Annotated in this window: 61 protein-coding genes (1 of these 61 cut by a window edge); 31 read left to right on the top strand and 30 right to left on the bottom strand. The window is 45.3% G+C overall.

Features of this window, described 5'->3' with window-relative positions; all coding sequences use genetic code 11:
* Together QZ367_RS00305 and accD are read right to left on the bottom strand one after the other, a co-directional pair.
* Positions 1-304, bottom strand: the 5' portion of a protein-coding gene (locus QZ367_RS00305; RefSeq protein ID WP_177388645.1) for a 23S rRNA (pseudouridine(1915)-N(3))-methyltransferase RlmH. The gene continues 149 nt to the left of window position 1, outside the view; 304 of the gene's 453 nt are visible here — the first part of the coding sequence; its start codon is at positions 302-304; its stop codon lies off the left edge, out of view.
* Positions 304-1,203, bottom strand: coding sequence for an acetyl-CoA carboxylase, carboxyltransferase subunit beta (gene accD, locus QZ367_RS00300; RefSeq protein WP_291935702.1), 900 nt, complete (start codon positions 1,201-1,203; stop codon positions 304-306). Before accD ends, QZ367_RS00305 begins: the two co-directional genes overlap by 1 nt.
* Before the next feature lie 93 nt (positions 1,204-1,296).
* Between accD and recO the strand changes: the two genes are divergently transcribed.
* Positions 1,297-1,911, top strand: coding sequence for a recombination protein RecO (recO, locus tag QZ367_RS00295; RefSeq protein ID WP_291935699.1), 615 nt, complete (start codon positions 1,297-1,299; stop codon positions 1,909-1,911).
* A gap of 54 nt (positions 1,912-1,965) precedes the next feature.
* On the opposite strand, the gene QZ367_RS00290 is transcribed toward recO, so the two are convergent.
* Together QZ367_RS00290 and uvrA are read right to left on the bottom strand one after the other, a co-directional pair.
* Positions 1,966-3,024 (bottom strand): hypothetical protein, encoded by a 1,059-nt coding sequence (locus QZ367_RS00290; RefSeq protein WP_291935696.1) that lies wholly within the window; start codon positions 3,022-3,024, stop codon positions 1,966-1,968.
* Positions 3,025-3,045: 21 nt separating this feature from the next.
* Positions 3,046-5,892 (bottom strand): excinuclease ABC subunit UvrA, encoded by a 2,847-nt coding sequence (uvrA, locus tag QZ367_RS00285; RefSeq protein ID WP_291935693.1) that lies wholly within the window; start codon positions 5,890-5,892, stop codon positions 3,046-3,048.
* A 74-nt stretch (positions 5,893-5,966) separates the two neighbouring features.
* On the opposite strand from uvrA, the gene QZ367_RS00280 reads away from it, so the two are divergent.
* From QZ367_RS00280 to QZ367_RS00230, 11 genes are all read left to right on the top strand, one after another.
* Positions 5,967-7,127, top strand: coding sequence for a hypothetical protein (locus QZ367_RS00280; protein WP_291935691.1), 1,161 nt, complete (start codon positions 5,967-5,969; stop codon positions 7,125-7,127).
* 102 nt (positions 7,128-7,229) lie between these two features.
* Positions 7,230-7,709, top strand: a complete 480-nt coding sequence (locus QZ367_RS00275) for a hypothetical protein (RefSeq protein WP_291935689.1) — start codon at positions 7,230-7,232, stop codon at positions 7,707-7,709.
* Positions 7,710-7,781: 72 nt separating this feature from the next.
* Positions 7,782-9,056 carry a spore photoproduct lyase family protein gene (locus QZ367_RS00270; protein ID WP_291935685.1) on the top strand — a complete coding sequence of 425 codons (1,275 nt, stop codon included), beginning with the start codon at positions 7,782-7,784 and terminating at the stop codon, positions 9,054-9,056.
* Between the two features lie 364 nt (positions 9,057-9,420).
* Positions 9,421-10,086 (top strand): SDR family oxidoreductase, encoded by a 666-nt coding sequence (locus QZ367_RS00265; RefSeq protein ID WP_291935682.1) that lies wholly within the window; start codon positions 9,421-9,423, stop codon positions 10,084-10,086.
* Positions 10,076-10,576 (top strand): hypothetical protein, encoded by a 501-nt coding sequence (locus QZ367_RS00260; RefSeq protein ID WP_291935680.1) that lies wholly within the window; start codon positions 10,076-10,078, stop codon positions 10,574-10,576. Before QZ367_RS00265 ends, QZ367_RS00260 begins: the two co-directional genes overlap by 11 nt.
* Positions 10,577-10,824: 248 nt before the next feature.
* Positions 10,825-11,097, top strand: coding sequence for a hypothetical protein (locus QZ367_RS00255; protein WP_291935677.1), 273 nt, complete (start codon positions 10,825-10,827; stop codon positions 11,095-11,097).
* An 89-nt stretch (positions 11,098-11,186) separates the two neighbouring features.
* Positions 11,187-11,702: a hypothetical protein gene (locus QZ367_RS00250; protein WP_291935675.1), complete on the top strand. Its 516-nt coding sequence runs from the start codon at positions 11,187-11,189 to the stop codon at positions 11,700-11,702.
* On the top strand, positions 11,689-12,708 hold the full coding sequence (locus QZ367_RS00245; RefSeq protein WP_291935673.1) for a hypothetical protein: 1,020 nt from the start codon (positions 11,689-11,691) through the stop codon (positions 12,706-12,708). The genes QZ367_RS00250 and QZ367_RS00245 overlap by 14 nt, the downstream gene beginning before the upstream one ends.
* Positions 12,709-12,808: 100 nt before the next feature.
* Entirely contained in the window at positions 12,809-13,870 is a 1,062-nt protein-coding gene (locus QZ367_RS00240; RefSeq protein ID WP_291935671.1) for a hypothetical protein, read from the top strand.
* A 123-nt stretch (positions 13,871-13,993) separates the two neighbouring features.
* Complete coding sequence (locus QZ367_RS00235; protein WP_291935669.1) at positions 13,994-14,737, top strand: hypothetical protein; 744 nt, start codon at positions 13,994-13,996, stop codon at positions 14,735-14,737.
* Between the two features lie 11 nt (positions 14,738-14,748).
* Positions 14,749-15,468 carry a hypothetical protein gene (locus tag QZ367_RS00230; RefSeq protein ID WP_291935668.1) on the top strand — a complete coding sequence of 240 codons (720 nt, stop codon included), beginning with the start codon at positions 14,749-14,751 and terminating at the stop codon, positions 15,466-15,468.
* Between the two features lie 161 nt (positions 15,469-15,629).
* Here QZ367_RS00230 and QZ367_RS00225 read toward each other — a convergent pair whose 3' ends face one another.
* The 3 genes from QZ367_RS00225 to galU form a co-directional block, all read right to left on the bottom strand.
* A complete protein-coding gene (locus QZ367_RS00225; protein ID WP_291935666.1) occupies positions 15,630-16,022 on the bottom strand; it encodes a VOC family protein in 393 nt (130 codons plus the stop codon).
* A 237-nt stretch (positions 16,023-16,259) separates the two neighbouring features.
* On the bottom strand, positions 16,260-17,522 hold the full coding sequence (locus QZ367_RS00220) for a glucose-6-phosphate isomerase (protein ID WP_291935664.1): 1,263 nt from the start codon (positions 17,520-17,522) through the stop codon (positions 16,260-16,262).
* On the bottom strand, positions 17,509-18,345 hold the full coding sequence (gene galU / locus QZ367_RS00215) for a UTP--glucose-1-phosphate uridylyltransferase GalU (RefSeq protein ID WP_291935661.1): 837 nt from the start codon (positions 18,343-18,345) through the stop codon (positions 17,509-17,511). The genes QZ367_RS00220 and galU overlap by 14 nt, the downstream gene beginning before the upstream one ends.
* A gap of 70 nt (positions 18,346-18,415) precedes the next feature.
* Here galU and QZ367_RS00210 point away from each other — a divergent pair, with 70 nt between their 5' ends.
* Positions 18,416-19,024 (top strand): YigZ family protein, encoded by a 609-nt coding sequence (locus QZ367_RS00210; RefSeq protein ID WP_291935658.1) that lies wholly within the window; start codon positions 18,416-18,418, stop codon positions 19,022-19,024.
* Between the two features lie 229 nt (positions 19,025-19,253).
* On the opposite strand, the gene QZ367_RS00205 is transcribed toward QZ367_RS00210, so the two are convergent.
* On the bottom strand, positions 19,254-20,462 hold the full coding sequence (locus QZ367_RS00205) for an MFS transporter (RefSeq protein WP_291935655.1): 1,209 nt from the start codon (positions 20,460-20,462) through the stop codon (positions 19,254-19,256).
* Between the two features lie 162 nt (positions 20,463-20,624).
* Here QZ367_RS00205 and QZ367_RS00200 point away from each other — a divergent pair, with 162 nt between their 5' ends.
* Genes QZ367_RS00200 through QZ367_RS00190 form a run of 3 tightly spaced genes read left to right on the top strand, consistent with a single transcriptional unit; the run spans position 20,625 to position 22,699 of the window.
* Complete coding sequence (locus tag QZ367_RS00200) at positions 20,625-20,996, top strand: HIT family protein (protein ID WP_291935653.1); 372 nt, start codon at positions 20,625-20,627, stop codon at positions 20,994-20,996.
* On the top strand, positions 20,993-21,811 hold the full coding sequence (locus tag QZ367_RS00195) for a cache domain-containing protein (protein ID WP_291935651.1): 819 nt from the start codon (positions 20,993-20,995) through the stop codon (positions 21,809-21,811). The genes QZ367_RS00200 and QZ367_RS00195 overlap by 4 nt, the downstream gene beginning before the upstream one ends.
* A 33-nt stretch (positions 21,812-21,844) precedes the next feature.
* Entirely contained in the window at positions 21,845-22,699 is an 855-nt protein-coding gene (locus tag QZ367_RS00190; protein ID WP_291935649.1) for a hypothetical protein, read from the top strand.
* A 93-nt stretch (positions 22,700-22,792) separates the two neighbouring features.
* Here the strand turns inward: QZ367_RS00190 and QZ367_RS00185 are convergent, their stop codons facing one another.
* The 6 genes from QZ367_RS00185 to QZ367_RS00160 form a co-directional block, all read right to left on the bottom strand.
* Positions 22,793-23,911 (bottom strand): HAMP domain-containing sensor histidine kinase, encoded by a 1,119-nt coding sequence (locus QZ367_RS00185; RefSeq protein WP_291935647.1) that lies wholly within the window; start codon positions 23,909-23,911, stop codon positions 22,793-22,795.
* Positions 23,904-24,557, bottom strand: coding sequence for a response regulator transcription factor (locus tag QZ367_RS00180; protein ID WP_291935646.1), 654 nt, complete (start codon positions 24,555-24,557; stop codon positions 23,904-23,906). Before QZ367_RS00180 ends, QZ367_RS00185 begins: the two co-directional genes overlap by 8 nt.
* Positions 24,558-24,583: 26 nt before the next feature.
* Positions 24,584-25,555 carry an NrfD/PsrC family molybdoenzyme membrane anchor subunit gene (gene nrfD / locus QZ367_RS00175; RefSeq protein WP_291935645.1) on the bottom strand — a complete coding sequence of 324 codons (972 nt, stop codon included), beginning with the start codon at positions 25,553-25,555 and terminating at the stop codon, positions 24,584-24,586.
* Positions 25,548-26,114, bottom strand: a complete 567-nt coding sequence (locus tag QZ367_RS00170; RefSeq protein WP_177387548.1) for a 4Fe-4S dicluster domain-containing protein — start codon at positions 26,112-26,114, stop codon at positions 25,548-25,550. The genes nrfD and QZ367_RS00170 overlap by 8 nt, the downstream gene beginning before the upstream one ends.
* A gap of 10 nt (positions 26,115-26,124) precedes the next feature.
* Positions 26,125-28,389, bottom strand: a complete 2,265-nt coding sequence (gene phsA, locus QZ367_RS00165; RefSeq protein ID WP_291935640.1) for a thiosulfate reductase PhsA — start codon at positions 28,387-28,389, stop codon at positions 26,125-26,127.
* 86 nt (positions 28,390-28,475) lie between these two features.
* A complete protein-coding gene (locus QZ367_RS00160; RefSeq protein WP_291935638.1) occupies positions 28,476-29,708 on the bottom strand; it encodes an MFS transporter in 1,233 nt (410 codons plus the stop codon).
* Between the two features lie 156 nt (positions 29,709-29,864).
* Here QZ367_RS00160 and QZ367_RS00155 point away from each other — a divergent pair, with 156 nt between their 5' ends.
* The 3 genes from QZ367_RS00155 (at position 29,865) to QZ367_RS00145 (ending at position 32,705) form a co-directional block, all read left to right on the top strand.
* Entirely contained in the window at positions 29,865-30,431 is a 567-nt protein-coding gene (locus QZ367_RS00155; RefSeq protein WP_005870765.1) for a PAS domain-containing protein, read from the top strand.
* Positions 30,432-31,017: 586 nt separating this feature from the next.
* A complete protein-coding gene (locus QZ367_RS00150; protein WP_291935618.1) occupies positions 31,018-31,923 on the top strand; it encodes a hypothetical protein in 906 nt (301 codons plus the stop codon).
* Between the two features lie 41 nt (positions 31,924-31,964).
* The gene (locus QZ367_RS00145) at positions 31,965-32,705 is read left to right on the top strand and encodes a hypothetical protein (RefSeq protein WP_291935615.1); all 741 of its coding nucleotides are present in this window, start codon (positions 31,965-31,967) and stop codon (positions 32,703-32,705) included.
* Between the two features lie 149 nt (positions 32,706-32,854).
* Here QZ367_RS00145 and QZ367_RS00140 read toward each other — a convergent pair whose 3' ends face one another.
* The 5 genes from QZ367_RS00140 to QZ367_RS00120 form a co-directional block, all read right to left on the bottom strand.
* Complete coding sequence (locus QZ367_RS00140; RefSeq protein ID WP_005870060.1) at positions 32,855-33,292, bottom strand: hypothetical protein; 438 nt, start codon at positions 33,290-33,292, stop codon at positions 32,855-32,857.
* A 10-nt stretch (positions 33,293-33,302) separates the two neighbouring features.
* Complete coding sequence (locus QZ367_RS00135; protein ID WP_291935607.1) at positions 33,303-33,638, bottom strand: type II secretion system protein; 336 nt, start codon at positions 33,636-33,638, stop codon at positions 33,303-33,305.
* Between the two features lie 22 nt (positions 33,639-33,660).
* Complete coding sequence (gene prfB / locus QZ367_RS00130) at positions 33,661-34,758, bottom strand: peptide chain release factor 2 (RefSeq protein ID WP_291935604.1); 1,098 nt, start codon at positions 34,756-34,758, stop codon at positions 33,661-33,663.
* Positions 34,759-34,818: 60 nt separating this feature from the next.
* Positions 34,819-35,055, bottom strand: coding sequence for a hypothetical protein (locus QZ367_RS00125; protein WP_291935601.1), 237 nt, complete (start codon positions 35,053-35,055; stop codon positions 34,819-34,821).
* A 259-nt stretch (positions 35,056-35,314) separates the two neighbouring features.
* A complete protein-coding gene (locus tag QZ367_RS00120; RefSeq protein WP_291935598.1) occupies positions 35,315-35,614 on the bottom strand; it encodes a DUF883 domain-containing protein in 300 nt (99 codons plus the stop codon).
* A 165-nt stretch (positions 35,615-35,779) separates the two neighbouring features.
* On the opposite strand from QZ367_RS00120, the gene panC reads away from it, so the two are divergent.
* Genes panC through QZ367_RS00100 form a run of 4 tightly spaced genes read left to right on the top strand, consistent with a single transcriptional unit; the run spans position 35,780 to position 39,765 of the window.
* Complete coding sequence (gene panC, locus QZ367_RS00115; RefSeq protein ID WP_291935593.1) at positions 35,780-36,601, top strand: pantoate--beta-alanine ligase; 822 nt, start codon at positions 35,780-35,782, stop codon at positions 36,599-36,601.
* Position 36,602: 1 nt separating this feature from the next.
* Positions 36,603-38,114, top strand: a complete 1,512-nt coding sequence (locus QZ367_RS00110) for a MiaB/RimO family radical SAM methylthiotransferase (protein WP_291935590.1) — start codon at positions 36,603-36,605, stop codon at positions 38,112-38,114.
* On the top strand, positions 38,111-39,112 hold the full coding sequence (gene tilS, locus QZ367_RS00105; RefSeq protein ID WP_291935587.1) for a tRNA lysidine(34) synthetase TilS: 1,002 nt from the start codon (positions 38,111-38,113) through the stop codon (positions 39,110-39,112). The genes QZ367_RS00110 and tilS overlap by 4 nt, the downstream gene beginning before the upstream one ends.
* Positions 39,109-39,765, top strand: a complete 657-nt coding sequence (locus QZ367_RS00100) for a metallophosphoesterase (protein ID WP_291935584.1) — start codon at positions 39,109-39,111, stop codon at positions 39,763-39,765. The genes tilS and QZ367_RS00100 overlap by 4 nt, the downstream gene beginning before the upstream one ends.
* Positions 39,766-39,995: 230 nt before the next feature.
* Here the strand turns inward: QZ367_RS00100 and QZ367_RS00095 are convergent, their stop codons facing one another.
* From QZ367_RS00095 to QZ367_RS00080, 4 genes are read right to left on the bottom strand one after another with little or no spacing between them, the layout of a single operon-like run.
* Complete coding sequence (locus tag QZ367_RS00095) at positions 39,996-40,751, bottom strand: hypothetical protein (RefSeq protein WP_291935581.1); 756 nt, start codon at positions 40,749-40,751, stop codon at positions 39,996-39,998.
* 46 nt (positions 40,752-40,797) lie between these two features.
* On the bottom strand, positions 40,798-41,451 hold the full coding sequence (locus QZ367_RS00090) for a lysophospholipid acyltransferase family protein (RefSeq protein ID WP_291935578.1): 654 nt from the start codon (positions 41,449-41,451) through the stop codon (positions 40,798-40,800).
* Positions 41,432-42,727, bottom strand: a complete 1,296-nt coding sequence (gene miaB, locus QZ367_RS00085; protein WP_291935575.1) for a tRNA (N6-isopentenyl adenosine(37)-C2)-methylthiotransferase MiaB — start codon at positions 42,725-42,727, stop codon at positions 41,432-41,434. The genes QZ367_RS00090 and miaB overlap by 20 nt, the downstream gene beginning before the upstream one ends.
* Entirely contained in the window at positions 42,724-42,966 is a 243-nt protein-coding gene (locus tag QZ367_RS00080) for an HP0268 family nuclease (protein WP_005870077.1), read from the bottom strand. Before QZ367_RS00080 ends, miaB begins: the two co-directional genes overlap by 4 nt.
* Before the next feature lie 157 nt (positions 42,967-43,123).
* Here QZ367_RS00080 and nusA point away from each other — a divergent pair, with 157 nt between their 5' ends.
* A complete protein-coding gene (nusA, locus tag QZ367_RS00075) occupies positions 43,124-44,251 on the top strand; it encodes a transcription termination factor NusA (RefSeq protein ID WP_291935561.1) in 1,128 nt (375 codons plus the stop codon).
* A gap of 301 nt (positions 44,252-44,552) precedes the next feature.
* Here nusA and QZ367_RS00070 read toward each other — a convergent pair whose 3' ends face one another.
* Both QZ367_RS00070 and QZ367_RS00065 read right to left on the bottom strand, forming a co-directional pair.
* A complete protein-coding gene (locus tag QZ367_RS00070; RefSeq protein ID WP_291935558.1) occupies positions 44,553-45,164 on the bottom strand; it encodes a YiiX/YebB-like N1pC/P60 family cysteine hydrolase in 612 nt (203 codons plus the stop codon).
* On the bottom strand, positions 45,146-45,529 hold the full coding sequence (locus tag QZ367_RS00065; RefSeq protein WP_291935554.1) for a DUF4878 domain-containing protein: 384 nt from the start codon (positions 45,527-45,529) through the stop codon (positions 45,146-45,148). The genes QZ367_RS00070 and QZ367_RS00065 overlap by 19 nt, the downstream gene beginning before the upstream one ends.
* Positions 45,530-45,994: 465 nt before the next feature.
* On the opposite strand from QZ367_RS00065, the gene QZ367_RS00060 reads away from it, so the two are divergent.
* The 7 genes from QZ367_RS00060 to QZ367_RS00030 all read left to right on the top strand — a co-directional run bounded on the left by QZ367_RS00060 (position 45,995) and on the right by QZ367_RS00030 (position 51,128).
* Positions 45,995-46,417 (top strand): EamA family transporter, encoded by a 423-nt coding sequence (locus QZ367_RS00060; RefSeq protein WP_291935551.1) that lies wholly within the window; start codon positions 45,995-45,997, stop codon positions 46,415-46,417.
* 143 nt (positions 46,418-46,560) lie between these two features.
* The gene (locus tag QZ367_RS00055; protein WP_291935547.1) at positions 46,561-48,069 is read left to right on the top strand and encodes a hypothetical protein; all 1,509 of its coding nucleotides are present in this window, start codon (positions 46,561-46,563) and stop codon (positions 48,067-48,069) included.
* A complete protein-coding gene (gene csm2 / locus QZ367_RS00050) occupies positions 48,066-48,488 on the top strand; it encodes a type III-A CRISPR-associated protein Csm2 (RefSeq protein WP_291935543.1) in 423 nt (140 codons plus the stop codon). The genes QZ367_RS00055 and csm2 overlap by 4 nt, the downstream gene beginning before the upstream one ends.
* The gene (gene csm3, locus QZ367_RS00045) at positions 48,485-49,129 is read left to right on the top strand and encodes a type III-A CRISPR-associated RAMP protein Csm3 (protein ID WP_291935540.1); all 645 of its coding nucleotides are present in this window, start codon (positions 48,485-48,487) and stop codon (positions 49,127-49,129) included. Before csm2 ends, csm3 begins: the two co-directional genes overlap by 4 nt.
* A complete protein-coding gene (locus QZ367_RS00040) occupies positions 49,126-50,031 on the top strand; it encodes an RAMP superfamily CRISPR-associated protein (RefSeq protein WP_291935537.1) in 906 nt (301 codons plus the stop codon). The genes csm3 and QZ367_RS00040 overlap by 4 nt, the downstream gene beginning before the upstream one ends.
* Positions 50,009-50,578: a hypothetical protein gene (locus QZ367_RS00035; RefSeq protein ID WP_291935533.1), complete on the top strand. Its 570-nt coding sequence runs from the start codon at positions 50,009-50,011 to the stop codon at positions 50,576-50,578. The genes QZ367_RS00040 and QZ367_RS00035 overlap by 23 nt, the downstream gene beginning before the upstream one ends.
* Positions 50,529-51,128, top strand: a complete 600-nt coding sequence (locus QZ367_RS00030; protein ID WP_291935531.1) for a hypothetical protein — start codon at positions 50,529-50,531, stop codon at positions 51,126-51,128. The genes QZ367_RS00035 and QZ367_RS00030 overlap by 50 nt, the downstream gene beginning before the upstream one ends.
* Here QZ367_RS00030 and QZ367_RS00025 read toward each other — a convergent pair.
* The 5 genes from QZ367_RS00025 to QZ367_RS00005 all read right to left on the bottom strand — a co-directional run bounded on the left by QZ367_RS00025 (position 51,055) and on the right by QZ367_RS00005 (position 56,283).
* Positions 51,055-54,012 carry a hypothetical protein gene (locus QZ367_RS00025; RefSeq protein WP_291935528.1) on the bottom strand — a complete coding sequence of 986 codons (2,958 nt, stop codon included), beginning with the start codon at positions 54,010-54,012 and terminating at the stop codon, positions 51,055-51,057. The genes QZ367_RS00030 and QZ367_RS00025 overlap by 74 nt on opposite strands.
* Positions 54,013-54,425: 413 nt before the next feature.
* Positions 54,426-54,578 (bottom strand): hypothetical protein, encoded by a 153-nt coding sequence (locus tag QZ367_RS00020; RefSeq protein ID WP_291935525.1) that lies wholly within the window; start codon positions 54,576-54,578, stop codon positions 54,426-54,428.
* Positions 54,579-54,762: 184 nt separating this feature from the next.
* Positions 54,763-54,921 (bottom strand): hypothetical protein, encoded by a 159-nt coding sequence (locus QZ367_RS00015; RefSeq protein WP_291935522.1) that lies wholly within the window; start codon positions 54,919-54,921, stop codon positions 54,763-54,765.
* Positions 54,922-55,195: 274 nt separating this feature from the next.
* The gene (locus QZ367_RS00010; protein WP_291938100.1) at positions 55,196-56,059 is read right to left on the bottom strand and encodes a hypothetical protein; all 864 of its coding nucleotides are present in this window, start codon (positions 56,057-56,059) and stop codon (positions 55,196-55,198) included.
* 32 nt (positions 56,060-56,091) lie between these two features.
* Positions 56,092-56,283 carry a hypothetical protein gene (locus QZ367_RS00005; protein WP_291935519.1) on the bottom strand — a complete coding sequence of 64 codons (192 nt, stop codon included), beginning with the start codon at positions 56,281-56,283 and terminating at the stop codon, positions 56,092-56,094.
* Between the last annotated feature and the right edge of the window lie 139 nt (positions 56,284-56,422).

The following is a 56,422-nucleotide window of genomic DNA, read 5'->3' as shown; positions in this document are numbered from 1 at the left end:
AAGCGCCACCGATGAAAAACGACACGGCGCTTTTATCCTTTAGCATACTCGCAAATTCCACACTATCTAGCTCCTGCCCGCGCTCATCCAGAGCAACGACGTATCCGCTAAGACGCGGTAGATAAGCTTCATCATACGCCTTAAGCGCTAGCTCAGCAGATGTGCTTTGTGCGCGAGCGATATTAGCATTAAAAAACGTCTCATCTCGCACCGCGGCAAATTTAGCCGCCATTTTTTTATAATCGCTTATCGCGCCTGCGAACTCGTCTGTGCCCTTTTGGATGGAATTTACCGTTATCTGCACTACTCTTCGCTTCCCTCTTCGTGTAGCGACTTATCGCTCGTGTCATCGATCTGCACGGCGTTTTTGCTAAGCACGTTGATTATATCGCTTAAATACTGTCTCATCTCAGCTCTAGGCACGATCGCATCAATTAATCCGTGCTCGAGCAGAAATTCCGATCTTTGAAAGCCCTCCGGCAGATCCGCGCCTATGGTTTGCTTGATAACGCGCTGTCCGGCAAAGCCGATAAGGGCGCCGGGCTCTGCGATGATGATATCTCCCAGCCATGCAAACGACGCGCTTACGCCGCCCATCGTAGGATCGGTAAGAACGGAGATGAAAGGAATTTTATGCTCGGATAAAATTTTAAGCGCGGCAGAGGTTTTACTCATCTGCATCAGCGAAAAGGTGCTTTCTTGCATCCTAGCACCACCGCTTGCACTTACGATGATTAGCGGCTCGTTTTTATCGAGGCTGCGCTTTACGGCACGCACGATCTTTTCGCCCTCCACGGAGCCCAGGCTTCCGCCCATGAAGTTAAAATCAAACACCACGAGCTGAATTTTTTGGCGACTTATGGCGCCCTCGCCCGCGATCACTGCGCTAAGCCTACCTGTTTTTTCCTTGCTCTCGGAGATGCGCTTTTTGTAGGATTTTTTATCGACGAATTTTAGCGGATCGACGGGCTGTAAATTTTGATCGTACTCCACGAACGAGCCTTCGTCGCAGATCAGATCGATGCGAGCCTGCGCGTCAAAACGAAGGTGATAGTTGCACTTGGGGCAAACGCTATGATTTTGCTCGACCTCTTTACTATACATCAGTGCGCCGCAGCCCGGGCACTTTATCCAGTGCGTAGGAGCTTCGCTCGGCGCAGGCTGTGTTCTACGTATTTTTGAAAATAGATCTCCAAAATTCATATGATTTCCTTTAAATTCTATGAAATGAAACTTCTGATTATAACCTAAAATTCTTTATTTAAATTTATATGTGAATTTCGCTAAAATAGGAAAATGCAAGGATTTATATTAAAAACGACCAAGGTTAGGGATGAGGACTGCATCGTGGACATACTTAGCGAAAGCGCGCTCGTGCGTGCGTATCGCTTTTACGGCGCGCGCCATTCAAACATCATCCAGGGCTATAAAATCGACTTCGAACTCTCGCAAAATCAAAACTTCCTCCCTCGTCTTAGCGGCGTGATGCATCTAGGATACGCGTGGCTCGGAAACCGCGAGAAGCTGCTATTTTGGCAACAATTTATGCGGCTTTTACACGCACATCTAAAAGATGCCGAGCATCTAGATAAATTCTATTACGAGCTGCTAAACCGAGCTGCTGTGCGCTTCGGCAAACAAAATCCGCGCCGCATAATCGTAGAAAGTTACGCCGAAATTTTAAAATTTGAGGGGCGGTTGCACGACGAGCCGTATTGTTTTTTATGCGATGAGGAAATTTTAGAAAATATCGCACTATGCCGCGGCTTTTTGCCTGCGCACGAGCATTGCGCGCAAAGAGCGGGCTTTGCGCAGGATGAAATTTTAGAATTTTTACGAAGCAAAAAGACGCTAAATTTAAACGACGAAACGGTAGGATATCTTTACGACATTGTAGCAGAGGGATTTTAATCTCAAAAAAAGCAAACTAATACGGAATTTTAAAATACATAATCTAATCAAATTTTAAAATTTAAATTTTCTAAATTCTATCTTTTCGTTGAAAATTGACATCGTGCGTTGCAGGTTGCTTATATCTTTTTGCATCGTCTGCATAAAATAATCTCTCAGCTGCAGATACTCCTCTTTATTTGCCATCAAGATATTTAGTATCTCGACCTCAGCGTTTTCTTTATAAAGCACAAGCTGATCGTGAAGACCGAAAAAACCGAGGCCACTGTTGCGTAGGTGCATAATAGCCTTTGCTCCGAAAATTCCTGATGCGGCTAAAACAAAAATACACAATATATCAGTTATGCTTTCGCCGATTGTCATATCGTATGCATCGGCGGCAAAAATTAATAAAATCCAAAGAAGTAGTGCTATTTTTATAAACCAATTTATCCTTTGCCGCATACTGTGCCTACAATCAAAGCTAATTATCATCGCACCTATACTATTTAATTCGAAAATTTTACGGATCTTGTTTTTGTAATAATACAGAATTTTATCGTTTTTAAACTCAAAATACATGCCGTCTTTATCCCTAATTACGGTCAACAATGAAATCAATATAGACGGAAGCATTCGAAAAGTCTTAAGACTAACGGGATTTACTATGGTAGCAAAAGTCAAAAATATAATAAAACCTACCAGTAGCGCCGGAAATTGATAAATCATAAATTCGTAATAAGTATGATCTTTTATTACTATCGGCTCTTTGTCGTAGTCCCTGGCTTTGGAATTCTGCTGCAAAGAGCCGCTATCATCAGAGATAGAATTTTGCGATTCTGCGTTGTTTACACAGGCAGAATTCTGAGCCGCTTTGGCCTCTAATTTGGCTTTTAAATTTGAAGCGCCAGTAGCGGAATTTGGGGTTTCAGAATTTGAAGCTTCGGAATTTGGATCTCTAGAATTAAGGGATTCAGAATTTGAAACTTCAAAATTCGAGACTTCGGAATTCTGGATTTCAGAATTTGGGGCTTTAGAATTTTCGCCGTTAGAATTTTGCTCCAAGCCCCGCTTTGGCTCCTGATGTCGCTTTTGTAGTAGCCTTTTTAATTCCTCAAGCCTGCTTTGATCCATTTTTGCCCCCAATAAGGCGTTTCAATCTCGCTTATTTTTGCTTGCGCTCTTCATCGCCGCTAGCTCCTGCGCCAAAAATTCCCCCGTGTAGCTACCTGTCTTTTTAAAATCTTTCGCGAGCTTTTCGGGGGTGCCGCAAGCGACGATCTGTCCGCCACCCTCGCCACCCTCGGGCCCCATATCGATGATGTAATCGCAGTTTTTGATGACGTCCAGATTGTGCTCGATCACAAAGACGGAATTTCCCAGATCGACCAAATGATGCAGTACCGCCACCAGGCGATCTACGTCTGCAAAATGTAGCCCCGTCGTGGGCTCGTCCAGGATATAGAGCGTATTGCCCGTATCGGTGCGGCTTAGCTCCTTGGCGAGCTTGACGCGCTGTGCCTCGCCGCCGCTAAGCGTCGTGGCGGGCTGTCCGAGCGAAACGTAGCCGAGCCCGACGTCCGCGAGCGTTTTTAGCTTTTGATAAATTTTAGGCACGGCTTTGAAAAACTCGAGCGCCTCGTCGATGCTCATCGCCAAAACGTCGGCTATGCTCTTGTTTTTATATAAAATTTCAAGCGTTTGCGCGTTGTATCTCGTGCCGTGGCAAACGTCGCAAACGACGCTGATATCGGGCAGAAAGTGCATCTCGATCGTGATCTCTCCCTCGCCCGCGCATTTTTCGCAGCGCCCGCCCTTGACGTTGAAGCTGAAGCGGCCGATCTTGTATCCGCGCAGCTGCGCTTCTTTCGTCGCGGCAAAAAGCGCGCGGATCTCGTCCATCACCCCCGTGTAGGTCGCAGGATTGCTGCGCGGGGTGCGTCCGATCGGGGTTTGATCCAGATAGATCACTTTATCCAGGCTCTCAAGCCCGGAAATTTTAGCGCCCTTTACCGCGTGCACCTTTCTAGCGCGATTTAGCTCCTCAAGCGCGGTAGGCAGTATGGTTTGCAGCACCAGCGAGCTCTTGCCGCTGCCGCTAACGCCCGTGATGCCGACTAAATTTCGCAGCGGAAATTTTGCGCAAAGACCGTGGATGTTATTGATATTTACGTTTTTGATACTTAGCCAAAGCTCCTGCTTGCGGTGCTTTTGGTAGTTTATCTCCTTTTGGTTGTTCAGATACAGCGCGGTTTGCGTATTGCTTTTAAGCAGATGCGCGACGTCTCCTGCGAATACGACCTCGCCGCCTAGATTGCCCGCTCCTGGGCCGATATCTACGACGAAATCCGCCGCCTCGATCGTCTTTTTATCGTGCTCGACGACGATTACAGAATTTCCCTTTTCCTGTAAATTTCGTAGCGTCTTGATGAGTTTTTGCGTATCGCGCTCGTGAAGCCCAATACTAGGCTCATCGAGCACATACATCACGCCGCTAAGACCCGAACCGATCTGGCTTGCGATACGGATACGCTGCGCCTCGCCGCCGCTGATGGTGCGCGCATCGCGCCCAAGCGTGAGGTATCCAAGCCCAACGTCCTTTAAGAAAAACAGCCTCTCGTTGATCTCTTTTAGGATCGGCGCAGCGATCTGTGCGTCCTTTTCGCTTAAATTTGAAAACCGCTTCTCGTCGCTGAAAAATTCCACGCAGTCTGCGATACTCATATTTATCACGTCGCCGATGCCCTTATCTGCGACTTTTACGGCGAGGCTTTCCGGGCGCAGGCGCAGCCCGCCGCAGTCGGGGCAAATTTTTTCACTCATATAATCGTCCAGATCGCTTTCGTTTTTGAGCAGATCGTAGGCGTATTTAATCGCGCCCTCAAATTTACGCACGAGCTTATGTTTTTTCCAGTAAAAATCGATCTCTTTGACGCTGCCGTAGAGAATCAGCTTTTTTTGCTCCTCGTTTAAATTTGCATACGGGATTTTGACGTTTATGCCGTTTGCTTCGCAAAATCCGAGCAAAAATTTATAGTAATAGCTCTTGTTAAATCCCGACATCACCTTGATCGCGCCGCCCTCGATCGAGGCGTTTTCGTTGATGATCTTGCCCAGATCGAGGCTAAATTTTATCCCCAGCCCGTCGCAGCTCTCGCACGCGCCTTTTGGGGAGTTGAAGCTAAACGCGAGCGGCTCGAGCGGCTTGAATGAAATTTTACAATCAAAGCACGCCATATGCTCGCTGTAGTGGATCAGGCTCTGCGCGAGCCCAAGCTCGGCGGCGTTTGCGATCTCCACCTCGAGCTCGCCGAAGCTGAGCTTGAGCGCCTTTTCGACGTCGCTTGCGATACGGATGGAATTTTCCTCGTCGATGATCGTGCGGTCGATGATGACCTTGATCGAGTGCTTTTTCGTCTTGCTCAGCTCGATCTCTTCATCAAGGCGCACCAGCACGCCGTCGATCTGAGCGCGCACGTAGCCCTGCTCGCGCAAGCTTTGCAACATATCGGCGAAGCTGCCCTTTTTCTCGCGCACCAAAGGCGCGCCTAAGATCACTTTAGCGCCGCGCGGCAGTTTCATAATCTCGGCGATGATGTCGCTGGAGCTCATCTTTGAGATCGACTTGCCGCATTTGTGGCAGTGCTGTACCCCCACGCGCGCATATAAGAGGCGCATATAGTCGTAAATTTCGGTGATCGTGCCCACCGTCGAGCGCGGATTTTTCGATGTCGTTTTTTGATCGATCGCGATCGCGGGCGTCAGACCGTCGATCTTATCGACGTCAGGCTTGCCTACGCGGTCTAAAAATTGCCTCGCGTAGCTGCTTAGGCTCTCGACGTATCTGCGCTGCCCCTCGGCATATAGCGTATCAAACGCCAGCGTGCTCTTGCCGCTGCCGCTAAGACCTGTAAAAACGACGAGTTTGTCCTTTGGAATTTGCAAATTTATATTTTTCAGATTGTGCTCGCGCGCGCCCGTGATGGTGATGAGATCGTTCATTTTCGCCCTTTTGTGCAAATTAATCTTACATTATAGCTCAAATTGTTAAAATTGCGCTTTTGGAAGGGGCGGCGATGATACTAATCTGCACGGCTTTGCGCTGCGAAGCCCAAGCGATAATCGAGAGTTTTAAACTTACTCGCGGCGGCGATCTATTCGCAGGCGAGCAGATACTTTTATATATCTGCGGCGTGAGGTTTGGGGCTAAATTTAAAGCGGGCGCTGCAGGCGACATAGAAATAGAATTTAAGAGCGAACCCGGCGCGGAATTTATTCGCCGTACCGAGACAGACGCGGAATTCGGGCGTGAGCTTCGCAAGGATCGGCGCGGCGCGGATCTAAAATTTGAGCATCGTTTGGACGCGGGCGCGCTCTGCGGCGTCGATGCAGAGGTCGGTTCTGCGCGAAATGCGGCTGAAAATTTTGAAATTTTAAATTTTGGCTCCGCGCAGAATTCAGAGCGCTTCGGTGAAATTTTACTTTCGCGGCGCGTGGACTTTGCGCTAAACATAGGCGTCTGCGGCTGCGAGGATACAAATGTGCAAATCGGCGAGGCGTTTTACTTTGACGGCACGGCAGCGCAGGAATTTTGTGGCGAGGACGGATCGAAATTTTATCGCTCGCAGGTTGGGGAACACAACGAGCAGGCTCCGAAATTTCAAAACGTTTGTGAGCGGGAATTTTGCGGCGCGAGCTCGGACGGCAAGCTGCGGGCAAATTTAATCTGCGTGAGCGAGCCTAAAATTTTAAATGCAGCGGAGCAGACCGGTGAGGCAAATATCGCAGCGATCAAGGCATGCGGCGAGATAAACGCACAAGCCCTAACGCAAGGGGCGAACGGCGCGGCAGATACAAAAAATTTCACGCGCGACGCGGTGCAGGCCGCAACACAAAGCGTGACGCAGGTCGAGGCACAAAATTTAGCGAGCGCAAAACCCTCACAAATCACGGTAGGCGGGCACAGCGTCGCGACGAATACCGAAGCACGCACAGCGCAAAATACGCCGTACACGGCAAAATACGCTACTCGCGAGTGCGCAAATCGCGGCGTTATGCTTTACGATATGGAGAGCGCGCTTTTTGTTAATGCTTGCAAGCGCGCGGGTGTGCCGTGGGCGATGATGAAGATCGTAAGCGATCATTTGGGAGGCAAGCGGCTTTGCAAACGCTTCGTCTATGAGCTCGTAAAGGCGCGCCTGCCGCAAATCCGCGCCGCGATAAAGAGCAAAATTTAACTATGGATGCGTGCGCAAAAACCCAGCCGAGAGATAAATTTTAGCTTCATATGCCGAATACGACGCGGAATTTGAAGGTATTGCGGGGGCGCAGGAGAAACGATGAAAATAAAAGGCTCTTATCTGTATTTCGCCCTCTTGGCGTGCGCATGCGTCGCGTCCTGCGCGTATGCCGTGGCGGATATGTTCGCGGATCCGCCCTTGTTGGTCTTTTTAGCTCTTTTGCTAGTATTTTTCTGTATCGGGCTATGGCTAAAAGACGCCCTAATAGGCGCGCGCTACCTATTTTACTGCTTCTGCGTGCAGCTACTTTTTGCAGCGGCTATATTCGCCATTCATAAATTCCCCGCCATGGCGCAGTTTGTGCGCAGTGCCGAGATAGGCGTCGGAGGCGCGGGTATACCGCTAGGTATCGCTCTGCTCGTGCTGCCCGCGTTTTTCTGCGCCCTGCCGTATTACTACCGAACGGGCGTCAAAAAAATCCCGCAAAAGTTCGCACTCGGCGGAATTGTGATCCTAAACGTCGCTATTACGCTAGCTTACGCCTTCTATTTCGAGCGACTATTCCATGACGCGATCTGAAATTCAACGATTTTCAGTGACGACGCGCGAAATTTAAGTATAATTTGCAAAATTTAAACGAAGCGGAGCAAGATGACGGAGGCGAAAAAAGAGCCGGGAGCGCAGTTTGGCGTGAATCTGGGCGAGCGATCGAGCGCGTTTTTAGGCGCGCTATTTGAGAAATTTCACTTTTCATTTCAGCAAAAAAAGCAGCTTGCGGAGTTTGCGAGCGATTTTGAGGCGTGGGACGAGATGCCCGTTTATGAGCTGCTTGCGGACGGGCAGTGCGAGCTAAATTTTAATAAAGCCAAATTTAATAAAGCTAAAAAAGCCCCAAACGGCGAGCAAATTTTTAATTTCGTGCGCGAAGCCTGGCTGGATCTCAAGTCGCGCCCGCACTCGTACGCGAGCTTCAAAAGCGATTACGCGCCGAGAAAATTTGAAATTTCCTCCTTTCGCGCAGACCGTATCGCTTTGGGTCGCTGTCCGGTCGCGAGCGAAAACACGCGCTGCTGCAATCTGCTGACGCTCGATGCGGTCAATTCGTGCGGCTTTGACTGCTCCTATTGCGCGATCGGTTCCTTTTACAAGCACGGGAAAATCGGCTTTGACGAGAATTTTGCGGCAAATTTGGCGCGGCTGCGGCTCGATCCCGCGCGCAGCTACCACATCGGCACGGGACAGAGCTCTGACTCGCTCATGTGGGGCGATCGCTTCGGCATTTTAAGCGCATTATGCGATTTTGCGGCGCGGCATCAAAACGTGATTTTGGAGCTTAAAAGCAAGTCGAACAATATTAAGTTTTTCCTGCAGCGCGAGATCCCGCGCAACCTCATCGTCACCTTTTCGCTAAATACCCCCGCGATCATAGCGAACGAGGAGCATCTAAGCGCGAGCCTGGATGCGCGGCTAGCGGCGGCAGAAGCACTCGCGGCGCGCGGCATTTTGGTGGGCTTTCACCTCCACCCGATGGTTTGGTACGAAGGGTGGAAAGACGATTACGGCGCGCTTTTTGAACGGCTGCTGCGCAGCTTCGATCCAGGCGGCGTCGCGATGGTTTCGCTCGGCACGCTTACTTTCATCAAGCCCGTCGTCAAGAAGCTGCGTTCTCGCGGGCTGCGGAGCAAAATTCTACAGATGCCCCTTGCGGACGCGAACGGCAAGCTGTCCTACCCGCTGCAGATCAAGCGCGAGCTTTTTAAATTTGCCGCGGATGCGCTTTTTCCGTGGCGCGAGCGGGTGTTTTTCTACCTCTGCATGGAGGATGCGAGCCTGTGGCGCGAGGTTTTGGGACACGAGTACGAAAGCAATGACGCGTTTGAGGAGGCGATGAAGGCGGCGTATTTTGCAAAGATACGGCGGCGCTAAACGCGCTGTTTGTCGCAGACGTCGCGGCTTGTACTAGCTCGCATGCGGCGCCGAGGATACGGCGCGAAATTTGCGGCGAGCGAGCGGTTAAAATTTAGTGGCACACCCGGCTTTATAAAATTAAATTTTATAAATCGTGCGGGGCGAGCGCGGCGAGCGGCGATGAAATTTTGCAAAGCGGCGGCGTAGCAAAACGCCCGCGGGCTAAATTTAAAATTTTACCCAGCACAGGTCGCGGTGCGGATTGTTTAGGCCGCGCAAATTTAGCGGCAAATACAGCGGGCAATAAATTTAGCGCAGCGAAATTTGTATAGTGCGCTAAGTTTAACGCGCCGAAGCGGCATGAAAATTTAAAGGAGAAAAGATGAAAGCATTGATCACGGGCGCAAGCGGCGGTATCGGCAGCGCGGTTGCGGAGCTTTTGCGACAAAACGGCTATGAAATTTTAACGCTAAACTCGCGCTTAGAAGATCTGGACGCGCTGGCGAAGGAGTGCCGCGCTCTGGCTGCGGCGCAGGGTATCGACGCGCTGATTTTATGCGCGGGTACGGCGAAATTTGCGCCGCTTGAAGCGATGAGCGAGGGCGAAATTTTAAAAATTTTAAACGTAAATCTCGCCGCAAACATCATCATCGCGCGCGCGTTTTTGCCGAATTTAAAGCGCAACCGCGCCCATATCATCGGCATTAGCTCGATCGAGGCGCTGCGAGCGAGCCGCTTTAGCGCGGTTTATAGCGCGAGTAAGGCGGGGCTGCGGGCGTTTCTGCTCTGCCTTTTTGAGGAGGCGCGCAAGCAGATCAGAGTAAGCTGCATCAACCCCGACATCACCAAAACGCCCTTTTACGAGGATTTGAGCTTCGAGCCTGCAGATGATGAAGCAAGCTTCGTGGATGCGTGGGAGATTGCAAATTTCACGCTGCAAATTCTGCGCACGAAGTCTAACGTGAGCGAGTTTACGATCCGCCCGCAGATCGTAAATCTGCGAAAAAAATCAAAATTTAATCGCGAAGGAGGCGAGCTTGAAAACTAGTAAAAGTAAAATTTTTATTATGCTAATTGCGGGGGTTTTTATTATTTATGGAGTTATAAGCAGCGGCGGTATGTATTGTAATATGGAGGAATTCTTTTCTGATAAACAGGGCGAAGAGGATGACGCTTGCATCGCCAAGCTGATAAAACGAGCGGACGACGGAAACGGCTTTGCGGAAAGCAGGCTAAGATACCCAAGCAGGGCGTATATCAAGCGCGTATGCGAAAAGGGGGTGGAAAACTTAGGCGAGCGAGAGAGATATTATTTCGAGCGCTACCAGAGCTGTGAGCCCTGGGGCTTTAAAACCCCAAAATTGCAAGGCGGCGAAGCAAATACGACGAGTGGCAGCGGTAATTTAGCGCGAGGTGATATGAACGCAACAGACGGCGAGAGAAATTTAACGCGCGAAGGTGCGAATACAGTCCGCGATGAAGCAGGCGCGATCAAACGCGATATAAATTCTACGGGAGGATTCAATGCCTGGCAATAAAGCGAAATTGAAAGCCATTAAAAGTCAAATTTTTTTGCTAATTGTAGGAGTTGTTATTCTGTGCGCCCTATATATAAAAATCGGCGGCTCGTGTTGCAATATGAGAGAGGTATTTTTGGGCTATGGCGAAGAAGACGATGCCTGTATCGCTAAGTTAGTAAAGCAAGCGGATGCCGGCGATATCCTAGCGGCAAACAGACTAAGGTATCCGCACGAGGCGTATATTAAGCGAGTGTGCGAAAAAGGGGGTGGAAAACTTAGGCGAGCGAGAGAGATATTATTTCGAGCGCTACCAGAGCTGTGAGCCCTGGGGCTTTAAAACCCCAAAATTGCAAGGCGGCGAAGCAAATACGACGAGTGGCGGCGGTAATTTAGCGCGAGGCGATGCAAACGCGACGGACGGCGAGAGAAATTTAACGCGCGCCGAGGCAAACAACGGCAAATCTGACACTATGGGCAACAAGGCGAGCTCGATAAAGCGCAAAGGAAATTCTACGGAAGAGCAAAATGCTGGGCGATAAGATTAGCCTTGAAGGCGATATCGTAAATTTTATGTCGTTGGTCAAATTTATGAAAAAAATGAGTTAAAATTTATTACTCAAGGAAAAACATGGTAAAAAAGAGATCTTTAAAAATAAAAGGAAGTATATCGATTGCCATAATCCTGCTTTGGGTTTATTTTTTGATTACGACGCTGGGCGGTGATAGATACTGTGGCGTATGGGATTATATCGCAAATAGTGAAGAGGATGACGCCTGCATCGCCAAGCTGATAAAGCGCGCAGACGCAGGTAGTGAATTGGCGCTCAATCGGCTTAGATATCCTAGCAAGGCGTATATCAAGCGCGTATGCGAAAGGGGAGTGGAAAACTTAAGCGAGCGAGAGAGATATTATTTCGAGCGTTTAGGTGTAGATCGTTGCGAAGCTCCAAATTTTAAAGGCGGCGAAGCAAATACGACAAGTAGCGGCGGTAATTTAGCGCGAGACGATACGAACGCAACGAGCGGCGAGAGAAATTTAACGCGTGCCGAGGCAAACAACGGCGAAGTTGGCACCACGAGCAGCAAGGCGAACACTACGAAGCGCGAAGGAAATTTTACGAAAGAGCAAAATGCTGGGCGATGAAAATTTAGAAAAATTTTTCTCAAAAATCGACGCGGCGGAGTTTGGAATTTCGGCAGGTTCAAAGCTTGCTTCAAAAAATCCCAAACTTGCAGAAAGCGCGAGAGACGGGAGCGGCGACAAGCCCTTAAAATCACAAGACGGCGCGGAATTTCGCGGCGGACATTCATATTCTAACGGCGCGCAGCAAGATGAAATTTTAAAATTTAATACCGAGCTGCCGTTTGATGCCGAGAAAGTGCGTCTTGATACAGAGCAAGCGCACTTAAAATTTAACGTCCGTCCATCGCAGGCAGGGCTAGGTGCCCATCCGCCGCAGGCGCAGTTTAATGCCGAGCGAGCGCAGGCAAAGATCGAAAATTTCATGCGCGATCTGCTGCAAAACTATGTGCTTTGCGTAAGTGGCGCGGAATTCGCCTTCGCGGAGATCGAGGCGTATTTCACGGGCGCGGATCGCAACACCTACAAGCGCACGTCGCGAGCGGGCGAGATATTTTTTCACAATTTCGGCTTTGACATTTCGTTTCGCAGCATCCCGCAAAGCGGCGGCGGGATTTTGGTGCGAAGCCTGCGCGTCCTAGGTGGTGCAGAGCTTTTGGCGAGCGGATTACCTGGTTTCGCAGGCCGCTTATCTGGCTCGAAGGGCGACTTAAGCGGCTCCGTGGGCAGCGGTCCGCTCGGCTCTGCCGTCGCCACGCTTATACAAAACGGCGATTTTATCGCGGGTCCGCGCAAATGCATGGGTAAAATTTTAAATCTGCAAACGCAAAATTTAAACTTCTCTTTAAAGCGTGTGCCGCAAATAGCGCATGCAGCGAGCTTTAGTAACCGAATCCGACGAGGCGAGATCATAAATGAAGCGAATCTGGACGCAAATACGCCAAGCGGCGCGGCGAGGCTTGCGAATGAGCCGCGCAGGCTTACTAGCGAGGAGTTTGAGGCATATCTGAGCGCGGGCTGCGCTGCGGCAAAAACATATAAAAAATCGCTGCAAAGATATGAAGGCTAAATTTTGATCAAACGGCGCGCAACGGGCGAGCGGTAAAATTTAATGAGCTTTAAGCGGCGGCGCTATAAAATGGCGCATCCATCAAATTTAAAGGCGGCAAATGGATCAAAGCAGGCTAGATGAATTAAAAAAGCCACTACAAAAGCGACATCAGGAGCCGAAGCAGGGCTTGGAACAGAATTCTGACGGTGAAAATTTTAAAGTCCCGAATTCTGAAACCGAAAATTCCGAAGCCTCAAATTTTGAAGCTTCGAATTCTGAATTCCTGAATTTTGAATCCCCGAATTCCGAAGTCTCAAATTCTAAATTCTTGAATTATAAATCTTCAAATTTCGAAACCCTAAATTCCGATCCTGACGCTTTAAATTTAGAAGCCGAAGCGGCTCAGAATTCTGCCTGCGAAAACAGCGCAGAGCAGCAAAATTTTATCTTGGATGACAGCGGCTCTTTGCAGCAGAATTCCAAGGCTAGAGATTACGACAAAGATCCGATAGTAATCAAAAATTATGAAAAATTTTTTGTATATTCGTTTTTAGTCCTATTATTGCCGATCTCTACGCTACATGCATTTTTAATTATAGATTTTATAAATCATGATGATATTGACATAGTTCAGTATTTTGCTATTTTATTCATTATTTTACTATCTACGGTTATAATATCCATATTTACCGTAATCCGCCCTAGACAAGAGATAAAATTCACAAACAAATATATAGAATTTATTAGCGACGACTTATTTGAAAAACGCTGCGAAATTGATGAAAACGCTTTATCTTTAAATTTCTCTATCGGAATTTTGGCAAGTTTATATGAGATAGGAAAATCTGAAAAGATATTTTTGTACTTTATCGCTATTTTTATGTGCGTAACATGGTGGAATATATTTTTTATAGCGGTATTCTTTACATATTTATTCGGATTTTTATTAAATTTAATACTTTATCTGTTTATAAATAGGAATTTAAAAGGGTTTAGGGCTCTGCCATTTATTAGGATCGCACGCCCCTCATATGGCAGATGGTTTAGGAACAAACCCGTTTATCCAAGATGTTATCTCGTTTATCTCTATAATCAAAAGATTTATGATGAAATTAAAGAATATTTTTTGCTGAAAAACGTAAATATAAATAGTATTAAGAAAGATTACTTGTTTATTTAATGAGGAGGATAAAATGAGAAGAGAAGAGGTCGCGAAAAAAGAGCCAGGCAACGCGTATAAAAGTCTTTTGTCAAATTAAGCTATTATAAATTTATATCTATTTTTAAAAAGGGGCTTGAAATAATGGAAAATTATAATAAACAAAAAGCCAGAGATTACGACAAAGAGCCGATAATAGTAAAAAATTATGAGAGGCTACTAATATCTACAATTACATTTTTATACGCGCCTATGATTTTGGGCGGATATATTCTAAGCATATGGGATTTAATTTTTCCAAAACGCCATATATCGATGATGGAAATAAGCTCTAGCGTTATATTTGGAATTTTTATAGCAATAGCATTGAGACTTATTTATAGTAGCTGTGTAAGCAATAATAATCGAAAAATCTACTTTATGAATAATTCTATAGATTTCTATAACAACGGCGAACTTGAGAGAAGGACGAACAATATTCATTTAAATTATATGATAAGCAGACCATTTTGGGGGTATTGCAACGATGATAAGATTCGTCGCCTCATTTATAATATTATTATAATTTTTTCTATTGCAGCACTATCGTTTCTATCATCGCAAATTTTATTATTCTTCATTTTTTCAATACTTTCTGCAATCTTTTTGAAAATATTTTTTCACTTTTTAATTGTAGGCAATTTTAAGAATTTTTCATTCTTTTCTGCAATCGTAGTAGATTATCCGTACTATGAGCAGGAAAATACTTATTATTTAAGCTCTATTTTATCGGCAAAAAATTATTTAGTTTGCGTATATGGTGCGGAAAGGCTAAACGAGATAAAAGAATGGTTTTTGATTAGAAAACATATCGATATTGATAAAATAGAAAAATATTATCTTGGTTGAAGGAGCAAGTTATGGATTCAAGAAACAAAGAGATTGGGTTTAGAGATTACGACAAAGAACCGATAGTCGTAAAAAAGCTAGACGATCTGTTTTGGCTGATAGCTCTTGGAATTTTGTTAATTTGTTCTTTGACCTATCATTTTAGCAGTGAGTATAAATTTAGGTTTTATATGAAAATATTGCTAGGTTATGGCACCGCATTTTTCTTTATATACGCAGCGAGCTTTATAAATAGCAAAAAAACGATAACCTTTATGAGGGATAAAATAGAATTTAAAAATAAAACAAAATGCGAAAAAGAGATAGCTCTAAACAACATCTCCGTTTACAGATATGCTTATATGATTCCTAATTTTGCGCCCTTTGATGTGAAAATTAAATTTTGTGCTTTAGTTTTATTTATAATGATCTTCGTGGCATTATATAACTTTGGATTTTATGTAGTTATTTTTATAATTATGGGCTTATTATTGATGCCTATTATTAAATTCGTCTACTATATTCTGTTTGAGAAAACGGCTAGGTTCTTACTTTGTGATAAATTGCTGATATGCAATGATCGCGATTCTGAAGTATTTACGATCAATAATAAAAATGAGCTTGGCGAGCTGCAAAAATATTTCTTGGATACGCTAAATATAGATATTACAGAAGGGTATTTATTTTGGAAACCGTCTTATGATATCGCAAAAATAATAGTGAATAAAATGAACAAATTTATGAAATTCTAAAAACAAAAGATAAGGTTTAAAAAATATACAAACGATACATAATTAGCGTACCGCGGGATAAACAATTTAATCCGCAGAATATCGATCTTTAATGAAAGATAGAATTTGGAAAATTTAAATTTTAACGCTCCGCTTGAAATTTTGCCTTTAAAATTTACGCGCTAATCATCGCCGCTTTCATATACGCCGAGCTCTACGAGATTGCCGTCAGGATCGCGCAGATAGATACTTTGCATAGCGCCGCGCGCGCCGGTGCGAGGCACGACGCCAAGCTCTATTTGCACTCCTTTGCTTTCAAGCTCCGTTTTGAGCTGCGGCGCGCTTTGATCTTCGCAGATGAGGCAAAAATCCGCCGAGCCTGCGCTAGGACGCACCGCAAACGGCGCAAATTCGCCCGCGCGGGTGTGGATATTGATCTTTGAAGAGCCGAAACGCAGGCTGTGTTTGCCGCCCTCGCAAACGTGCTCTAACCCCAAAATCCCTTCGTAAAATTCCACGCATTTTTGCAGATCCTCCGTAACTAGGACGAAGTGATCGATCCCTTTGATTTTCATTTTGCCTCCCTGTGCGCTCGCAAATCGCAAAATTTTTACGCCTCGCGGTACAATTTTGGAATTTTACCGCGAAATTTTGCGACAAAATTCCAAATGCTCGTAGCGCGAAATCAAAATTTCGCGGCGACAATTTTACGCACGGAAAATTCTGCGTCGGTAATTTTAAAATTCTAAAATTTAGCCTAAGTAAAATCGAACGCGCCGAAATTCCGTACCCCCGTAAAATAGAAGCGAAATTTAATCTTGCGATTTCAAAACTAGCGATTTTAAAATTCTCTTGCCTACCTCGACGCCCGGCTGATCGTAGGTGCTGACGCCCAGTATCGCTCCAGTAGCGCTGGTTAGCAGCTCGAAGTAGTAAAATAGCTCGCCCACGCTCTGTTCACAAAGCCGCGAAACCTCGATAAGATCGACGCTGATACCCTCATTTAGTACGGCTTGCAGCGTAGCTTCGCACTGAAGATTTAGCACCTCATCCAGTCGCATGCCATTTACAAAGTCACAGCCCTCAAGACCTTGTAGACTGATGCTAGGTACCGCGTCCGTAGCGCCGTTATCCGTGAGCTTTAAGAAAGTCACGGTCTTATCCTTTACGCCGTCCATTATGAGCTGAAGGAAGCTGTGCTGATCGCGCGAGCCTACAAGTCCCACAGGAGTAAGCCCCACTCGGCTAAAGCCGATCTTTTTACCTAGGCTTTCCGCCCAGAGCTGCACATACCACTCACCCAATGCGCGCAACGCGTCGCCGTAGCTAAAAAGGATGTTGATTTTCGCACTTTTGTGCGTGGCGTAGTGATGGGCTTTTCGTAGAATTTTATTCTCCGCGATTTTAGCGGGATCGCATGCTAAAATTTCATCCAGATACCGCTCTTTTGTGGCGGCAGCTCCGCGTAGCATCGCGCTTGCATCAAGGCCTAGCCCAACTACGGGCACTAGCCCTACCGCACTTAACACGCTAAAACGGCCGCCTACGTTAGCGGGCATATTTATCACGCAGGCACCGTGCTCGCGCGCGAAGATATCCAGCGGCGAGCCTGCGTCGGTGATAAAGATGAAATTTTTTGCTAGCGCTTTTAAATTTGAAATTCCAAAACGCTGCAAAACGACCTTAAAAAGCGAGATCGTCTCGATCGTGCCGCCCGATTTGGAGGATACTATGAAGATCGTGCGAGCAAAATTTATTCCTTCGAGCGCGCGGTTTACACTGTGCCCGTCGAGATTATCCAAAATTTCAAAGCGCAAATTCTTTCTTACGCGCGGACGCAGCATCTCATAAAGCGCCCGCACGCCTACGCTAGAGCCGCCGATACCCAAAAGCACGATCCCGTCGTAGCTTCGCGCGCTAAAAAATTCCTGCGCTCGCGCTATTTCGTCTGCGCCTTGCTGCGGCAGGCGGTAGTAGCCTATCTCGCCGCTTTCGTATTCGGCGCGGATCTTTGCCGCTACCTCTTCTAGCGCGCCCTCTTTTGCCGGCGGGAAAAACAGCTTATTTTTTACCATCGCCGAATTCTCGCTCGTAGAAATATTTGATCGCCTCCACGTAGCCTTTTACTGAGCCGCAGTCGAAGCGAGTGCCTTTAAATTTATACGCGATCACCACGCCGTTTTGAGCCTGCTTCAAAAGCGCGTCGGTGATCTGCACCTCGCCGTTTTTACCCGGCGCCGTCTGCTCAATGAGATCGAAAATATTAGGCGTTAGGATATAGCGCCCGATGATGGCTAAGTTTGATGGAGCCTCGCTAGGCTCGGGCTTTTCGATCATATCCGAGACCATTATCAGATCGTCGCTAATGCTCTTTCCTGCGATGATACCGTATTTGTTTACGTCTTGCGGCGGCACCTCCATTACCGCAACGACGCTGCAGCGGTATTTTTCGTAAATTTTAACCATCTGCGCAAGCACGCCCTCGCCGTTTTCGTTCACGCACAGATCGTCTGCGAGCACCACGCCGAAAGGCTCGTCGCGGATTAAAATTTTACCGGTATAAATCGCGTTGCCGAGCCCCTTCATCTGCTCTTGGCGCGTAAAAGAGAAGGTGCAGCGCTTCATAAGCGCCCTAATCTCGTCGAGCAGATACTCCTTGCTGCTGCCTGAAATTTGATCCTCCAGCTCGTAGCTGCGGTCAAAATAATCCTCCAGCGCGCGTTTGCCGCGACCCGTGACGAAAGCCATATTATCCATGCCCGCCTCCAGCGCCTCGTCCACGCCGTAGTGAATGAGCGGCTTGGTAAGGATCGGAAGCATCTCTTTTGGTAGCGATTTGGTCGCGGGCAAAAAGCGCGTACCGTAGCCCGCCGCGGGAAATAAACAAGTCTGGATCATGAAGCTCCTTTGATCTTTTTTTGAACTTTTATTATAATGCAAAAAAGATAAAATTCCGCAAAGGAAAGCCTTGAAAACGATTGAAAAAGAGATCAGCGCCGCGCAGGAGATTAAAAAATCAAGCTTCATCGCCTATCTCGCGCCGCTAGCGAGCTTTGAGGCGCTGCGTGCGCAGTTGCGGCAGCAGCATCCCAAGGCGCGGCATATCGTCTGGGCGTATCGCGCTCTCGGTGAGTTTGAGCAGATCGTAGAAAACTCAAGCGACGACGGCGAGCCCAAATCAACCGCGGGCGCGCCGTGCCTAAACGCGCTTCGCGGCGTCAGCCTGATTAACGCCGCGGTGCTCGTGGTGCGCTACTTCGGCGGCATCAAGCTAGGCACCGGCGGGCTAGTGCGCGCATACGCTAGTAGCGCGAATCTCGCTATCGAGACCGCCGCAAGCAGCGGCGCTTTAACCGACTTTTTTCTTAAAAGGCGCTGCGCGTTTTTCGTGCCGTTTGCGGCGGTAGCTAAATTTGAACATTTTTTAAAAAAATCGGGTTTCGTTTATGAAGCGAGCTTTGGTGCTGCGGGAGCGGAGTTTAGCGCGGAGTTTAGCGCGGAGGAATTTGAAAAATTTAAAGGCTTTGCAGATGCTCTCGCGCCGGCTCTTAAAATGCTGCACGAGCCGAAATTTTAAAATTTCAAAATTCTATAAAATTTAAAAGCTCACCCAGGCTAAATTTGAAAGCATGAGCGGATTTTGCATTTTATCGCATTATCGCAACGGAATTTTAAAGCTAAAGTGAAATTTCATCGTGCGAAACATAAAATCCGATAAATTTTAAAATTTTCAAAATTCTGTCGTAATTTAGCTTGCAAAATCACGCGAAAATTCCGTCCGTAAATTTCAAAATCCCATAAAATTTTTAAAATTTCACGTGCTTCATCTTAGATTCACGCACAGGCAGGCTTAGCAGAGCTGCAATAGCCGCTAACGTCATATCCAAATACCACATATAATCATACGCGCCGTATGCTCTCACCGCAAGACCTCCGATATATGCGCCAAAAAATCCGCCGATTTGATGCGAAAGCATCGTAAATCCAAATAGGCTTGCTAAATATCGCGTCCCTAATAGCTTACCGACGGCAGCCGCAGTAGGCGGTACGGTCGCTAGCCAGGTAAATCCTAATCCCACGCTGAAGATATAAAATGTAAGGCTATCTTTGGGCGAGAGCGCATAAGCACCAATAAGAGCGATACGCAGGGCATATATGCAAAATAAAATGACTTTACAGCGCACTTTGGAAACACACCAACCTACGAATAAGCTGCCTACGATGTTTGCGATACCGATTAGTGCGAGCGAAAAGGACGCTACCTGCGCGCCATGCCCGCTTAGCGCTACTTCGCTAGGTAGGTGCGTCACTAAAAATGCTACGTGAAAACCGCACGTAGTAAAGCTTAAATTTATCAAAATATAGCTTTTATCGCGCAGTGCCAAACGCAGAACTTCGCCTAAGCTGCGCTTATCTTCTTCATGCAGGCTGGTTTGTTCGCCAAATAGAATTTTACCGCCTGCTAAAAGTCTTGCAAGCGGCAGAATTAGCAAGCTAAGCCCTGCGAGCGTAAAAAATGCGCCGCCGTATCCCAAAGCAGGCGTTGCGATACAAAACCCAATCATCGGTGCAAATAAAAACTGCCCGAACGAGCCGCCTGCATTTAGCACTCCGCTAGCAACCGAGCGGATAGAAAATGGCAGGCGCTTTGCCATTAGGCTCATTAGAATCGGAAAACTACCCGCGCCAAGCCCCAGCGCAAGCCCAAAGCCCATCGTTAATACGAGCGCGCTTTCGCTGCTAAATAACGGCACAAGAGCGCAACTAATCGCCAAAAGCACGCTGCCCCAAAACAGCACGACGTAGGCACCGAGCTTGTCTGCAAGTATCCCACTAAGCGGTTGCGAAAAGCCCCATACCAGCTGCGTAGTTGCCATCGCAAAGCTTACTTGTGCGATGGATAGGGAATTTGTTTGCATTATGGGCCGCACGAAAAGACCTAATGACATACGAATGCCCATCGTAATCATCAAAATCGCCGCGGCGCATAGGATCATTATCCAAACTGATTTCATATATATTCCTTTTAAAAGATAGAATTATAACATAAAAATCACGAACATATCGAGATTTTATAGATATATTTAATTAATGTATTTTAGTATATTATTTATGTAAGAGGAATTTACCGAGCTTTAATGGGCTTTGCATTAAAATTCCGTTTTCAAGGAGAAGCGATGATTTACGAAGATGAGATGATTTACGTACAGCGCGAGGAGCACGAAGTGCCGTGGGTGAAGGTCTTTACGAAGGCGAAATTTAAAGAGCTTAGCGACTGCGACGAGGCGACGTTGGCGCATCTGTGGCGTGCCGTGCTTCAGTGCGAAAAGAGCCTGCGGGAGTTTTACGCGCCCGATAAAATCAATATCGCAAGCTTCGCTAACTACGTGCCGCGCGTGCATTTTCACGTCCAAGCGCGCTTTAAAAACGACAGTTTTTTCCCAGAGTCCGTTTGGGGTAAAAAGATGCGAAACGGTAAGCTCGATCTGCCGGAATTTAGCGAATTCGCAGAGGTTTTAGCGGCAAATTTAAAGATGGAATTCAGATGATAGGCGCGCGATCCAAAAAATACCTAAGTCTTTTCGCGCTTGCTTGCTGCGTCGCCACCTTTGCATTTTATCTGCGCTTTAAAAGCGAGGAAAACGAGATAAAAATCAAGCAGCAGTTCGATTTTAGCGCGAGCCTATTTGAAAAGATCGTGGACGAAGAGAAGCTAAACGCCTTTGCGATCTCGCTGATTTTGTCGCAAAACAGCGACGTGGTGCGCTGCTTCGAAAGCGGCAAACACGGCGAGTGCATGGACGTGACGAAAAAATACAAAGATATCTTAAGCGCAGTGCCCTTTTATACGGGCGTGAAGATACATTTTCATACGCAAAACACCAGAAGCCTGGCTAGGAGCTGGAGCGACGAATTTTACAACGACGATCTGAGCTCGTTTCGCCATTCGCTTTTGCAGATCCGTCAAAGCCTGCTTCCCAAAGCGCTCGTCGAGATGGGGCGGTGTGGGGTTTTTATGCGCGGAATTTCGCCGGTTTTTAGCGAGGGCAAATTTATCGGAAGCGCCGAGATAATGCTCGATTTCGAGCACGTCATCGCGCAGATCAACCGCATGGGAAACGATATTTTTATCCTCGTAGATAAGAGGTTCGAGACCGACTGCTTTTACGATAAAATAGGCGTTATCAAGGACTTTATCGTCGTAAATAGCGCGCCGGATTACGACGTTTTGTCGATTTTGGCGACGCTTGATTTTGGGGCGCAGAGCTTTATCAAAAAGGACGGGCATTATTTTTACGTGCGGGCGTTTTCGGACGAAAACGGCACGAAGCTGGGCTATATAATTTTGCACCGCGAAGGCTAGCGGCGAGGTTAAATTTAGGCGCCTATCGCTTGTTTGTTTCGTAGCGACGACGACGAGCGTTTTAAATTTAATCGCAAGATCGCGGGAATTTGCGCTGAAATTTTAAATTTTAAAAGGAGCGTCGGTATGAAATTTTATAATTCCGCTAAATTTAAAGCGTTAGTAGGCGTGCCGCTTCTGGCGACGATACTTTGCGCCGCATTTATTCGTATAATTCCCGATTACTCCACTTCGCGAGGCTTCGCCGTGGTTTCCCTCCCCGATTACAACAAATATAAGCAAGGATATTGCCTAAAAGAGGATAGAATTTTACCGAGAGAGGAGCTGTATAAAAGAGCAATAGGGCAGTATTTGGATTATGATCTAAAACTAGAGCAAATGATCAATGATTATAGGACCTACGCCTATGGCAGTTCTTGGCGTAGCTCATATGAAATTGCATACTATGAACTAGAGAACATAAATTTATCTAATTGGTTTGAAGTATTAAAAAAGCATCATGATAATAATGAGACGTTTGAGGAAATTTTTATGAATAAATTAAAGGCTAAAAAAACCGACCCAAAGAAATCTATAAAGATAAATTTAAATGATATGAGTGCCGGGTTTGATAGACCGATAATTATTCTAGATGGCGCTTACAAAGGACCAAATATTCATATATTGTTAGATAAGTTTGTTTTAATTTATAAAAATTATATACAACGCAACCATTCCGAATACCTATTTGATAGAATGAATTTTTCTGAAAAAATCAAAGAATATTATCAGGAAAGAAACAAGGCGTCGTTTGATATAAAACAGGGTTTTGAGCTGGACAACTGCGGAAATCTAAATTATCCATTGGAAGAATATTATTTAGGTAGTAGAGAGGCAAAAGGCGGCTGAAAACCGTGCTAAAACAAAATTTTAAAAAGCCCGATAGCCGCGCGAATTCTACTTCTAAATTTTAAAATTTACGCCTAAATTTCGCGCGCCGTTTTAATCCAAAAGCTTCTGCTTAAACAGCGGGATTTTGTAGCAAAAGGTGCTGCCCTCACCGAGCTTCGAGCTGACGCTTTTTGCGATGCCGTAGCGCTTGCAAATTTTATCGATTATGTTTAGCCCGAGGCCGAATCCGCCAAGAGCCGCGTTTTCGCGCGAGTATCTCTCCCAGATCGCGCTCGTATCCTTTATGCCGATGCCGAAGTCCTGCACGCTAAAGACCGCTATGCTCACCCCCTTTTCCAGCCCGATGATGATCTTGCCGCCGGGGCGCGAGTATTTTATGGCATTGCTTAGGGTATTGTCGATGAGGCGCATTAGCGAGGTTTCGTCCATAAAAACGCTCACGTCGGGCGCTATTCGCGATTGCAGGCTTATGTTTTTGCTTTTTGCGACCAGATAGATGAAATTTATCCTAGCGCCCAAAAACTCGCTCATATCGATGCGGCGGCTTTTTAAGCTCATCTTGCCGCTTTTGATGAAGTACTCCACGTCCTCGTAAGTAATTACCATCTGCTTGAGTGCGGATTTGATACGCGCAGTGTGTTTGTCGCGCAACCCAAGCATCTCGGTGTTGATGAGCGCGACGCCCAGAGGGGTCTTTAGCTCGTGCATCGCGTCGTTGAAAAACGCCTTGATGAGGTTGCTTTGCTGCGCGTAGAAATTTTTTATGATTTTGTAGTTAAACAGTGCGATGATGAGCGCTACGAAAATCGTGATAAAGATCGTAGAGATCGCGATAAATTCTATCTTTGCGTAGCTTATCTTTTTTGAGATGACGAAAAAATGCAGCTTGCCCTCATGCAGAAAATGGCGCTTGAAAAACACTCGCCCGCCGAATTTCAGCGTGATAAACGCAAAATCCGGCGGCTGCACGCTTAGGTTTGATCTTAAAATTTCGCCGTTTGCATTTAGGATCGCGTAGTCGTAGATGAGCTCGTCTTTTAGATTCAGATCCGCGCCGGCTAGGGCTTCGCCGCTTTTTTGTATCAGCTCGGCGACGTCGGCGCCCTCCTCGATTTTGGAGTTTAAATAGATGATATAAAGGCTCTCGCTTATAAAGGCGCCGATGATGAAAATCGCGCTAAAAAGCGTAAATTTAAACCCTTTAAGCATTGATCTTATATCCGAGTCCGCGGCTGGAGAGGATGAAATCGTTGCTCGTTTTGGCGCGGAGGTTGCTGATATGCACGCGCACATCGACGCTGCCCGCCTCGCCGTCCCACACATCGGCGATGAGTTCATCGACGCTAACGAACCTTTTGATATTGGCGAGCAGAAATTCTATAATCTTGATCTCTTTGGCGCTTAGCGATATCTCTTCGTCCGCGCGTTTTAAAATTTTTAAATTTGCGAAGTAGTAAAATTTATCTGCGATCTTGACGGCGCCCTTTTCGTCGCCGAAATACTTTCGCATCAGCTCGCTTACTCTAAATTTAAGCTCGGCTAGGTGGAAGGGCTTTTTTAGATATTCGTTGCAGCCTAGTTCGTAGCACTGGCTCAAATCGTCGATGTCGCCGAGCGAGGTCATCATCATCACGGGAGTGTTGAGGCCGAGGCTGCGCGCGTATTTGAGCACCTCTTCGCCCGAAACCTCCGGCACCTTGATGTCTAAAATCAGCAAGTGGTAGGCATTCGCGGCGATCTTATCGCAGGCTGCGTCGCCGCTTTCGCATTCGTCCACCTCGTAGCCCAGCTCCTGCAGATACTCGCTTACGCTGCTTCTGTATTCAAAATCGTCTTCTAAAAGTAAAATTTTCAAACTCACTCCCTAAATCGGGAGCGATACTACGCTCCCGTGCAAATTTGCCCCGCATATACGATGTAGTAACGAAGCAGAATGACGCCGCAAAGCACGACGAAAGAATTTAAAACTATAAACGCAGGCTTGTAGGCGTGATTTTTCAGCGCCGTAAAGGCGATAATGATCGGAGCGATGAGCCCCGTGCCTAAAACGCCGATCCAGAAAATTTTACCGTAAACCTCGTGCGTTAAAGCCTGCTGTGCCGCAAGCGCGCTAGTGCCGCCCTCAAAATACATCCCGACAAACAGAATGAATAAAAGCGGAATTTCAAAGAGTATCGCGCGCAGATCAAGCACCAAAAGGTATTTTATGCTATCTTTGTTTAACGAGCCTTTAAAAAACAGAAGTCCCACTAAAATGCTCGCCGCGATGCCGCTGGAAAAGCCGGATAGCAGAAATAAAATCGGCAGTACCGGAGTATTCCAAAGCGAAATTTTCATCACCGCGCTTAACAAAAAGCCCGTATATGCGCCCACGCAAAGAGCAAGGATAAACAAAACTCGCTCGAAAGCTTTGGAAGCCTTGGCGAACGAGCTTAGCAAATTTACGATAGGTCGCAGGAACGCAAGTAGTTTAAATTTGCAAATTTCCTCGCCGAATACGCATAGCGCAAATACAAAGCTAAACGGCACGTAGATCAAAAGCGCCAAAACGCCGAGACTCATCACCGAGCCGAAGTTAAATTTGATCAGCAAAAGATAAAAGCTAAATGGCTTGCCCAGATCAAAGATCAAGAGCAAAAGCCCCGCGCAGATCGTAAGCGGCGCCGTGATCGCACCTGCTCTAATCATCGCATCCCAGATGGAATTTTGCTCGCTTTCGTGGCGATTCCATTTAACTAAAAGCGCCACCATCGTCGCCCCCGCGCTAAGACCCGCCAAAAATAGATAAATCGCAATCGGCCAAGGCCAGTAAATTTCAGAATATTGGCTCATATCGCCCCACATATTATTCATAGCGTCCTCCTTTTTTGTTTTTGATATTCGCTAGGCGCGGTTTGGTGTTTAGATACGCTTTCGGATATTCTACGCTCGTTTTGGCTAGCAGCTTGTTTACCCCTGAGCCTGCGTCGTTTACGTCGCCGAAAACTAAAGCGTCGGTCGGACACACGCTCACGCAGGCAGGCTGCAAGCCTTTGCTCGTGCGGTTTGTGTAGCAAAAGGTGCATTTGCCGATGGCGTGAGTGATAGGATCGACAAATCTGGCGTCGTAAGGACAGGCCAGGATGCAGTATTTGCAGCTGACGCAAAGTCTCTCGTCTATGAGCGTTACGCCGTCTTTGGTTTTAAAGCTCGCTCCCGTAGGGCAGACGTCCACGCAGGGGCTATCCTCGCACATAACGCAGCTGGCGCGCGAATAATCGAGCTTTAAATTTGGAAAAACGCCGCTTGTTTTGCCGTGAACCTGCAGCCTATAAACGCCGCTAGGCACGCCGTTTTCGTTCCTGCACGCAACCGAACAGGCTTGGCAACCTATACATAAATTTTCGTCGTGAATCATTATGAGTTTTTTCATAACCGCTCCCTTAAATTTTAACTATATCGACGCCGACGTTGGTTACCATCGTGCTTACCACAGGACCCGCAGCGGGATCGAGAAGGACGCTTTGGTTCGTGCCTATGCCGTTCGTGCGCTTTAGCCCGGGGCTTACGTGCCCAAAGCCGTGGTATAAAAATAGGCAATCGTCTCTGATGCCTTGCGTGACGAAAATTTTAGCCTTTTGCTCGCCGAATTTATTTTTAAGCTTCACGACATCGCCCGTCTTTAGCCCCTCCGCTTTTGCAGAAGCAGGGCTGATCCAAACCGGCGATTCGCTCATCATATCGTTTAAAATTTTGACATTTTGAGTATGGCCGTTGGTGTGAAGCGCGGTCTTGCCGGTCATTAGGCAGTATTTGTGCCCGCCGAATACGTCCATACCCTCGGTGTTTAAGCAGCCGTATCCCGCGAAAAGCTCCTCCACTTTCGGCGCGAAAAGCTCGATCTTGCCGCTCGGGGTTTTAAATTTCATCTGCGAGCTCATCTCGCCGTTTTCGTCCACGAACTCCGCCGCGGCAGGATATTTATCGATAAATTTAGCCACGAGCTTCGGCTCTCGGTAGTATAGCTTCGGCACCTTGTAGCTTACGTAGCCGTTTTTGATTAAATTTGCGATCAGCTCAGCGTTGCCTTTGGCTTGCTGCATGCGGTATTCGTCGATGTTGTTCCAGGTGTAGTCCTTATCGATCTTCATCACCCTCGCAAGCTCTCTAAAAATTTCATAGCCGCACTTCGTATCGCCCACCGGCTCAACGGCTTTGTTTCGCATCACAAATCCAGGCGCGGTGCCGCCTTTATTTTGAATCGACTCGTCGCGCTCCAAATATGTGGATTCGGGCAAGATCACGTCAGCTAAGCACGCGAAGTCGCTCATATATACGTCGATTGCGAGCACGAAGTCTAGCTTTTTGATCGCCTCTACGCTCTTATCCACGCCCGCAACGTTGATGAGGTGGTTAAAGCGCGTGCTGACCCAGCCTTTTACAGGGTAAGGCTTTTCGCTTAAAATCGTAGGCGCGATCTGCATTAAAACGCCGTGTTTGCGTGGCACGAAGAAATTTTCGCTACCTTCTTCGCCGCAGCCGTCGATGCGCGCGGTCTTTGGAATTTTAAAGCCTTTATCCGGGTTTGAGATGGTAGGGAATAGATCCTCTTTGCAAAGCGTGTTGAAGGTTTTAGAGTCTTTAGAAAAGTAAATTCCGCCCTTTTTCTCGACGTTTCCCATCAGCGCGTTTGCGATTGCGATGGCGCGCGTGCGGACGTATTCGGCTTTGGCAGTCGTGGTTTTATGACCCCAGTCGATTACGACGGCTGGAGCCGCGGCGTAAATTTCATTTGCGATGCGCTCGATTTTGTCTGCTTTGATCCCCGTAATGCCCTCCTGCCAAAGCGGCGTCGTATCCTTCACGGACTGCTTTAGCTCCTCTAGCCCCACGGCGTATTGTTCGATAAATTTTTTGTCGTATTTGTTATCGCGCAGCCAGACGTGGATTAGCGCCATCAAAAACGCCGCGTCGGTTCCCGGCTTTATCGGCAACCACTCGTCTGCCTTGGAAGCTACGGTACTGAAGCGCGGATCGAGCACCAAAAGCTTTACGTCCTCTCTGCTCGCGGCTTTTGCGAGCTTTTTGGTTTTTGAGATGTCGATGCCCTCAAAAAGATTGTGGCCGAAATTTACGATATATTTTGCGTCGCCGTAGTCTCTTTGCATATTGGCGCCGAAAGTGTGCGGCACGGCGATATTGTAGGTGACCGGGCAACAGGACCAGTGCGAGTAGATGTTCGGACTGCCGTAGGCACAGGCGAAATTCATCATCTGAGTATGGTGCTCGCCCGTTTTAGAGGTAAAAACTACGCTTTGCGGGCCGTATTTTTGTGAAATCTCGTCTAGCCTCTGCGCGCAAATTTTAAGCGCCTCGTCCCAGCTTACTTCTCTAAATTTGCCCTCGCCGCGCTCGCCTACGCGAATGAGCGGCTTAATGAGCCTCTGATCGTCGTAGAGCTGATTTATGCCCGCGCCTCCGCGCGCGCAGACGGAGGTTTTGTTTGCAAACCTGTGGTTGCCCTCGATAAGAGCGCCGCGGCCGTCTTTGACGGTCACCTCGATAGGACAGCGCGAGGAGCACATCTCGCAGACGCTGGCGACTTTCTTTTCCGTCCCGCCTGTAACCGCGCTAGCGTTTAAATTTAGATTTAACGTCGCTAGCGTGCCGATCGCGGCGGTGCTTTTTAAGAAATTTCGTCTATTCATAAAAACTCCTTACCTTTAAATTTTTGGTAGGAATTCTAAAGCTTCATCGTAAAAATAAGGTTAATTTTGATAATGCAGCTTTTGGCTTAGACTTTATCTCGAAAGATAAAATGCGTCCTGCGCCGTATTTTAAAGCCGTAAAATAGCGCCAGCAGTAGCAAAATGCTAATTGCACCGCAGATTGCAAGGGCTACGCGAGCGCCTAATAACTCGGTAAAAAAGCCCGATATGAGCGCTCCAAATGGCGTACTACCTATTAAAAATAGCGCGTATAAGCTAAGCACGCGCCCGCGAAATTCGTTGCTTACGTGCATTTGCACGGTGGAGTTAATGCTTGAGTTTGTGATTACGAAAAGAAACCCAGTTACGGCAAGCCCTGCCGCAGCCCATGCGAAGGAATTCGCAGCCCCAGTAAGAGCTAAGCTCGCTCCCATAGCGATCGCGCACGATCTGATTTTGCGGATGCCAAGTTTATCAAAAACTGCTACGAAAAGCGCGCCACAAAAGGCCCCCACGCCTAGAGCCGACATCAAATATCCAAAGCTTCGCTCATCCGCGCCCAGGCTAAGCTTAACAAGCGTCGAGATCGTTACGTTGTAATTTGGCACCAGCGTCGCTACGATAAGCACTATTATCATTAGCTCGCTTAGAATTTTTTTGTGCGATACATACGAAATTCCAGCACCGATCGAGGCAAAAACGCCTCCGCTTCTGCTAGATAGCGTAGTAGCGGATGGCGGAATTCTGATGAAAAACAGCGAAACGATGATGCCTAAAAAGCTAAGCGCGTTGAATAAAAAGCAAAAGCCCACGCCCCACAGCGCCATCACGATCCCCGCAAGTGCGGGTCCTGCAATACGAGCGACGTTGAAGGACATAGAATTTAACGCTATGGCGTTGGCTAGATCGCGGGGCGAATCGATGAGGTCTTTTACCATCGACTGACGGCTCGGGGCATCCATGCTGGTAAAGATGCCGCTTGCAAAAGCGCAAAATAAAATTTTGCCGAAAGAATATAGCTCGCAAAAGCTCATAACCGCGAAAATTGAGGCAGTCACCGCCATGCCTATTTGAGCAAGTAGAAGGATCTTTTTGCGATTAAACTTATCTAGCAGTACACCGGAAAACGGCGTGAAAAGTAGCGCGGGCAAGAACCGCGCCGCGGCTACAAGGCTAACTTTAAAAGCATCTGCGGTTATGCTTAGCACTAGCCACGGCAGCGCGACGCTTTGCATCCAAGAACCGATCAGCGAGAGGTTCATCCCGATCCAATAAATTCTAAAATTTGAGTATTTAAGCGATAGGAAGGGATTTTTCAACGCGCCGCCTTTTGAAATTTTGATTTGAGATTATACATTAAATTTTAAAAATTCACTTAAAGATTTAACATTTATAAAAATTTAACGAAAATTTAATATTTCTGAAAAGAAAAATTTTATATACTCTGCAATAAATTTTTAAGCAAAGGATTAAAAATGCAAAGACCGACTCCGATTAATCAGGAAATCAAACTCGATGAGAAGCGCTATATAGTTTCCAAAACCGATCCGAAGGGCATTATCACGTTTGCAAATCCATATTTTTGTATGATTTGCGGCTATAGTGAGCTTGAGCTTTTGGGACAGCCGCATAACATCATACGACATCCGGATATGCCGCGAATAGCGTTTAAGCTCATGTGGGATACGATACAACAAGGCAAGGATTTTACCGCCGTGGTTAAAAATTTAGCCAAAGACGGGCGCTTTTATTGGGTCATTACGGAATTTACTTCTAAAAAAGATCCTGTGACAGGGCAGATCACCGAATACACGGCATTTCGCAAGGCTCCACCAAGATCTGCGATCGAAACTATAGAGCCAATTTATAGGGCGCTACTGGATGCTGAAAGAAACGGCGGTATGCAGGCTAGCCAAAAGGCGCTCGTGGACTTTTTAAAAAGCAAAGGCGAGACCTACGAGAGCTGGATCGCAAAGGTCTCAGGCAAATCAAATCCGCTCACCGCAATGTTTTTTAAGGCGATGAAAAAGCTTTTTAGCTAGTTTGACTGACACGGACGCAAATTAAAATTCCGCGGAATTGGTTGGAATTTTACCTCGAAAATTCCATGACATAATAAAATTATAAAATGCGAAATTTAGCCAAAATTCCGCGGAAATTTCTTAAATTTGAAATACAGAATTTAATAAAAATTCTGTAAAGATTATATTTTAGATTTCTTATATATATTTTACACCTAGTAGTATCACACCATACAGGTTGTTTCTGCATCTAAAATTCCTGATACGTATTTAGCGCAGTTCTGTGAAGCGCTAGAAAGTAACTTACGACAGGGTATCGAGCTATATAGCTACTTAATATAAGAAAAAGGTGATTTGCTAAGAGAGAAATTTGCCATAAGACAAGAGGGTTGCTTTAAAATTTAAAAAGTTGGGTATAAGGTGGATTAAAAATAAGGGAATTTATACGCTTGATTAGAATTTTTTGGATTTATGGTAGATTTTACGTATAGCTTAAAATTTCTAGAGTCTTTGCCTTATTGTAGGACAGCGAATGAGCGATAAAATTTACTGAGCTTTAAGTGATGAGAATATAAAATGGTGCGTCCACCAAATTTAAAGGCGATAAATGGATCAAAGCAGGCTTGAGAAATTAAGAAAACTCCTAAATAATCAGCACAGCGATGCAAAGCAAAATCTAACAGAAGGTCTTTATCCAAAAAATTTTAACGCTTTCGACTTCAAAAATTTAAAATTAGAAGATACAAGCTCTAAGACTTTAAATTCCGATGATACCACTATTAACAAAAGCTCCGAAGTCCAAGCCAGAGATTACGACAAAGATCCGATAGTAATAAAAGACTATGCTTTTTACGACTATATGAAATATTCCACGATTGCTACGCTTATAGGATGTTTATTCTTCATCTCGGTCGTTACCGTAGTAAACCCTATTGAGCCCAAAAATTTTAGATTACTTCCTTTCGCTTTGGTAATGTTTTTTATCAGGCGAAAGCAACAAAAGGGCGTCTATTTCGTATTTAACGATTCTGAGGTCGAATACCGCAAAGAAGATAAAGCTTATAAATCTTTGAAGCTTGAGCAAATCGGCGCCGTTGCGATCAGTTTTGATCCGCGCTGGGACTGGCGGCAGAGGATAAGCATACCCGAAATGCTGTTTTTGTCGCTTTGGCCTTTGGGTGCATACGTTATGCGCGGAATGCATGCGATGATCGCGCTAATTTCGATGATAGCAATTAGCCTATTCGGAGCGGGTATATTGATGCATCTTAAAAATGGCAGTTTCAGATGCTTAGGTATTCATGACCGGCTTGTGGTATATGGCGAAACGGGCGATCTTAGAATTATAAATGTTTTTATTTATAGCAAAAAAGAGTATCTGGAATTAAAAGAGTATTTTATGCGCAAAACGCATATAGATTTAGATACCGTCCCGCGCACCTTGTCGGTATTTAGCAAAAAGGTAAAATTTAGAAAATTTAAATTTAAAAAGGGATATCATAAGGCGAATTAAAAAGCAAGGAAATAAGCTGATTTTATAAAAAGTACTGATAAATGGAAAATTTTAATAAACAGCAAACAAGAGATTACGACAAAGATCCAATAATTCTTAAAAACTACGAATATCTATATCAAAAGCTATTAATGGTTTTCTCTCTTTTTATAGGCGGCGTATTTGCCATAATCGTAAATTTTGATTGGAAAGCCAGCGGCGCAGTGGATTATAGCGCCAAGGACGGTATATACATGATTTTGTTTTTATCGTTTTTATCGCTATTCATTATATTGCCGGAGCTTATAGATTATAGAAAAGAGAGACCGACGATACGGCTTAAAAACAATCAAATAGAATTTTACGAAAAAGATAAAATCGCGCATGTCGAGCAATGTGAAAATTTGCAGCATAATATGGATTGGTCCTTTTTTATAGGAAATTTTAAAGGGAAAAGAGAATGGCTATATCTATTTATGGCGGCACTACTATGCTTAGTTTTTATGACGATTGATCTCGTGGTTGCTCGTTGGTTTTTGAGCTTTGCTTTGTTTCAGTTTGTAGGCAATATATTAATAAAATTTATCTTTTGTCTTGTTTTGGGAAAAAGCGGCGATAGGAGATTTTCGCTTTTCCCAGCATTAAGAGTTGGCGAACCGCATTATGGACATATCGGCTTATTTGCTTGCTCCAGATATTATTTAATACCGATATTTAGAAATTCTATATATTTTGAATTGAAAGAGTATTTCTTAGCTAGACACAATATAAATATCAACGATTTAAATAAAATTTATTTCTAGCTATAAGTGACATAAAATTTTATCAAAATGTATGATGCAGAATTTTTCACGCATCAAATTCCATCCCGCGATACGGCGGAATGGAATTTGAAAGCAGTTCGTAGTGAGTAAATCTAAAACAGAATTTTAAAATTTAAATCCCAAAAACGCTAGCCGTTATATCCTAAGCGGCGCATATTTGCGCACGCGTCCTTGTAGCCGTAATAGCACGAGATGCGGTATAGATCAATGGCGTTGAATTTATTTTGCTCCACGCCCTCACCTTTTTCAAACATCGCTGCGAGCTTCTGGCAAGCAGGGAAGTTTTGAGAGAGCGTGCACGCAGCGTTGTAGGCGTTGGCGGCAGAAGCATAGTCGTGCTTGGAATACATAGAATCCGCAAAATTTAGACACATTGCGCCATTGCCGTTTTTGCACGCATCGCTTTGCACGACGCTGCCTTGTAGGTTCATCGCACGGATACCGTCTTGAACATCGGCGAAGGAATATTTGCCGCTCTTTGGCGCATCGACTGCGCTTTTCGGTGCGTTGCTAACGCAGCCTGCTAAAAACACCCCGGCGGCGATCAAAGCTAGAATTTTTTTCATATTTTGCTCCTTAATTTTTTGAAATTTGGCGACCCAAAACGTAATAGGTCTCTTTGCCCGCGACCTTTTGTAGCTTGAGCTTAAATTTTTCCGACCAAGCGCTGATGATCTGCTCCACAGTGGTCTTGCGCTCCTCGTTCGTAGCGTCGTTTTTGATCTTAAAATACGGGTTTGAATTCGACATCGCCACGTGCGCACCGTAAATTTTAAGCTTATCATTCAGCCCCACAATGCGATCAAGCTCATTATCCTCAAAATCGCACTTCGATAAAATTCCTCGCAGCTGCGCGACCGTCGCGTCGTTTACGCTATATCCTAGCGCTAGCAAAATTCCATCTTCACTCATTCTCATCCTTTCGAAAAAAAATTTATCTGTTCGCTTGTGAAATCAAAACACCTTCGATTATGCTTTTTATATCGCCGTCTAAAATCGCATCGGTTTGGCTATAAGCCTCGCCGCTGCGGTTGTCCTTAACCTGCTGATACGGGAAAAGCACGTAGGAGCGGATCTGATGCCCCCAGCCGATCTCGCTTTTAGGCACGTTCTCGTCCTTCTCACGCTGTTTCATCAGCTCAAGCTCGTAAAGGCGCGACTTTAGCACCTTCATCGCCGTTTCTTTGTTTTTGTGCTGGCTTCTGTCATTTTGGCAGTTTACTACGATGCCCGTTGGGATGTGCGTGATACGCACGGCGCTTTCGGTTTTATTGATATGCTGCCCGCCTGCGCCGCTTGCGCGAAACACATCGACGCGGATATCCTTCTCTTCGATATTTATCTCGATATCATCATTTAGCTCGGGGCTTACCATCACGCTTGAAAAGCTCGTATGTCTGCGCCCTGCACTATCGAATGGGCTTACGCGCACCAGGCGATGGATGCCGTTTTCGGCTTTCAGATATCCGTAGGCGTTCTCGCCGCGCACGATGAAGCTAACATCTTTAAGACCTGCTTCCTCGCCCTCTTGAAAGTCCAAAACCTCTATCTTAAAGCCTTCTCGCTCGCAAAAGCGCAGATACATGCGGTATAGCATACTCGCCCAGTCGTTACTCTCCGTACCGCCCGCGCCCGGATGAATGCTGACGATAGCGTTTTTATCGTCGTTTTCACCGCTAAGCATCATGGAAATTTCTAAATTTATGATCTTGCCCTCTAGCGCGTCCGCCTCGGCAAACAGCGAGTTTATCGTCTCTTCGTCGTTTTCCGAGTTTGCCAGCTCATATAGAGCTTTTGCGTCGTCTACGGCATTTTTAGCGTTTAGAAATTTATTTAAGATATTTGAAATTTTAGTTTTTTCCTTGCCGATGGCGCCTGCTTTTGCGACGTCCTGCCAGAGATTTTGATCGTTTTCAAGCTCCTCGATCTCTTTTAGGCGCGCTTTGATGTTCTCCGGTTTTACGACGCCCGCAATATTTTCGACTTTAGTATTTAGGGTTTTTAAAAGTTCCGTGTATTCGTAATTATCCAAAATTTAAAACCTTTTTTTATGCTTTTGGCGTGATTATAACATATTTTGGATTAAGGTTGTTTATAAAATTTTATTTAAGGCGGGCATTATGAAGCATTTATCTATTAGGGATATCAAAACCTGCTTGATATTTCCGCGATTAATCAGTTTAAGCTCCGTCGAGAGATCTGGCAAAGGGTCGTTTAGTAGCAGTTTTAGCTTTGCTTCTTCTAGCTTTAACTTTTTACAATCGGCTTTTTTGTCTTCAAGCATAGACACCACTAGTCTTAGCTTTTCTTTTGTCATTTCGCTTTGCACGAAAGTACCTTATACACGATGATAGAGCATAAAAAAGCTGCGATGGAGCAGGCAAAATACGCCCAAATTTCTCCGATAGTCTTTTCAAGAAGCGCGTGCAGCCCTAGCAAAAAGAAAATTAAGCCTATAATGCAAATTATGCCCGTAATTATATTTAGTAAAACCGAATTGGCGCTCTTTAAAAAAGAGCGCCTAATATCGCTAGCTTGAGCGTCTACGAGCTCTACTACCGAAACTATAAATTCAGATATGCCGGCCATTATTTTTTCAGCAACCAAGCGAGCAAAAATCCGACGCCCGCAGCGATAGCAACGCTTTTTATCGGATCTTGTTTTATCGTGTCATTTACGCTTTCTATGCCGTCTTTGCCTTTGAGCCTTAGATCGTCTATATATTTTTTGATCTCATTGCTGTTTAGCTGATCTAGAATTTTATCTTTAGCAGACTCTGCACGCTCTGCGCCTATATTTTTGATGGACTTCATAATCTCTTTAAAATCCGCTTTTAAAGAGTCGATATCCTTTTTCAAAGAATCTAAATTTGTCTCTTGAGTAGCCATTTTCGCTCCTTTTGAAGTTTATTTTAGAGCTAAAGCTCGTGGTAGATTTTAGTACTTATTGATTAACGCTCGCTAAATAGACCGCCCTTTCGCGTTTAATTTATACCTTTAATATTTTTTGATATAATTGCCAACCTTAATATTTTATATTGAAAAGAGAGAACAATGCAGATTATTAGAAGCGTAGAGGAGCTAAAAAGCTTCAGAGCATCAGCAAGCGGCAGCGTAGGCTTCGTACCTACGATGGGGGCTTTGCACGCAGGGCATGCGAGCCTCATAAAAAGGGCGCGAAACGAAAACGACATCGTAATCGTCTCGGCATTCCTCAATCCGGCGCAGTTTTTGCCCGGCGAGGATCTAAATAGCTACCCAAAAAACGAAGCGGGCGATATTAAAATTTGCGAAAGCCTCGATGTGAACGCGCTTTTTATCCCGACCGTGGATGAAATTTACGGCACGGAGGAGCCAACGATCATAGCACCTAAGCCGATAAGTGAAATTTTAGAAGGCAAAACGCGTCCCGGGCACTTCGACGGCGTACTTAAAGTGCTAAATAAGCTTTTTAATCTAACTCGTCCTAACAACGTTTATATGGGTAAAAAGGACACCCAGCAGCTTTTCATCGTGCAGAAGATGGTAAAGAGCTTTTTTATGCCTATAAATATCATCCCTTGTGAGATCGTGCGCGAGAGTGACGGCTTGGCACTTAGCTCGCGCAACGCCTATTTGGATGAGGAGGGAAAGCTTATGGCGCTTAAGCTTTCGCGCTCCTTGCTAAACGCCAGCTCGCTTATTAAAAAAGGCGAGATCAGCCTAAACATCGTCCGCGAAAAGATGCTTAGCGTGCTTGAGCCGCTGGCGGTCGATTATATAGCGTTCGTGGATTATAAATTTAATGAAATTTCGCAGATCAAGCAAGGCGATACGATAATCCTGCTTGCCGCAAAGGTCGGCACAACCCGCCTGATCGATAATATCTGGCTGTAAAATGGCAAAACTCCATCTCGTTTCTCTAGGCTGCAATAAAAATTTAGTCGATAGCGAGATCATGCTCGGGCGTCTGCAAAACTACGAGCTCACGGATGAGCCTGCGAGCGCGGACGTGATGATCGTAAACACCTGCGGCTTCATCGCAAGCGCTAAGCAAGAGAGCATCCGCGCGATTTTGAAGCTTAGCGAGCAGAAAAAAAGCGGCGCGCTGCTGGTCGTCACGGGCTGTCTGATGCAGCGCTACAAGGATGAACTTATGCGCGAACTGCCCGAAGTCGATATTTTTAGCGGCGTCGGCGACTATGATAAGATCGACGAAATGATCTTAAAAAAGCAAAATTTATTTAGCCCGCAAACCTATCTGCAAAGTCCCGCGCTTACCTCTTCGCGCGTGATAACGGGCTCAAACTACCATGCCTACATCAAAATTTCGGAAGGCTGTAATCAAAAATGCTCTTTCTGCGCCATTCCGGGCTTCAAAGGTCGCCTAAAAAGCCGCAGCATCGACGACATCGAAGCAGAGGTGCGCGGCTTGGTGGCGCGCGGATTTTACGATTTCAGCTTTATCGCGCAGGATTCTAGCAGCTATGGTCGCGATCTAAGACGCGGCAACAAGGGTGGATCAAATTTTAAAGGCTCCGAAGGCGAGTTAAATTTTGCGGGCTTTCTCGACGGGCAGAATTCCGATGGCTCAAGCGGCAGCGCGGGAGATAAGATTTTCGCTCAAAGTAGGCTCTCCTGCGGTAAGGGCTCTGGCGGCGAGAGTGCGGACGACGAAAGAGTCCACGAGCAGGATATAGATCTAGTCGCGTTGATAAAACGCATCGAAAAAATTAGAGGCGTCAAGGTCGCGCGCGTGCTGTATCTCTACCCCACCAGCACCGACGAGCGACTCATCCGCACGATCGTGGGCTCACCCGTTTTCGCAAATTACTTCGACATGCCGATTCAGCACATAAACGACAAAATGCTAAGCCTGATGAAGCGCGGCGCGAGCGCGGCGCGGATCAAAGAGCTTTTAAATTTAATGCGAAGTGCGCCGGGCGCATTTTTACGAACGGGCGTCATCGTCGGACACCCAGGCGAAACAGACGTAGAATTTGACGAGCTTTGCGACTTTTTGCAGGAGTTTAAATTTGATAGAATTTCAGCTTTTGCCTACAGCAAGGAGGAGGATACGGCGAGCTTTGCGATGCCGCAGATCCCCGCACGGACAATTAGTCGCCGTCTGAATAAAATCGAAAAAATCACGCGCGAAGCGATAGATAGCAGCATGCACGCGCTCGTAGGCAAAAAGATGCCCCTAATAATCGAAGGTGCCAGCAGCGAGGGCGAGTTTTTTTACGGCGCCAAGCCTCTTTCATGGGACAAGGACATCGACGGCGAAATTTTAATCAACGAAAGCTGCGTGCAAAATCTAAAAGTAGGCGGTCTATACGAGTGCGAAATCACGGAATTTGCGGGCGATAGGCTGCTTGCGCGAGTGCTAAAAAACTCGCAAGGACAATGAAAAACTCGCCCGAAATTCCAAGCAAAATTCTAGCCTTGCTGCGGGCCGGCAAAAATCTGCTTGCCTTTTCGCATGGCGTCGATAGCACAGCGCTTTTTTACCTTTTGGATGAGGCGGGCGTGAAATTTGACCTTGCGATCGTGGATTATAACGTCCGCGCGCAGAGCAAGGACGAAGTTGCCTCGGCAAGGCATTTGGCAGCCAAATTTAACAAACAAATTTACGTAAAAAGCGTGCGACTGGGCACGTCAAATTTCGAGCACGAGGCGCGCGCGGCCAGATATGATTTTTTTTCCGAGATTTGCCGCGAGCAGGGATATGAAAATTTGATCTTAGCGCATCAGTTTGACGATAAATTCGAGTGGTTTTTGATGCAGCTTGGGCGCGGCGCGGGGCTTAGCGAGCTATTGGGCATGCAGGAGTTTGAGTCCCGCGAGGACTACGTGATCGCTCGTCCGCTTCTAAGCGTGCGAAAGTGCGAGCTGGAGCGGTTTTTGCGTGAGCGAAACCTAAAATACTTCACCGACGAAACGAATTTGACGGGCCGGTTTAAACGAGGCTTTATTCGCGCGAAATTTAGCGAGCCGTTTTTAAACGAATACTTTGGCGGCGTGAAAAAAAGCTTTGAATTTTTGGCGACCGACGCGTTAAGCTTAACTCCCGAAATTTCTAATCCCGCACCTAGAATTTATCTCGTAAAACGCGGTGCAAACGAGCTTCGCGGCGTGGATCTTGCCTGCAAGCGGCTAGGACTCGTGCTAAGCTTGGCGCAGCGAAACGAATGCGCTCGCTGCCTAGAAAACGGCGCAGGCTGCGTGCTAGGCGGCAAGGTAGCCGTGGGTGCGGGCGAAAATTTTATTCTCGTAACGCCATATATCAAAGCCGCGATGGACAAGAAATTTAAAGAAGCGTGCCGCACCTTAAAAATCCCGCCGATAAACCGCGGATTTTTATTTGCCGTGGGAGCGGATCTTGCGCTATTTGAGGAGCTTTTATGAGCGTTTATTTTACCTCCGATCTACACTTCGGCCACGAGCTGGTGCTGAAAAAATACCCGAATTTTAGAAAAGGCGCGAACGTAGCCGAGATGGATGAAAATCTCATCGCCGCTTGGAATGCGCTCGTTACGCCCGAGGATCTTGTCTATAATCTCGGCGACGTCTCCTTTCACAAGGATTTTGCGCACACTTGCGAGTTACTTCGCAGACTAAACGGGCGGCATTTTTTGGTGCTCGGTAACCACGATGGACGGATTGCTGCGATGAAAAATGAACTGCTAAGCGGACGCAAGGCGGACGGCAATTTTATGTTTGAGCAGATCGTGGGATATGCCTTTGTGCGCCTATCGCATAAGAGAGCGGCTCTGTCTCACTACCCAATGATCGAGTGGGCAAACTGCCATTATGGCGCGCTGATGCTCTACGGTCACCTGCATGCAGATATCGCCGAGGTTTCGGGCAGAGCGCTAAACGTAGGCTTTGATCTGCACGGCAAAATTTTAAGCGAAGACGAGGTGTGGTCGTATCTGAAAGATATCCCGCCCAAAGCGCATCACGCAAGCGAGTTAGAGGGCATTAGCGATAGCGACGACGTGGAGCAAAGGCGAGCTTTGATAGAAAATTTTTTACGCAAAATTAATCTGGATTCGTGAAAAAGATAAAATTTACGACGCAAGACGGATCTTTGCGGCAAATGAGCTTAAATTTAAAATCGAGCTGATTTAAATACGAATGATTTTACCCAGCCAAAATCCATTATGTAACGCGAGATAAAATTTAATAAAATGCGGCGCAAACAGGCAACTAAATCGTATCAAGCAAGCGCAATATTGCAAAGATAAAATTTTAAAATTCTGCCTAGGTGCGAAGCAAAAAATTTGATCTAGCGGGCTTCCAGCATCGCGATTTTGTTGATGTAATCGGCGAAATTTAGATTTATCAAATTTGTTTTGATGAAGATGCGCGTGAAAATCACATAGCCGATCTCGTTGCTAAGTGTGCCGTCGGAGTAGATGAAAACGTTGGTGAGAAACTCGCTATTTTCGGATTTGTAGAAGGTCTCGATCTGAAAATTTAAAAGCTCGTAAAATAGCTCGTCAGTATCGCTCATCGCCGCCTGCATCTCCTCGTCGATACGCATTATATCGGCGTAGAGCACGCGCTCTTGGTTGGCGACGACGAAACATGCGCGGTTATTAAATTTCAGCGCAAACATCGCCATATTTTCAAAATCGCTTTGATTTTTTAGCAAAAAGTATAAAATTTTAAATAAACTGGCGTGCGAGCTAAATTCTATTCCAAAAGTCTCATCCGCCGCCTGTGCACTTGCGCGAGGAAATTCCACGATGAAGCTATCATCGACTTTTTGATAAATGCTATTTTCTTTAATCATATAATCCTCGTTAAAATGCACTCTTTGATTTTCATCGTCAATCAGCACGCAGGAGATTAAATTTTTATCACTCAGATCCGCAAAGCCCGCCAGTGAGGTAGCCAGATCATTTTCTTGCGCAATGGGAAAGCGATCGGATTTCTCATCCAAAATTCTTTTACCAAAGCCCAATTTTCTATAAAAAAACTCGCATGCGTCGACACTTTTAGCGACGCCGAGGAATGATTTTGCTTTAAATAGTGCCATTTTTTCTCCTAAAATTGCAATTATATCGAAACACTATTATTTCAAACTAAAATTTAACGTCCTGCTTGGCGCTTGCAAAAAGCAGTTGCCTGATCGCCTCTTTGCCCGCTTCAAGGTCAAGCCCGGCTAAGCTTAGCGGCGCGCTGAGGCTGTAATTTATGCGCGAAAAGGGCTTTGGCAATACCATCTCGTCCCAGCTATGAAATTTCCAAAAACTGCTCGCTTCGTAATTTAGCGCGTAAATACCTAGGCTTAGCCGCTGCGCAAGGATCACGGCTCCGTCGGCGACGCTGTGAAGGGGGCCGCGCGGACCGTCGGGAGTGATGATGACGTCGGTGCCGTTTTTTATCTCTTTGATCGCACCCATAAGCGCGCGCGCGCCGCCCTTGAAGCTACTACCGCGGATCGCGCCGATGCCGAAATGCGAGATCACGCGCGTGATGATCTCGCCGTCTTTGTGATCCGAGATGATGACCTTGGCGCGCCTTTTGCTGCCGAAATCCCGCAACCACCAGCGTCTATAAGCAAAGCTCATCATCGCCAGTCTTCCATGCCAAAATACGACGACGCAGGGCTTTTCGGGCAGCTTCGTGGGGGTAAATTTAACCCTGCATGTTAAAAAAATACACCAAATCAGAATAAAAATGAGATATTCGGCGATGCGGAAAAACAGCCGCTTTTTAAGCGATAACTTGTCCATAAAGCGCCATTCTGGCGGTTTTTTCGATACGTACTCTGCGCGTTTTGCCTAGCAGCTCTTCGCCGCCTTGCGCGCAGATTAAAAAATTTGAAAAGCTTCTACCGCACGCGGTGCCGCCCTCGCGCAGCTCCTCGAAATATACATCGAAAATTTTATCTTTTTGCGCCCTTGCGATCTCGTCTAAAATTTTAGCGTGAGCGCTTTGTAGCCTGCTTAATCTTTCGCTTGAAATTTCATCATCCAGCGGCTTTAAATTTGCCGCTGGCGTGAGGGGTCTCGGGCTAAATTTAAAGGAAAAAACCTGCTCGAATCTCACCGCCTCCAATACTTCCATCGTCTCAGCAAAATCATCCTCGCTCTCGCTCGGATAGCCTACGATGATGTCGGTGCTAATCGCCACGCCCGGGCAGCTTTGGCGCAGTTTAAGCGCGCGGTCCAGATACCACTGCTTGGTATATCCGCGCTTCATATCGCGCAAAACATTGCTAGAGCCGCTTTGTAGCGGCATATGCATCGATTTGCAAATTTTAGGATTATTGCAAAAAACGTCCAAAAATTTATCGTCCATATGCAGGGGATGCGGGCTGGTAAAGCGGATGCGCTCGATGCCCTCTATCTCGCTAAGCCGCATGAGCAGGTCGCTGAAGTCAATTTTTTCGTGGGCATTAGAAAAGCGCTTGCCGTAGTTATTGACGTTTTGACCGAGCAAAAATATCTCTTTGGCGCCGCGAGCTGCGGATCTTTCGGCTTCGCGCAAAATGATTTGAGCGGGTATTGAAATTTCATCGCCTCTAGTCTGCGGCACGATGCAGTAGGAGCACTTTTTGTCGCAGCCGATCATTATGTTTATAAAGGATTTATATGGCGAGCTCGCAAAATCGCCGAAGGCAAACTCGCTCTCATCGTAGTTTATGTCAGTGCTGATAAATTTTGGCGTACGGACGGCTTGCGAAATTTTAGATACGTTTCTAGCACCCAGTACGAAATCCACGAATGGCGCGCGCTTAAAAATTTCTTCGCCCAGATGGCTTGCGGTGCAGCCGCAAACGCCGATTTTGGAGCCCTTTTTTCTAGCTTTATCAAATGCTCCGATCTCGCTAAAAAGCTTATGCACGGGCTTTTCGCGCACGGAGCATGTGTTTATTAAGATCAGATCCGCAATATTTACGTCGTCGGTAATCTCGTAGTCTTGCTCTTTTAGCTGCGCGATAATATGCTCGCTATCGCGCACGTTCATCGCGCAACCTAGGGTCTGGATGAAGAGGAGTTTGCTCAAAGGATATGCACCTCGTACATATACTCGTTTTCGTTCAGCCCGTATCGCACTATGCGCTGATACACGCTAAAACCCTTAGTGTCGAAAAAATCCACCAAAGCGGCTAAATCTTTTTGAGAATTTTCTCTATCCAGATAAAATATTTTTTGTCCGCTCTTTTCTACTTGGGCTTGCAAATCCTCGATCTTAACGCTTTTTGGCTTAGAGGCAAGCTCCGTTCTGGCAAGTTTTAGCTGCATGATCTATCCTTTCATTTATGTTTTAAACCCGCGAGTTTAGCGAAATTTAGATAATAATTCGTTTAAATAAAAATAAAGTCAAAATTCCATATAATACCGCACTTCAAAATTTAAAATCCAAATTTAGTAGCACAAAATCAAATCTTAAGGAAAATTTATGGAAAAAATCACCGACATCATCGAGTCGATTGCAAATGAAAAGGGGCTTGAGCCCGCAGACGTCAAAGAGCGCGTCAAAACGGCGTTCATCCAGACCGCAAAAAGACTTTTCGGCGAGGAGTATCTATACGACAGCGAAGTCGATCCGCAGACCAAGCGCGTCAAGCTTTACCAAAAGGTTCACGTCGTCGCGGATGATGACGAGCGGCTCGGCGATCACAACTTCATCGCGCTTAGCGAGGCCAAAAAAATAGGCGAAAACGCAGAGATCGGCGATGAGCTAAGCTACGAAATAAATATCGAAAACCTTGGTCGCACGGCTTCCGGTGTACTGGCCAGAGAGCTAAATTTCCACATCCAAAGGCTGCTTGAAGAGAAAATTTTTGAAAACTATAAAAGCAAGGTAGGTACCCTTACCCACGGCACGGTCACCAAGATCGATCACGACGGCACGACCTACGTAGAGATCGAGGATACGAAGGCTTTCATGCCGCAAAAAAACCGCATCAAGGGTGAAAATTTCAAAGTGGGCGACGTGCTGCAAGCCGTCATAAAAAACGTAGCCATCGACAAATCCCACGGTATCAGACTGGAGCTTTCGCGCACCAGCCCGAAATTTCTAGAAGCCCTGCTTGCCGCCGAAGTCCCCGAGATCAAAGACGGCAGCGTCATCATCCAAGCCTGCGCTAGGATTCCGGGCAGGCGCGCTAAGATCGCACTTAGCGCCGTCTCGCCAAACGTCGATCCGGTAGGCGCTACCGTCGGCAAAGGAGGCGCTCGCATCGACGCGGTGAGCAGATTTTTAAGCAAAAATTTGCAAGACGGAAGCGGCGGCGAGAGCATCGACGCGTTTGAATACTCCGCAAGCCCCGAAATTTTGATCACTCGCGCGATGGCGCCCGCGATCGTAAACTCGGTCAAAATAACGCAGGACGGCAAGGCGATCGTCTACGTAAACCCTGATCAAAAAAGCAAAGCGATCGGCAAAAACGGTCTAAATATCCGCCTCGCCTCGATGCTGTGCGGCTGCGAGATCGAGCTTATCGAAACCGGCTCGGCGAGCGAGAAAAAGGTCTCCAAGGAAGAAGGTCTTAAAAATCTCGAAGCGCTTTTCGGCGAGCTGTAAAGATGGGGCGCGCTTTACTTTTTGAAATTTTGTAAGTTACGTGCTCTATAAAATTCCACGCCTACTAAATTTTGCAAATTTAGTAATTAATGGAATTTTGTAATTTAATACTCCACGAAATTCTATATTACGTAGAATTTTACGTCGTTTCGGAATTCTAAAATTTAGCGCCAAAGCAAATTTTGACCGAAATTTTACGGCGCAGAATTCTAAGCTTAAATTCTATTCATGCGCGGATTTGAATTGATGCGATATTTAAATTTACACAGCGCGCAAAATTCCGCCCCAAGATAAGCTGCGCCTACCGCTCATATAAAATTTCGACGCCGCCGTAGTGCCAAAATGCCTTCGGCGCGAGGTATTCGCCGCCCAGGACGGCTAAGCTTAACTTAAAATATTGCGGCGAGAATTCTGTGATTTTAGAGATTTCCTGCTCAAGTAGCGTCGTGCAGTAGAGGTTCGCTTCGCCGCGAGGTCTTAGCGTAAAACCCTCGCCGACGCGCTTAAGTAAAGAGGCGGCTAGGCGCGCCTTTTGCTCCTCACTTAAAAAATTTATCCGCGCCGCGCCAAAGTCTCGCGCATGCGGCAAAAACTCCCGCATCGAAACGGTCGCGACGCCGTCTCGCTCGCCCTCGCCCGTTACGGCGTGCACTATCACGAGCGGGCGTTCGCGCACGATTATGCCTACGTGCGAGTATTTAAAATTCGTCGCGGTTGCGATTATGCGGCTGTCGGTGACGTCGCCCATGCGAAAGACGAGATCGCCCGTGCGTAGATTTGATAAAATTTCATCCGGCACCCACAGTGGCTCTTTTGCCGTAGGCGCACGCGTTAGCGTCCAAAGCTCGCCGAGCCCGCTTAGAGCGAAGATCAGACAGACGAGAAGCTTTTTGGCTAAAGCGCAACCTTCCATTTGCCGTCTTTTTTGACGAGTTTAACGCTCTCGGTGCGGTTCGTGCCATTTTTAAAAGACACGGCGACTTTCACTAGCGCCGATTTCTCGTCGCTATTTTGCAGCTCGCCCGAGACGCTCTTTAGCCCGCCGCGCTTAGAGGCCTCTTCCTTGCCGGCGCCTGCCATCTGCATCAGTTTGCCGTTTATCATCTGCATAGAGCCGTCGTCCGATCTGTCCTTATCGGGTATGTCGATGATATCAACCAAAGTCTTGGAGTCGCCCTCGTATAGGGCTCTGATGAAGTCCTCGGCTACGCCTTTCGGGTCGCTGCCGCAGCCCGCTAAAACGAATATCGCAATGAGCGCGAGTAGGAATTTTTTCATAAGCTCTCCTCGTAGAAATTTTGAGGTTCTATATACAAACGATAAATATTTTTTAAATTCAGATCTTTCTGCTCGGGGGAATTTATATCGCGTTTGGATTTGCGAAAGGGGTATTCGGTCGTGCTTTTGCTGAATTAAAATAGAATTTTGCATTCAAAGGAAAGCTCGTCTTGCCTCGATAAAATTTTATCTTGCTGAAGCGAAATTTTATAACAGTTTCTGCGAACCGTGTCTTGCGACACACCACTCAAACGGCGCCCAAACTCATTCGGTAGCGCGTGAGGCAAGCTTTGCTTGTCGGAACTAAAATTTAATTGTATTTTGCGACTAAAATTTTAAAATTTAAATGCCGCCTTCGTAGGATTGCTCGCTTGCGATTTAGCTTTTTGCTGCGATACTCGCGAAATTATAAACAAATTTTATCTAAATGGGGCTATAATTCAGCAATTTTTCTAAAGGAAAATCATGGAAACTTGGGCGGTTTGGGCACTTGCATCAGCACTCTTTGCGGCGCTGACTGCGATATTTGCAAAAATCGGGCTTGAAGGCATCAACTCTCACTTCGCAACTTTTATCCGCACGATCATCATCGCCCTATGTCTCGCCATATTCTTGCGCTACGCTAAAGCCTGGCAGCCGTTATCGAGCCTAACCCCTCGCAACTGGGTATTTTTGATACTAAGCGGGCTGGCTACGGGTGCATCGTGGCTAGCGTATTTCAAAGCCCTACAAATCGGCAAAGCCTATCAAGTAGCACCGATCGATAAACTAAGCGTAGTACTCGTTGTGATCATCGCTGTGATATTTTTAGGCGAGCGCCCGAGTCTTCGCGAATGGCTTGCGCTAGCACTCATCGGCGCAGGCGTGATAATACTGGTGTTTAAATAACAAAATTTTTATTTGTAATATTTTTTGGTTTATGCGACAAGGCAAAACCAAAAAATAAAATTTAATTCCAGATTTATTTTTTAATGGTTGCTTAATTATAAAAGCATTAAAATTATAAAAATTTGTTTTAAAAAGGAGTATCTTTGAGCAATTTTAGCGATTTCTTTAATAGCGAATTTAAAGAGCTTGAGCAAAGCTTTCGGATTACCGATATAGACGATATCTTAAATGATGAAATGTATCTGATAGCCGGAGATTTCTACGGTATTCAAAAATTTATTTTTGAAAATATCAATACTAAAAATGCGGCTAAAATTCTGCGCGCCAAATCCGCTTACGTTCAGCTCTTCACCAAAGCAATCGCTAAATTTATATGCTTTAAATTGAAAATAAGCGAAAGTAAAATTCTAAGCATAAGCGCAGGGAAATTTGAAATTTTAATACCGAAGCAAAATTTCGCCCAAGATACATTTAACGATATCAAACACAACGTAGATAAATTTTTTATCGATAAATTTAGTGCTATTGCAGGTATGAGTTTAGTGGCGCTTGATTGTAAAAAAAGCGATTTTAGTGATATGGATAGTTACAAGGAGTTTAGAGAGCGAGTAAGCGATGCTTTCGAGCTAGAAAAACTTAATAAATTCGATCTTTTAAATCAAAGCGCAATCGTACTAAATTATGCCGATATAATAGCAATAGAAAGCGGCTTTGAGAGGCTTGGAGCCAAGCTTGTAGATACAAAAACTTCAAAAATTTCCCTTGACGAGCTAGGAATCGATTTAGAAGGCTTTAATTGCGAGCTAGAACTAGATGAGCGTATAAAATCTTATGTATTTAAAAAAGATGGGCAAACGGCAAGCTTTAACGAACTGGCGCAACTCGCATGCAATAAAATGCACGAGGATGGGCCTTTGGGATTAAAAGCTATAGCGGTGCTGAAAGCCGATGTCGATGGAATGGGGGATTTCATCAAAAATAGTAATGTTACTAATAGTTTTGATAGCTTTGATATGTTTTCAAAGGGGCTTGATAGCTTTTTTAGCATTCACATTCCGCGCTTAATAAAACAAAATTTTCCACATACCTATATAGTATTTTCAGGCGGAGATGATTTACTATTGGTGGGAGCTTGGGATACGGTGCTAGATATTGCTAGATTTATAGATGATGAGTTTAATAAATTTATTAGCGACAAAACACTTAGCCTAAGTATGGGGATTTGCATTGCAAAACCTTCCGTGCCTATTAAATACCTAGCCGAACTGAGCGAAAACCAGCTTGAGCTTGCCAAGGAATTTAAAGATGAAAAAGGGATAAAAAAGGACGCTATTACTCTATTTGGACAAACGGCTAGATGGAGCGAGTATAAAACGATGTATGCGCTCATAACAAATACGCTTGAAAGCATAGAGGAGCTAAATACAGCATTTTTATATCATCTGCTAGAGCTTTGCGATATGGCAAAAAGCGCTAAAGCTAATGACGCAAGATCCAATATCTGGGCTTCGAAGCTGAATTATTTAATAGTAAGAAATTTATCCAAAGACTCGCAATGGCTAATACAAAAGCTGCAAAATGTACTAGAAAAAAGTCCCGAACAGGTAAAAATGGCACTATGTGAATTCATTTATAAAAGGAGAGCAAGATGAACTACGCCCATAACGGCCAACAACGCAAAAGCTACGACGATTCCAAAGCCGATAAGTCTGGAATTTTATATGAAAAGATCACGTTAGATTATATCAAAGACGGCGAACTTTTTAATGAAACCGCGAAGAAAACGGCGAATAGTATTAGAACTAGTCAATCGCAAATCAGAAGATTTTACGACTACGTGCTGGATCTATGCGAAAAAGCAAAAACTAAAAATTCCGCCGAAATTTTGCCATTTGTGAAGATGCTAAATTCCAAAGTAGCCTATGCTTCAAGCAGAAAGAATGTAAGTAAAAACTTTGTAGAATTTATAAAAGACTGTGTTTCGCAGGTAGATAGCGTAGAAAAGCTCGAGGTGTTTAAACTGTTTTTTGAAGCGGTTTTAGGATTTAGTAAAGATAAGGAAGAAAGATGAAAATTTACTCTTTAAAAGGCGATATTAGGCTTTTAAGTGGACTTCACATAGGCGGTGGCGATGACGTTATGAAAATCGGCGGCATAGATAATCAAGTTATAAAAGACGCCAATTCTGGCAGGCCTTATATACCAGCTAGCTCGCTCAAAGGCAAAATTAGAAGCCTGCTTGAATGGGACTTGGGATTGGTAGGACTAGATCAAGATAAAAAAGGTGCACCATTTTCTTATAAAAATATAGAAAGAGCCAAAGATAGAAAATCTGCAGAAATTCTATTAAAGCTATTTGGGGACAGCGATGTCAAAGAAAATAAATTTGGCATCACTAGAATTAGTTTTAGCGACTGCCGAATAAGCCTCGAGAGTGAAGATAAAATTTTAAGCGAAGCAAAATATGAAAACATAATCGACCGACAAAAAGGTACCGCCAAACATCCGCGTCAAAGCGAGCGAGTACCTGAAGGAATTAAATTTTGCTACGATTTTAAAATCAAAGTATTAGAAGGCGATAATATCGATGATTTTAAAAAGCTTATCAAGCGCGGTTTAAATTTATTGGAAAATGATTATTTGGGCGGTAGCGGTTCTCGCGGATATGGAAGAGTGGAATTTAGCAACAAAGACGAATGGGTCGAAAAATGAAGCTCCTTAAAACCACGATTACGCCCACGTCGTCTTTTGCAACCTCGCTAAAAGGCGATACCTTATGGGGGCAAATTTGTTGGGCAATAAGATATAGATACGGCGAAGCAAGATTGGAAAGCCTTCTTGAAAATTATGATAAAGAGCCGTTTTTGATCGCTTCCGATGGATTTTTATCAGGTTTTTTGCCAAAGCCTTGCTTGCCGCTTAGCGTTTTTGGAAAAAATATCGATAAGAAAGCTATAAGAAAAAAGATTTGGCTCAAAGCGGACGATTTTGCCGAAGGCAAATTTCAAAACGCCCTAGCAGGCGATGAAATAGAGTCAAAAATCAAACAAAACGCCACAATGAAGAATTCTATTAACTACGCTACTTTTACTACCGATGCCGATGAATTCGCTCCGTTTGCACTAATCGAGACCGCATTGCCGCCACTTGATATATATTTTTTAATTGATGAAAATGCTTTTAGCCAAGAGGAATTAAAAGCTGTCATGCATGATATAGGAGAATGCGGCTACGGAAAAAAGGCAAGTATTGGCAAAGGGCGATTTAAGATCGATAAATTTGAAAATTTAAATACGCCTGCAAGTAAAATCTTTATGGCGCTCAGCCCTTTTGTTTTACAAGGATCCGATTTGGTTATCAAGAAGTGCTTTTACGAGCCATTTACTAGGTTCGGAAAGCATGGCGGAGATCTGGCTTCATCGTCAGATGTGACTAAAAAACCCGTATTAATGGCACAAACGTCAGCCCTAATAGCGCTAGAAGACGAAAGCAATATACAATTTATCGGTAAAAGCATTCACGGTGCTTCAACCTACAAAAAAAGCGTGCAACAAGGATACGCTATTTTAATGCCTACGAAATGGAGCGGAAATGAGCTTTGTAAAACACTATAAATTAAAAATTAAAATTCTAAGCCCCGTGCATATCGGAAGCGGCGAAATTTATGAACCGACCGGATATGTAATAGAAAAAATTCTACAACCGAGCGGAAAAGAGATAGATGCACTTTATGAATTTGACACAATGGCTCTATATGAAATTCTATCCGAAACGGATAGGGAAAAATTCCACAATCTAGTGGAAGTGTCTGATGAAAATGGGCTTATTAAAATGCAAAATTTTATATTCGCGCATAAAAAACAAGGAAGGCAAGTAGCCTATAAAATCGTAAAAGTAAGCCCGAATGCCGCGCAAGAATATTACGATAAAATTGGCAAGGTAGTTCAAAAAGAAAATGGCAAAAATAACGTAATAAATCAACTTGAAATTTATAAATGCGTATCGAATAAAAATCAAAAAAGGGATTCGGCGATCCTAACCTGCAGTAGTTTAAAAGGAGCGATTTCTACAGCATACCAAGAGCTATTAGTAAAAGAAGGAGTAAAGTACTATGACGTTGCGCGATCTTTTACTAAGTCCGAGCGACGGAAATCCATTTAAAAATCTACTCATTAGCGATAGCGGTGGTTTGGCAAGTAAAATTTATTCCACCGCAAACGTCAAACGAGAACTTAAAAATGATGATATAAAATACAATGATTCGCTAAGTACCCGCTTAGAAGCTATAGTCTCAAACGTGACATGCGAAATTCCTTTAAGCATTAAGCAAAATTCTACGGAAAAACTCCTAGATATTAATCGCCTAATCAAAGCTTGCAACGATCACTATGAGCCGATATTTCGCTCTTTATTTAATGACGACGGAGTGCTCGAATGCTTGAGTGAAAAATTTTATAAAAGCTACAAGGATTTTGGTAGAAGCAATTTGGCGCCAAATCAATTCTTACTTCGCGTAGGTAGACATAGCGGCGCACGCGCCGTAACGATAGAGGGCGAAAGAGAAATTAGCATAAAGCAAGGCGTCGGTAAAAATCCTATCATAAAAGAAGCCGAAACTACGACATGGCTTGCAAAGGTTAAAGACCAAATAAAAGCGGGGTGCGTGCCGTTTGGCTGGCTACTATGTGAGGTAAATGAGATAAAAAGCTAATCTTTTTTATCTCCCCCATAGCCGAACGCTCATCTTTGGTATAATCCCTCCAAAGCTCAATTTTACCATTAGGCTTTTCTACTACGCGCACGCCGCCTTTATTGTAAGCCTGATCCATAGACTTTGCAATCTGCGGGTTTTTAGATAGAAACTTATCCATCGCTTCCCTATCTTTAAACTCTTTAAACGCAAAGCCTCTGCTGTGAATTTCATCTACCTTTTTGCCGCTTGAAAACACTGAATTGATGCGATCTTTTAGATGCTTTTCATAAGAGCGAGCAAGATATTGCCCCGCTAGCGCGTCTCTGCTAGCCTTATCTAAAACGCCTAGATCTACGAGCTTAGCACTCATATCGTCAATCTGACGTCTTAGCGCGTCTGCTAGTGGCTTTAGCTCAGGCTTAATGGCATTTCCTTCACCCACCATATATTCATGCATAGCTACGCGATCTGCGTCGTCTAATCCACTAAGCGCGGATTGTAGATTTTCCATTTTAGCGCTATATGCGCTTTTGGCGCTAAATAGCTCATCGTTTCGCAAAAGATAATCCGCGCCTTTGGTTTCGCTTAGTGTGCGCCTTGCAAAGCGAGCTGCATTAATAGCGCCATTTTTTAAATTCTGCGCTAAGCTTTGAGAGCCGGATAAAATTTCATAAGCGATATTTTTAAACTCTTTATTGATATGCTCGCTTGCCATTTGCCTTGCGTAGCTTAGCCCTATATCCTTGCCGCTTAAATCCTTTAGCTCTGAAGCGGAGTTTGCTCCTACGGCTTTAAGATAGGAGCGCATATTGCTTAAGATGCTAGGCTTATCTTTTGCCGCAGCTTCTATATCCTGCGCTATCTCGCCTACCTTAGCGCCTCCTTTTAGCTTTGAAACCAAAGAGGGTGCATTTACTAGCCCAAGCCCGCCCAACGCTCCGATAAAAGCGCCTCTTGCTCTATTTTTATCATCTAGCGCTGCACCTGTGGCTGCTCCGGCTCCAGCGCTTGCGATATTAGCAGGGATTGCGCTAGAGCTAAAACCTTTAATCATATTCTCGCCGTTTTGTGGTATAATATCCGTAGCGGTGTCTAGCCCTTGATTTCTCATCGCTTGTGGGGTGCTTAGGCTAGAGAGTGTGTCCCCACCCCTAATCGCTTCATCCGCTTCACGAAGTGCGGGAGTTTTAAACTCCATAGGCTTTTTAAGATTTCTATCAGAGTAAAACGATATAATTCTTTCATTGACGGGGGTTGTAGTAATGTGGGTTGTAGACCCCACCCCTCCGTCATAAACTACTACTCTAAATTTTACCCCATCTTTATCTTGCCATTCGTAAAGTCTGCCGCCGCCCGCGTCAATATAAGGCTTTTTAAATTTAGCCGTATATTCGCGCATACGATCGCCGATCTGCGTCATCTCCGCAGGTGTTACATAGCCTTTTGCGTCTTTTTCAAAATGCTTTTGAATATGAGCTGCGCCTCCGCGCTTTTTGCTGCCTTGTTCTAGCTTCACCGCGTTTTCTACAAAGTCTATATCCGGATAAACCGAAGTTGAGTTTTTGCCGTTATACGCGACGTTGTAGATGCCGCGCTTCTCTTTTTGTATGGCTTTAGGATTAGTAATTGCTAAGATCTGATCTAAATACGCGTTATTATTAGCAGGGTTTGTAACTCTTAAAATCTCATCTAAAAACGGATTAGGCGCTTGCGCTGCTGCGGTCTCTGCCTTATCCGCCCCTTTTGCTGCTTCGTTCATCTTTTTTGGAGCAATCCCTGCCGCTTCCTCAAGCTCTGAGCGAATGGCCTTTATCACGTTTTCGTCAAGTCCGAAAAGATTAGGATTATTTAAAATTCCCTCTGCGACAGAGCTTTGTGGTATAATAGTGTTATCGGTCGGCGAAAAATGCTCCTTGCCGGTATTCATTTGCGCCCCGAGCACTTGTTGCTTATGTTGAGAGTTGGACGCCTCAGCCGCCGCTTCAAAATTTTGTGGCATAATAGTTTTATCAGTGACCGACCCCGCATTATCTGCGGCAGCCATTGTCCGAGAAGTATCGGAGTATCGGTTGAGGCGCGCCGATTGGTCGCTGCTTAATGGAGGGCTTAATAATTCGCCATCCGCCCGCGTTTGCGGAGCGGTCGTCCCAGCGGGCGTCGGGACGCCCTCTCTTAGATTTTGGTAGTCCAAGCCTTGCGCTGCTTTTTGCGTTTGTTCGCTTGCTTTGCCTAGCACCCCTTTAGCTAAAATCGGAGCGCGGCTAAGTCCGCCTAAAATAGCATTTGCCCCACCCCAGATAGTGCTTTCAAGCCCCGCTTGCTTTAGATCGGGCTTAGGCTGTCCGTAAGCTCTAGCCCCTCCGGTAAATCCTCCCATTATCGCGCCGTTTGCCGCAGATCCCACGGCATTGCCGATGCGAGTAGCTACCTTTTGGCTAGCGCCTAATGCTTTTGCTAAGCGGGCGGCCTTTGCGCTATGCCCTAGCATCGCAGGAGCTAGTGCAGTAGCATCTGCTATCTCGCCTGCTGCTTGCCAACCTTTCATATCGTTATCGCCGAAGTTTTCAATTTTATTTATCGCTGAGCTTGCTAAATTTGAGTTCTCGCGAAAGAAATCCCTAGCCCTGTCCGCTCCGTAAAAATCTGCGGTATCTGCTAAAACGTTATTAATGCCTCTAGCTAGCTTTTGATTGGCTGCAGCTTGACCCGTTACGAAGTTTTTTAATCCTCGTCCTATTATGCGGGTAGTGCCTGCACCTCCCGTTTGTCCTACTGCCTCCGCGCTTTGAGAAAAGGTTTGCCCTAGATCGTCTGCGGTATCTTTTAAGCTCTTGCTTGCATTATCAAAGCCTAGTGCGTCCGCTCCTGCGCCTAATGCACGAAGTCCTAGCTCGCCAGCCATACAATTCAAAATTCTCGCAGCTTAAGCTTAGACACAATAATTCCAACCCCCATGGAATTCCATTTTAAATTTAATAACGCTGTGTTCTTGTGCTACGTTATAATTTGGTAGCCACCTCTAGTCCAACGCAGTCGGGTATTTTATAAGTGAGGTATTAACGAAAGCTATAGAATAGATATTAAGCGCTACGAATCGGCAAAACCTATTAGGCAATGCCAATTTATAAGCTGAGTGTATGACGCCTTTTGATATCGAAAGCTTACCTGAAATTTTATCATAATGCGCTGCAGACGCTATTTTGTGAAATATACTACTGCTATCTTCAATAGCTGTATTCCAATAAGCCATAAAATTTTGTAAATAGCTTACGATAATCGACATGGACATGATGTCACTGGCTCTTAAACAAAATTTTATTGATAAATTTTCAATAAATAGTCCTTTAGTAGAATTAAAATCAGATGCAAAATAAGATTAGCTATATATCTAATGATGATACTGGCGTAAAATTTAAACTTATCTCTTTTTGTTGCTGGAGCTTGAAAGCCCGTAGATGTGATTGCCATAACGTTCTCCTTTTGAAAGTTAGGGCAATTTTCGCGCAAGTGCGGGTGCGTAATCTACCCATAAAACGCACTCTTTGGTATTTTTAGATTAAATTTGAAGGATTTTTGATAAATTTAGATATGATTGCGCGGTTTGCTAGTTAAGGGGACGGCTATTGGCGCGAGGTATAGCCCCGCACCTGAATTATTTTCCTATCTTTTTCATCCGCTCGCTTATATCTACGTATAGTTTAGCTCTTTCGTTTTGCCCTAGCGTTTCGTTTTGTTTGATCTGATCCATCATGCGTTTTAGCGCACCCCAGTCGTCTTTGGCTTTAGAAATTTCGCTTTGCCACTGAGCCATTGATGCATTTTTGAGATTTTGTGGTATACTATCGCTATGAGACCTTGCGTTAATAGGGTCTAATTTTACTTCGGGCTCATAATCCGAGTGGATAAGAGCGGATTTATTATCCGTCCCTAGCGCAAGGTTTTTAAAAAATTCATTATTTTTTAATCTCCCTTTTTCAAAATACATTGTTTTAAAAGCGAGTTCGTTTTTCTTTTTCTTGATCTCCTCTACAACTACATAATATCCATTTATCTGTTTGCCGCTTACGACGACTTCTTGTCCGGAATTATCCTTTTGAAATCGCTCTTAGGTCTGCATTGTCCGCGTATTCTTGCCATTTAGCTATATCGTCAAGGCTTACCGCTTTTTGTCCGCTCTTTTTTACTAAAATGCTATTCGCGCCGTGCCTATTCATAACGTGGGTTATCGCATCCGATCCGATAGTTCGTCTTACGTCTTGCGGATATTTAAATTTTAGCTCCCGCGCTCTTTGAATATCTAATTTATCAACGGCGATTGTTTTTTTACTCTCTAAAACATATTTGACTATATCGCCGTTTAAATTTTCCCTCCCTATAAGCGCCATATCTCTGCCGCTTTGAGAGCTAGCGTCGATGATCGCTTTCGTATCGATGTTTCGTCTAATCCCCGCCTTTTGATTTTCTATTATGGCTAGGCGCTCTTTGTCGTCTTTAGCGTTTATTATCGCCTTTCTAAGATCGGCGGGCGGAAGTTCCTTTACTTTTTGGGAGTTTTGGGGTATAATAGGATCATTGAGCGACGGGATCCGCTGCGCGTCGGGCTCATAACCCGAAAATGCAAGTCGTTCGCCGTTTTCAGCGTCTGCCGTCGCTTTGAATAATGAGCTTTCTTTAATATCTCCCTTAACCTTATACATTGTTTTAAAAGCAAGCCTATTGTTTTTGGTTTGTGCTTCCTCTACGACTACATAATACCCATCTTTTTGTTTCCCGCTTATAAGGGCTTTTAGACCCTGCTTGGTTTGAGATAAAATCTGCCTGTCAGGGTTCTCGACATAGTCTATGTAGTTTGCTATATCGTCGCGCGTTATCACTATTTGACCGCGCTTTGCTTCCGCCGCTTCGTTGCCGTGATTTTTTAAGGTATGTGTAATTTCATCGGCATAAATTGTCCTCCTTGTTTCGTTTGGATACTTAAAGCCTAAATTTTTGCTAAATCGGGGTCAACATTATCTACGGCTACAACTTTTTTATTCTCTTGAGCGTATTGAATTATACCCGCATTTAAATTTTTACGCCCTATGATTGTCGTATCACAACCGCTTTGAGGGCTAGAGTCGATGATCGCTTTCGTATCGATGTTTTGTTTTATACGCTCTTTTGCCCGTTCCACCAAATTTACCTTTTCTTGCGTGGTTAAATTTGGATCTATCAGCGCCTTTTTTAATTCCTCGGGGTTAAATTTAACCCTTACGGCATATATTCTTTCTTATTGTTCTTTATTAGATTTTTTACCCCTCTTACCTTTAGCC

Source organism: Campylobacter sp., from assembly GCF_019423325.1.
GTDB lineage: Bacteria > Campylobacterota > Campylobacteria > Campylobacterales > Campylobacteraceae > Campylobacter_B.
This window is presented reverse-complemented; position numbering and strand designations above follow the sequence as displayed.

Coding starts and splice junctions, on each gene's coding strand:
- accD (WP_291935702.1), bottom strand. CDS start 1,203: ATGAATTTTGGAGATCTATTTTCAAAAATACGTAGAACACAGCCTGCG.
- recO (WP_291935699.1), top strand. CDS start 1,297: ATGCAAGGATTTATATTAAAAACGACCAAGGTTAGGGATGAGGACTGC.
- QZ367_RS00290 (WP_291935696.1), bottom strand. CDS start 3,024: ATGGATCAAAGCAGGCTTGAGGAATTAAAAAGGCTACTACAAAAGCGA.
- uvrA (WP_291935693.1), bottom strand. CDS start 5,892: ATGAACGATCTCATCACCATCACGGGCGCGCGCGAGCACAATCTGAAA.
- QZ367_RS00280 (WP_291935691.1), top strand. CDS start 5,967: ATGATACTAATCTGCACGGCTTTGCGCTGCGAAGCCCAAGCGATAATC.
- QZ367_RS00275 (WP_291935689.1), top strand. CDS start 7,230: ATGAAAATAAAAGGCTCTTATCTGTATTTCGCCCTCTTGGCGTGCGCA.
- QZ367_RS00270 (WP_291935685.1), top strand. CDS start 7,782: ATGACGGAGGCGAAAAAAGAGCCGGGAGCGCAGTTTGGCGTGAATCTG.
- QZ367_RS00265 (WP_291935682.1), top strand. CDS start 9,421: ATGAAAGCATTGATCACGGGCGCAAGCGGCGGTATCGGCAGCGCGGTT.
- QZ367_RS00250 (WP_291935675.1), top strand. CDS start 11,187: ATGGTAAAAAAGAGATCTTTAAAAATAAAAGGAAGTATATCGATTGCC.
- QZ367_RS00245 (WP_291935673.1), top strand. CDS start 11,689: ATGCTGGGCGATGAAAATTTAGAAAAATTTTTCTCAAAAATCGACGCG.
- QZ367_RS00240 (WP_291935671.1), top strand. CDS start 12,809: ATGGATCAAAGCAGGCTAGATGAATTAAAAAAGCCACTACAAAAGCGA.
- QZ367_RS00235 (WP_291935669.1), top strand. CDS start 13,994: ATGGAAAATTATAATAAACAAAAAGCCAGAGATTACGACAAAGAGCCG.
- QZ367_RS00230 (WP_291935668.1), top strand. CDS start 14,749: ATGGATTCAAGAAACAAAGAGATTGGGTTTAGAGATTACGACAAAGAA.
- QZ367_RS00225 (WP_291935666.1), bottom strand. CDS start 16,022: ATGAAAATCAAAGGGATCGATCACTTCGTCCTAGTTACGGAGGATCTG.
- QZ367_RS00220 (WP_291935664.1), bottom strand. CDS start 17,522: ATGGTAAAAAATAAGCTGTTTTTCCCGCCGGCAAAAGAGGGCGCGCTA.
- galU (WP_291935661.1), bottom strand. CDS start 18,345: ATGATCCAGACTTGTTTATTTCCCGCGGCGGGCTACGGTACGCGCTTT.
- QZ367_RS00205 (WP_291935655.1), bottom strand. CDS start 20,462: ATGAAATCAGTTTGGATAATGATCCTATGCGCCGCGGCGATTTTGATG.
- QZ367_RS00200 (WP_291935653.1), top strand. CDS start 20,625: ATGATTTACGAAGATGAGATGATTTACGTACAGCGCGAGGAGCACGAA.
- QZ367_RS00195 (WP_291935651.1), top strand. CDS start 20,993: ATGATAGGCGCGCGATCCAAAAAATACCTAAGTCTTTTCGCGCTTGCT.
- QZ367_RS00185 (WP_291935647.1), bottom strand. CDS start 23,911: ATGCTTAAAGGGTTTAAATTTACGCTTTTTAGCGCGATTTTCATCATC.
- nrfD (WP_291935645.1), bottom strand. CDS start 25,555: ATGAATAATATGTGGGGCGATATGAGCCAATATTCTGAAATTTACTGG.
- QZ367_RS00170 (WP_177387548.1), bottom strand. CDS start 26,114: ATGAAAAAACTCATAATGATTCACGACGAAAATTTATGTATAGGTTGC.
- phsA (WP_291935640.1), bottom strand. CDS start 28,389: ATGAATAGACGAAATTTCTTAAAAAGCACCGCCGCGATCGGCACGCTA.
- QZ367_RS00155 (WP_005870765.1), top strand. CDS start 29,865: ATGCAAAGACCGACTCCGATTAATCAGGAAATCAAACTCGATGAGAAG.
- QZ367_RS00150 (WP_291935618.1), top strand. CDS start 31,018: ATGGATCAAAGCAGGCTTGAGAAATTAAGAAAACTCCTAAATAATCAG.
- QZ367_RS00145 (WP_291935615.1), top strand. CDS start 31,965: ATGGAAAATTTTAATAAACAGCAAACAAGAGATTACGACAAAGATCCA.
- QZ367_RS00140 (WP_005870060.1), bottom strand. CDS start 33,292: ATGAAAAAAATTCTAGCTTTGATCGCCGCCGGGGTGTTTTTAGCAGGC.
- QZ367_RS00135 (WP_291935607.1), bottom strand. CDS start 33,638: ATGAGTGAAGATGGAATTTTGCTAGCGCTAGGATATAGCGTAAACGAC.
- QZ367_RS00120 (WP_291935598.1), bottom strand. CDS start 35,614: ATGGCTACTCAAGAGACAAATTTAGATTCTTTGAAAAAGGATATCGAC.
- panC (WP_291935593.1), top strand. CDS start 35,780: ATGCAGATTATTAGAAGCGTAGAGGAGCTAAAAAGCTTCAGAGCATCA.
- QZ367_RS00110 (WP_291935590.1), top strand. CDS start 36,603: ATGGCAAAACTCCATCTCGTTTCTCTAGGCTGCAATAAAAATTTAGTC.
- tilS (WP_291935587.1), top strand. CDS start 38,111: ATGAAAAACTCGCCCGAAATTCCAAGCAAAATTCTAGCCTTGCTGCGG.
- QZ367_RS00100 (WP_291935584.1), top strand. CDS start 39,109: ATGAGCGTTTATTTTACCTCCGATCTACACTTCGGCCACGAGCTGGTG.
- QZ367_RS00095 (WP_291935581.1), bottom strand. CDS start 40,751: ATGGCACTATTTAAAGCAAAATCATTCCTCGGCGTCGCTAAAAGTGTC.
- QZ367_RS00090 (WP_291935578.1), bottom strand. CDS start 41,451: ATGGACAAGTTATCGCTTAAAAAGCGGCTGTTTTTCCGCATCGCCGAA.
- QZ367_RS00080 (WP_005870077.1), bottom strand. CDS start 42,966: ATGCAGCTAAAACTTGCCAGAACGGAGCTTGCCTCTAAGCCAAAAAGC.
- nusA (WP_291935561.1), top strand. CDS start 43,124: ATGGAAAAAATCACCGACATCATCGAGTCGATTGCAAATGAAAAGGGG.
- QZ367_RS00070 (WP_291935558.1), bottom strand. CDS start 45,164: ATGGAAGGTTGCGCTTTAGCCAAAAAGCTTCTCGTCTGTCTGATCTTC.
- QZ367_RS00065 (WP_291935554.1), bottom strand. CDS start 45,529: ATGAAAAAATTCCTACTCGCGCTCATTGCGATATTCGTTTTAGCGGGC.
- QZ367_RS00060 (WP_291935551.1), top strand. CDS start 45,995: ATGGAAACTTGGGCGGTTTGGGCACTTGCATCAGCACTCTTTGCGGCG.
- csm2 (WP_291935543.1), top strand. CDS start 48,066: ATGAACTACGCCCATAACGGCCAACAACGCAAAAGCTACGACGATTCC.
- csm3 (WP_291935540.1), top strand. CDS start 48,485: ATGAAAATTTACTCTTTAAAAGGCGATATTAGGCTTTTAAGTGGACTT.
- QZ367_RS00040 (WP_291935537.1), top strand. CDS start 49,126: ATGAAGCTCCTTAAAACCACGATTACGCCCACGTCGTCTTTTGCAACC.
- QZ367_RS00035 (WP_291935533.1), top strand. CDS start 50,009: ATGAGCTTTGTAAAACACTATAAATTAAAAATTAAAATTCTAAGCCCC.
- QZ367_RS00030 (WP_291935531.1), top strand. CDS start 50,529: ATGACGTTGCGCGATCTTTTACTAAGTCCGAGCGACGGAAATCCATTT.
- QZ367_RS00025 (WP_291935528.1), bottom strand. CDS start 54,012: ATGGCTGGCGAGCTAGGACTTCGTGCATTAGGCGCAGGAGCGGACGCA.
- QZ367_RS00020 (WP_291935525.1), bottom strand. CDS start 54,578: ATGGCAATCACATCTACGGGCTTTCAAGCTCCAGCAACAAAAAGAGAT.
- QZ367_RS00015 (WP_291935522.1), bottom strand. CDS start 54,921: ATGGCTCAGTGGCAAAGCGAAATTTCTAAAGCCAAAGACGACTGGGGT.